The 42,421-nt window shown below is 65.2% G+C and carries 42 protein-coding genes and 1 pseudogene (1 of these 43 only partly in view); 31 read left to right on the top strand and 12 right to left on the bottom strand.

The window, feature by feature from the left end; all coding sequences use genetic code 11:
• Nucleotides 1-307 (bottom strand): hypothetical protein (locus IEY07_RS17490; protein WP_188896682.1); only part of this gene is annotated, 307 nt, incomplete at its 3' end.
• Between the two features lie 1,331 nt (nt 308-1,638).
• The gene (locus IEY07_RS17485; RefSeq protein WP_188896681.1) at nt 1,639-2,208 is read right to left on the bottom strand and encodes a TetR family transcriptional regulator; all 570 of its coding nucleotides are present in this window, start codon (nt 2,206-2,208) and stop codon (nt 1,639-1,641) included.
• Between the two features lie 49 nt (nt 2,209-2,257).
• Between IEY07_RS17485 and IEY07_RS17480 the strand changes: the two genes are divergently transcribed.
• Together IEY07_RS17480 and IEY07_RS17475 are read left to right on the top strand one after the other, a co-directional pair.
• Nucleotides 2,258-3,898, top strand: coding sequence for an FAD-dependent oxidoreductase (locus tag IEY07_RS17480; RefSeq protein ID WP_188896680.1), 1,641 nt, complete (start codon nt 2,258-2,260; stop codon nt 3,896-3,898).
• 11 nt (nt 3,899-3,909) lie between these two features.
• On the top strand, nt 3,910-4,704 hold the full coding sequence (locus IEY07_RS17475; protein WP_188896701.1) for an SDR family NAD(P)-dependent oxidoreductase: 795 nt from the start codon (nt 3,910-3,912) through the stop codon (nt 4,702-4,704).
• 194 nt (nt 4,705-4,898) lie between these two features.
• On the opposite strand, the gene IEY07_RS24575 is transcribed toward IEY07_RS17475, so the two are convergent.
• Entirely contained in the window at nt 4,899-5,489 is a 591-nt protein-coding gene (locus IEY07_RS24575) for a TetR/AcrR family transcriptional regulator (RefSeq protein ID WP_188896679.1), read from the bottom strand.
• Between the two features lie 115 nt (nt 5,490-5,604).
• Here IEY07_RS24575 and IEY07_RS17465 point away from each other — a divergent pair, with 115 nt between their 5' ends.
• The 3 genes and pseudogenes from IEY07_RS17465 to IEY07_RS17460 all read left to right on the top strand — a co-directional run bounded on the left by IEY07_RS17465 (nt 5,605) and on the right by IEY07_RS17460 (nt 8,493).
• On the top strand, nt 5,605-7,053 hold the full coding sequence (locus IEY07_RS17465; RefSeq protein WP_188896678.1) for an MFS transporter: 1,449 nt from the start codon (nt 5,605-5,607) through the stop codon (nt 7,051-7,053).
• A gap of 543 nt (nt 7,054-7,596) precedes the next feature.
• A pseudogene (locus tag IEY07_RS24820) lies at nt 7,597-7,830 on the top strand (MurR/RpiR family transcriptional regulator); the annotation flags it as partial.
• A gap of 39 nt (nt 7,831-7,869) precedes the next feature.
• Complete coding sequence (locus tag IEY07_RS17460) at nt 7,870-8,493, top strand: MurR/RpiR family transcriptional regulator (RefSeq protein WP_229670230.1); 624 nt, start codon at nt 7,870-7,872, stop codon at nt 8,491-8,493.
• Between the two features lie 59 nt (nt 8,494-8,552).
• On the opposite strand, the gene IEY07_RS17455 is transcribed toward IEY07_RS17460, so the two are convergent.
• Nucleotides 8,553-9,980, bottom strand: coding sequence for a CapA family protein (locus IEY07_RS17455; RefSeq protein ID WP_188896676.1), 1,428 nt, complete (start codon nt 9,978-9,980; stop codon nt 8,553-8,555).
• A 224-nt stretch (nt 9,981-10,204) separates the two neighbouring features.
• On the opposite strand from IEY07_RS17455, the gene IEY07_RS17450 reads away from it, so the two are divergent.
• The 7 genes from IEY07_RS17450 (at nt 10,205) to IEY07_RS17420 (ending at nt 19,781) form a co-directional block, all read left to right on the top strand.
• A complete protein-coding gene (locus tag IEY07_RS17450; RefSeq protein WP_188896675.1) occupies nt 10,205-11,455 on the top strand; it encodes an amidohydrolase in 1,251 nt (416 codons plus the stop codon).
• Nucleotides 11,456-11,471: 16 nt separating this feature from the next.
• Nucleotides 11,472-13,151 carry an ABC transporter ATP-binding protein gene (locus IEY07_RS17445; protein ID WP_188896674.1) on the top strand — a complete coding sequence of 560 codons (1,680 nt, stop codon included), beginning with the start codon at nt 11,472-11,474 and terminating at the stop codon, nt 13,149-13,151.
• Nucleotides 13,152-13,242: 91 nt separating this feature from the next.
• Nucleotides 13,243-14,214, top strand: coding sequence for an ABC transporter permease (locus tag IEY07_RS17440; RefSeq protein ID WP_188896673.1), 972 nt, complete (start codon nt 13,243-13,245; stop codon nt 14,212-14,214).
• Nucleotides 14,211-15,137, top strand: a complete 927-nt coding sequence (locus tag IEY07_RS17435; RefSeq protein ID WP_188896672.1) for an ABC transporter permease — start codon at nt 14,211-14,213, stop codon at nt 15,135-15,137. Before IEY07_RS17440 ends, IEY07_RS17435 begins: the two co-directional genes overlap by 4 nt.
• A gap of 196 nt (nt 15,138-15,333) precedes the next feature.
• Entirely contained in the window at nt 15,334-17,043 is a 1,710-nt protein-coding gene (locus tag IEY07_RS17430; protein ID WP_188896671.1) for an ABC transporter family substrate-binding protein, read from the top strand.
• A 126-nt stretch (nt 17,044-17,169) separates the two neighbouring features.
• Nucleotides 17,170-18,372 carry a dipeptidase gene (locus tag IEY07_RS17425; RefSeq protein ID WP_229670229.1) on the top strand — a complete coding sequence of 401 codons (1,203 nt, stop codon included), beginning with the start codon at nt 17,170-17,172 and terminating at the stop codon, nt 18,370-18,372.
• Between the two features lie 35 nt (nt 18,373-18,407).
• Complete coding sequence (locus IEY07_RS17420; RefSeq protein WP_188896670.1) at nt 18,408-19,781, top strand: serine hydrolase domain-containing protein; 1,374 nt, start codon at nt 18,408-18,410, stop codon at nt 19,779-19,781.
• Nucleotides 19,782-20,364: 583 nt separating this feature from the next.
• On the opposite strand, the gene IEY07_RS17415 is transcribed toward IEY07_RS17420, so the two are convergent.
• Both IEY07_RS17415 and IEY07_RS17410 read right to left on the bottom strand, forming a co-directional pair.
• Nucleotides 20,365-20,832: a hypothetical protein gene (locus IEY07_RS17415; RefSeq protein WP_188896669.1), complete on the bottom strand. Its 468-nt coding sequence runs from the start codon at nt 20,830-20,832 to the stop codon at nt 20,365-20,367.
• Nucleotides 20,833-21,027: 195 nt separating this feature from the next.
• Complete coding sequence (locus IEY07_RS17410) at nt 21,028-21,990, bottom strand: diacylglycerol/lipid kinase family protein (protein ID WP_188896668.1); 963 nt, start codon at nt 21,988-21,990, stop codon at nt 21,028-21,030.
• Nucleotides 21,991-22,110: 120 nt separating this feature from the next.
• On the opposite strand from IEY07_RS17410, the gene IEY07_RS17405 reads away from it, so the two are divergent.
• Together IEY07_RS17405 and mgrA are read left to right on the top strand one after the other, a co-directional pair.
• Nucleotides 22,111-22,326 carry an aromatic-ring hydroxylase C-terminal domain-containing protein gene (locus IEY07_RS17405; RefSeq protein ID WP_188896667.1) on the top strand — a complete coding sequence of 72 codons (216 nt, stop codon included), beginning with the start codon at nt 22,111-22,113 and terminating at the stop codon, nt 22,324-22,326.
• Between the two features lie 397 nt (nt 22,327-22,723).
• Complete coding sequence (gene mgrA / locus IEY07_RS17400) at nt 22,724-23,701, top strand: L-glyceraldehyde 3-phosphate reductase (RefSeq protein WP_229670234.1); 978 nt, start codon at nt 22,724-22,726, stop codon at nt 23,699-23,701.
• Nucleotides 23,702-23,732: 31 nt separating this feature from the next.
• On the opposite strand, the gene IEY07_RS17395 is transcribed toward mgrA, so the two are convergent.
• Complete coding sequence (locus tag IEY07_RS17395; protein ID WP_188896665.1) at nt 23,733-24,782, bottom strand: endonuclease/exonuclease/phosphatase family protein; 1,050 nt, start codon at nt 24,780-24,782, stop codon at nt 23,733-23,735.
• A gap of 826 nt (nt 24,783-25,608) precedes the next feature.
• Between IEY07_RS17395 and IEY07_RS17390 the strand changes: the two genes are divergently transcribed.
• Both IEY07_RS17390 and IEY07_RS17385 read left to right on the top strand, forming a co-directional pair.
• Nucleotides 25,609-26,226, top strand: coding sequence for a helix-turn-helix domain-containing protein (locus IEY07_RS17390; protein WP_188896664.1), 618 nt, complete (start codon nt 25,609-25,611; stop codon nt 26,224-26,226).
• A 32-nt stretch (nt 26,227-26,258) separates the two neighbouring features.
• Nucleotides 26,259-27,491, top strand: a complete 1,233-nt coding sequence (locus IEY07_RS17385; RefSeq protein ID WP_188896663.1) for an MFS transporter — start codon at nt 26,259-26,261, stop codon at nt 27,489-27,491.
• Here IEY07_RS17385 and IEY07_RS17380 read toward each other — a convergent pair.
• Nucleotides 27,423-27,770: a hypothetical protein gene (locus tag IEY07_RS17380; protein ID WP_188896662.1), complete on the bottom strand. Its 348-nt coding sequence runs from the start codon at nt 27,768-27,770 to the stop codon at nt 27,423-27,425. The two genes, IEY07_RS17385 and IEY07_RS17380, sit on opposite strands and share 69 nt — an antisense overlap.
• A 566-nt stretch (nt 27,771-28,336) precedes the next feature.
• On the opposite strand from IEY07_RS17380, the gene IEY07_RS17375 reads away from it, so the two are divergent.
• From IEY07_RS17375 to IEY07_RS24495, 5 genes are all read left to right on the top strand, one after another.
• Nucleotides 28,337-28,675, top strand: a complete 339-nt coding sequence (locus IEY07_RS17375; protein ID WP_188896661.1) for a hypothetical protein — start codon at nt 28,337-28,339, stop codon at nt 28,673-28,675.
• 91 nt (nt 28,676-28,766) lie between these two features.
• Nucleotides 28,767-30,239, top strand: coding sequence for a DHA2 family efflux MFS transporter permease subunit (locus tag IEY07_RS17370; protein WP_229670227.1), 1,473 nt, complete (start codon nt 28,767-28,769; stop codon nt 30,237-30,239).
• A gap of 536 nt (nt 30,240-30,775) precedes the next feature.
• Complete coding sequence (locus IEY07_RS17365) at nt 30,776-32,188, top strand: YibE/F family protein (RefSeq protein ID WP_188896659.1); 1,413 nt, start codon at nt 30,776-30,778, stop codon at nt 32,186-32,188.
• 76 nt (nt 32,189-32,264) lie between these two features.
• The gene (locus IEY07_RS17360) at nt 32,265-32,684 is read left to right on the top strand and encodes a Fur family transcriptional regulator (protein WP_188896658.1); all 420 of its coding nucleotides are present in this window, start codon (nt 32,265-32,267) and stop codon (nt 32,682-32,684) included.
• Nucleotides 32,685-33,016: 332 nt separating this feature from the next.
• Entirely contained in the window at nt 33,017-33,145 is a 129-nt protein-coding gene (locus tag IEY07_RS24495; protein WP_268239239.1) for a hypothetical protein, read from the top strand.
• A 54-nt stretch (nt 33,146-33,199) separates the two neighbouring features.
• Here the strand turns inward: IEY07_RS24495 and IEY07_RS17355 are convergent, their stop codons facing one another.
• Nucleotides 33,200-33,772 (bottom strand): TetR/AcrR family transcriptional regulator, encoded by a 573-nt coding sequence (locus IEY07_RS17355; protein ID WP_188896657.1) that lies wholly within the window; start codon nt 33,770-33,772, stop codon nt 33,200-33,202.
• Between the two features lie 84 nt (nt 33,773-33,856).
• On the opposite strand from IEY07_RS17355, the gene IEY07_RS17350 reads away from it, so the two are divergent.
• Nucleotides 33,857-34,852 (top strand): zinc-binding dehydrogenase, encoded by a 996-nt coding sequence (locus tag IEY07_RS17350; RefSeq protein WP_188896656.1) that lies wholly within the window; start codon nt 33,857-33,859, stop codon nt 34,850-34,852.
• Here IEY07_RS17350 and IEY07_RS17345 read toward each other — a convergent pair.
• Nucleotides 34,838-35,635, bottom strand: coding sequence for an NAD(P)-dependent oxidoreductase (locus IEY07_RS17345; RefSeq protein WP_188896655.1), 798 nt, complete (start codon nt 35,633-35,635; stop codon nt 34,838-34,840). The two genes, IEY07_RS17350 and IEY07_RS17345, sit on opposite strands and share 15 nt — an antisense overlap.
• 77 nt (nt 35,636-35,712) lie before the next feature.
• Between IEY07_RS17345 and IEY07_RS17340 the strand changes: the two genes are divergently transcribed.
• Nucleotides 35,713-36,606 (top strand): SDR family NAD(P)-dependent oxidoreductase, encoded by an 894-nt coding sequence (locus IEY07_RS17340; protein WP_188896654.1) that lies wholly within the window; start codon nt 35,713-35,715, stop codon nt 36,604-36,606.
• On the opposite strand, the gene IEY07_RS17335 is transcribed toward IEY07_RS17340, so the two are convergent.
• Together IEY07_RS17335 and IEY07_RS17330 are read right to left on the bottom strand one after the other, a co-directional pair.
• Nucleotides 36,590-37,093, bottom strand: a complete 504-nt coding sequence (locus tag IEY07_RS17335; RefSeq protein WP_188896653.1) for an RpiB/LacA/LacB family sugar-phosphate isomerase — start codon at nt 37,091-37,093, stop codon at nt 36,590-36,592. The two genes, IEY07_RS17340 and IEY07_RS17335, sit on opposite strands and share 17 nt — an antisense overlap.
• The gene (locus tag IEY07_RS17330; RefSeq protein WP_188896652.1) at nt 37,090-37,212 is read right to left on the bottom strand and encodes a ribosomal protein bL36; all 123 of its coding nucleotides are present in this window, start codon (nt 37,210-37,212) and stop codon (nt 37,090-37,092) included. Before IEY07_RS17330 ends, IEY07_RS17335 begins: the two co-directional genes overlap by 4 nt.
• Before the next feature lie 246 nt (nt 37,213-37,458).
• Here IEY07_RS17330 and IEY07_RS17325 point away from each other — a divergent pair, with 246 nt between their 5' ends.
• The 8 genes from IEY07_RS17325 to IEY07_RS17290 all read left to right on the top strand — a co-directional run.
• Entirely contained in the window at nt 37,459-38,280 is an 822-nt protein-coding gene (locus IEY07_RS17325) for a hypothetical protein (protein WP_188896651.1), read from the top strand.
• A 77-nt stretch (nt 38,281-38,357) separates the two neighbouring features.
• On the top strand, nt 38,358-38,621 hold the full coding sequence (locus IEY07_RS17320; protein WP_188896650.1) for a hypothetical protein: 264 nt from the start codon (nt 38,358-38,360) through the stop codon (nt 38,619-38,621).
• Nucleotides 38,622-38,631: 10 nt separating this feature from the next.
• Nucleotides 38,632-39,759, top strand: a complete 1,128-nt coding sequence (locus tag IEY07_RS17315; protein ID WP_188896649.1) for a hypothetical protein — start codon at nt 38,632-38,634, stop codon at nt 39,757-39,759.
• A 10-nt stretch (nt 39,760-39,769) separates the two neighbouring features.
• Nucleotides 39,770-40,168 (top strand): hypothetical protein, encoded by a 399-nt coding sequence (locus IEY07_RS17310; protein WP_188896648.1) that lies wholly within the window; start codon nt 39,770-39,772, stop codon nt 40,166-40,168.
• Nucleotides 40,165-40,404: a hypothetical protein gene (locus IEY07_RS17305; RefSeq protein ID WP_188896647.1), complete on the top strand. Its 240-nt coding sequence runs from the start codon at nt 40,165-40,167 to the stop codon at nt 40,402-40,404. Before IEY07_RS17310 ends, IEY07_RS17305 begins: the two co-directional genes overlap by 4 nt.
• Nucleotides 40,401-40,922: a hypothetical protein gene (locus tag IEY07_RS17300; RefSeq protein ID WP_188896646.1), complete on the top strand. Its 522-nt coding sequence runs from the start codon at nt 40,401-40,403 to the stop codon at nt 40,920-40,922. The genes IEY07_RS17305 and IEY07_RS17300 overlap by 4 nt, the downstream gene beginning before the upstream one ends.
• 2 nt (nt 40,923-40,924) lie before the next feature.
• Nucleotides 40,925-41,350, top strand: a complete 426-nt coding sequence (locus IEY07_RS17295) for a hypothetical protein (protein ID WP_188896645.1) — start codon at nt 40,925-40,927, stop codon at nt 41,348-41,350.
• Nucleotides 41,347-42,421 carry the 5' portion of a hypothetical protein gene (locus tag IEY07_RS17290; RefSeq protein WP_188896644.1) on the top strand. 860 nt of this gene lie beyond the right edge of the window, so 1,075 of the gene's 1,935 nt are visible here — the first part of the coding sequence; the start codon lies at nt 41,347-41,349; the stop codon falls past the right edge of the window. Before IEY07_RS17295 ends, IEY07_RS17290 begins: the two co-directional genes overlap by 4 nt.

The raw sequence follows: 42,421 nt of genomic DNA, 5'->3' as shown, positions 1-42,421 counted from the left end.
CGCCGGGGACATCGACCTGGCCCAATGACTGGTTGTAGGTGTCGTCCGGGGTGGCGTTCGTCGACTCCGCAACCGCTGCTTCTACTCCGACGCCGATCCCGACCGCGTTCGCGGCCACGTTGGCCGACTCTGCCCGGCTCCGTGGCGTCCCGGTGCTGTCCACAGTGGTCGCCGAATGACCGACAGCCGCATCCAACGTGTCCAACCCGACTGCGTCCAATCCGACCGAGACGACGTCGCCCGACGTACTGGCTGAATAGTCAGCAGGCAGCGGGGCTGCCTGCGCCACTGAGGCGGCGACCGTCACCAACCCAGCCGCCAACACAACCGCGAGCAGGCGGGCCAGCACACGAGACAGGACCGACCGGGCCGAACGTGCACAACCGATCTGACGAAGCGCACGAAGGAGATAGGTGGATAGCACGGAAATGGCGGAACGATCCGCCGGGCGATGCGACATGGCGCCTTTCAAGGGGGGTCAAGGCGACGCGATCACCCAGCTGCTTGAGCGACCAATGCCCCTACCCTTGAACAAACTTGACCTGGCACCGACCAATTTCAGAAATACCGTGACCAATCTGTGATCAACCTGACGGTTCTTTCAGTTGCGGGCAGCAGTTAAACCTTTGCGCCGAGGAATAGGGCACCGAAAGGGCAAAGAATCCAAGGATTTCTTTCAATTCGGCTGGAAACGGTGGTTATCGTGGCATTGGGCCTAGTGAGCCCAGCGAGGCACCAAGAAGGTTCCCCCTTCACAGTTTCCGTGCCTCGCACAGTCCCCGCCCGGCCGGCCATGGTCCCCCCGAACACGTGCCGGCCGGGCGGTGGACAACCATCAGTCTCTAACCCTGCACCCGGGAACATGGTCTCAGACAAGGCCTGCGAGACGCTGGCCACCAAACTTCAAAACACGTGCGGGACGAGGCTGGTCGAAGAGACCCTGAACACACACGCCGTCAGCCCTACCCAGCCCGGGTCATTCCCTGTCCGATGATCGTTCCCTCCCTGCTGCGGTTCCGCTTGTGGGCCGGGGTGCAGGGCCGAACATCCTCGAACCGCGCTCAGACAAATGCATCTCCGCGAGGTCCCCTCCGTCGAAGAGCCCGACAGCAGAGTTGCTAACTGCAACACCGTGCCAGACTCGGGACTCTCCTATGTGGTTGTGAAGCTGCCGCGTGGTGCAGCCCTGCGCTAGCGTTCGCGGGCCTCAGCGGCGAAGAGTTCGGGCTTGGCGTCGTCGGACCGTGGCGGGGAGACAAACTGGGTGACAACGGGGGCGATGATCGGCACCCACTGGTGGACGTTCGTGGACGAGTTGGAGCGCGGAACCACCTGCGCGCCGCAGTGTCCGGCGCCCTGATAAGGCAAAGGTCACTGGTTCAAGTCCAGTTAGGCCCACCCATCTGACAAGGGGAAACACCCCTCTGTGATCCTTCAGGGCTGAACTGGGAGACATCGCCACCGCCCGAGATCCATCTGCGCTGGCCGACCACCCAGTACAGCCGGCAGGGCCGAAACGGTCGCCCGGCCAACCGTGAGCGGCTTTCACCGAGCATTCGTCATCGGAAGCGGGAAGGTTGCTCGGCGCCGCCAAGCGCCACCGTGCGTCGTTACCCGACCAGATCCCAAGGCGCACACCTAGGCGTCGTTGCAACGGAGTCGCGGGAAAGCGTCGAGGATCGTGGTGCGCAGATCGTCGGGGGTCGTTTCGGCCTCGGCGGTGCGGACGATGCCGTAGGCCATCCGGATTGACAGCATGACTTCCTCGACGGTGACGTCTGTCGGTACCAGCCCGGCCTCGACGGCCCGCCGGAGCGGGTCGGCGAGCAGGTCGATCAGGCGGCGTGCGCCGTCGTACTCCACGCGGGTCTTGCGTGCGTCGCTGACCATGTCGATGAAGGCGGTCTCGGCGATCAGGTTGTCGACGAGCCCGCGCCACAGGAGACAGAAGGCATCGGGTCCGGGCAGTGCCGCCGTCATCGCGTATTGCTGGAAATGATCTTCGAAGACGGCAAAGGCCAGGTCGAGGCGGGTCGGGAAGTGTCGATAGAGAACGCCCTGGCCGACGCCGGCCCCCTTGGCGATCGCGCTCAGCGGGACGTCGTACCCGCGCTCGGCGAACAGTCGGCGCGCGGCCGACAGGATCGACTCCCGGTTGGCTGCAGCAGCCGCCGGCCCCCTGTTGCGTCGAGCCATTTCACGGGCCACACTTGAAGTATAACCGGACAAGGTTGTCCGGATCGGAGGAAAGAGAGCCATGACCTCATTCAACGAGGAGTACGACGTCGTCATCGTCGGCAGTGGCGCGGCGGCGCTTGCCGCCGCGCTGGGTGCGGTGGACGAAGGGCTGTCGGTCGTGATGATCGAGAGCAGCGCCAGATGGGGAGGCAACTCCAACAAGTCCGGCGGCGGCATGTGGCTGCCCAACAACCCGCTGATGCGAGCCGACGGGGTCGGCGACTCGCGCGAGGAGGCCCTCGAATACATCGCACTGACCGCGAAGAACGACCACCGCGCGACCAATCCCGCTCGTCAGGCCGCGTTCGTCGACGGCATCGAGGACTGGGTGACGACCTGCCAGAAGTACGGCCTCCGTCTGGTCCGCTCCAAGGACTATCCCGACTACTACCCTGAACTTCCCGGCGGCAAGATCGGCCGCGCGCTCGAGGTCTACCCGATCTCGAAGCAGCTGATGGGGCCGTGGGCCGAGAAGATCTCGTCACAGGCCGCGCTGCCGATCATGACCGACGATGTCTGGCTGTTGACTCGGGCCCTCGCGTCGTACGACGGATTCAAGCGCGGCGTACGCCTGACCTCGCGCCTGGCACGCGGGTTCGTCACCAGAAAAGGATTGCTGGCCGGTATGGGCGTCGCGCTGACCGGCTCGCTGCTGCACGCCGCGGTGATCAAAGGTGGCGCGACGCTGCTGCTCGAGACTCCGCTGACGGACTTGATCGTCGAGGACGGCCGCGTGGTCGGGGTGAAGGCGACCAGGGATGGACGCGAAGTCACGTTCGGTGCTCGCCGGGGTGTCGTGCTCGGCTCCGGTGGCTTCGACGGGAACCGCGCCAAGCGTCGCGAGCTGCAGGGAGTGGAGGGCAACCCGTCGGGTGTCCTGACCAACCTCGGCGCGCCGATCGACATCGCCGCCCGTCATGGCGCCGCACTGGAGCTGATGGACGACGCTTGGTGGGGTGCGTCGGCGATCTCTCCGGAGCCCGGTGTTGCCGATCCCACGTTCCTGGTCGGCGAACGCGCCATGCCGTACTCGATCATCGTCGATGATCAGGGACGGCGCTTCGCGAACGAGGCGGAGTCCTATATCGACATCGGACATCACATGCTGGAGCACAACAAGGATGGGCGCTGGTGGATGATCGCCGACAAGCGTCACCGCCGCTACCTGCGCAACTACCTGCTCGCGCCCGGCGTGAAGAAGAGGCTGACAGCAGGCGGTCATTACGCCGAGGCCGACACGATCGAGGAGCTGGCCACCAGGATCAACGTTCCGGCGGCGAACCTGCGCCAGACCGTCGACCGTTTCAATGGCTTCGCCCGGGCGGGCATCGACGGGGACTTCGGCCGGGGTGACTCGGCCTACGACCGCTATTACTCCGACCCCGGCGTGCGTCCCAACCCGAACCTGGGCCCTCTGGAGAAGGCACCCTTCGACGCGATCGAGATCGTCATCGGCGATCTCGGCACCAAGGGCGGCATCGTCACCGACGAGTTCGCCCGCGCGCTGTGTGAGGACGGCACCGTGATCGAGGGTCTCTACGCCTCTGGGAACTGTTCGGCATCGGTGATGGGCCACACTTATCCCGGCCCGGGTTCCACCCTCGGACCAGCCACGGTTTTCGGCCTGATCGCCGCCCGGCACATCGCACGAAACAACTGAACGGGATGACCATGAACATCACGGGCAAGGTCTTCGTCGTCACCGGTGGCGGCAACGGCATCGGACGCGCGGTCGTGCTCGAGCTCCTGAAGCGCGGGGGCCGGGTCCTCGCGATCGACTTGAACGAGAACGCGCTGACCGAGACGGCAGAGATCGCGAAGGCCGGCCAGCGCCTCACCACGGTGACTCTGAATATCACCGACCGAGCGGCGGTTCTCGACCTCGCCGCCGAGTACGACAGCGTTGACGGATTGGTCAACTTGGCCGGCATCATCCACGATTTCGAGCCTGTCGACGAACTGGATTTCGAGGTCATCGAGCGCGTGATGAACGTGAACTTCTGGGGCACCGTCAACATGACGAAGGCGTTCCTGCCGGTGCTCAAGCGCCGGACCGAGGCCTCGATCGTGAACGTCGCATCGATGGGCAGCCTGGTGCCCGTCCCGGGGCAGAGTGCGTACGGGGCATCCAAGGCCGCGGTCAAGCTCTTCACCGAGGGGCTCTACGCTGAGTTGCGCTCCACCTCCGTGGCGGTGAGCACCGTCTTTCCCGGCGGTACTGCCACCAATATCACCGGCAATTCCGGCGTCGACACACGCACCGTCGATCCGGAGAAGGCGAAGAAAGCGGCCGGCAACCTCACCACGCCCGACGAAGCAGCCAGGAAGATCACCGACGCGATCGCCCATGGCACTCCGCGCGTCCTGATCGGCCCGGACACACGAGCCCTCGACCGGCTCGCTCGAATCGCTCCCACCCGCGCAGTCACGATCGTCGCCAAGAGGATGGCCGCAATCGTCGGCTGACCGAGGTTGACCGAACGTCCGGATCCAGGCCTGTCCGAGTGGAGCTACGGTCGCCCATCTCGAGTCGACCACTCACTGATGAAACCGCAGACCTCACACACCGTTCGTCGGACACTCCCCGCCGAACATAGTGTCCGGGCTTCAGTCCGTCACGGGTGCGGGGGGATCTTGTCTCGCATGATCACGAGCGAGGGTCATGTGGGTGGGGTGATGAGTTGTTGGATGGCGGCCCCGTAGAGGTTGGCTACGTGTGTTCGCTGGGCTGCAGTGGCGTGGTCGGTGTCGACGGCGTCCCAGGAGTGCACGAGGCCGAGGAGCTGCGCGGAGACGAGCCAGGCGCGCAGGACGGTGTCGGCTCCGTGCATGCGCGCGCTGAGCCGGTCGACCAGGAGTCGCCGCATCGTGGCCTGCAGATCGGTGCGGACGTTTTGATGGTCGCTGGCGTAGAGCAGCGCGGTGAGGGTGCGTCGCATCCGGTCGTGCGTGGGGTCGAGAACATAGTCGGCTAGACGCGTTCCGACCAGCTCGAGGGGCCCGTCGAGCTGGGGAGCGAAGTGCTCGTCGAATCCGATCACCCGTACGAACAGTTCCTCTTTCGAGCCGTAGTGCCGGATTACCAGTGCTGCGTCCACGCCCGCAGCCGCGGCGATCTCTCGCACTGAGGTGCCCTCGTATCCGCTCCGCTCGAACAGCTCTCGGGCTGCGCGGGCAATCGCCCGCTGCGTCGGCGTGCCCTCCTCGAGAGGACGTGTGGCAGTGCGCGGCGAATGACGTCCGGAACTCATGCGCTTCAGTCAACCGCTTTTGACAGACCATCGTCAACACTGTTGACTACGACAGGTCAACACTGTTGACCAACGGCATGTATCGGCGGTACAGAACGAAAGCGGGAGTAGTGGCATGCGGATCGAAGAGGCCGAGTCCGAACAGGAACTTGAGGAAGAAGCCGAGCACGTCTCCGGCAACCAGGCGACTCTGTGGCTGCTTGCTGTCGGCCTGGGTGCGCTCGTGGTTTCGCTCGCGCAGTCACTGCTGGTGCCGGTGCTCGCGGACCTGCCCAAGCAGTTGAACTCTGACACAGCCACCGTTCAGTGGCTGCTGACAGCGACGCTCCTCGTGAGCGCGGTTGCCGTTCCGCTGCTGGGTCGGCTCGGAGACATGTGGGGCAAGCGGCTGATGCTGTTGGTCGCGATCGGTGCGATGGTCGTCGGCTCCCTGATCACCGCCGTCTCCGACAATGTCTTCGTCCTCATCGTCGGCCGAGCCATCCAAGGCGTCTCTTCCGGTGCGATTCCGTTGGGGATCAGCCTGCTGGCCACACTGCTGCCGAAGAAGCGCCGTGCCAGCGGTATGGCCACCATCTCGGCCATGCTCGGCGTCGGTGGAGCGCTCGGCCTGCCCTTCGCCGGGTTGATCGCCGAGCACGGCGACTTCCACACCCTGTTTTGGGTCACGGCCATCGCCGCAGCGGTTGCCTTCGCCGGCATCCTCTTCTTCGTGCCTGAATCTCACGACCCGGCCGGCGGCAGAATCGACATCCTCGGTGCGCTGCTGCTCGCGGGTGCGCTCGTTGCCCTCCTGTTGCCGCTGTCCGAAGGCTCCGACTGGGGCTGGGGCTCTACGAGAGTGATCTGGCTGTTCGTGGCATCCGCCGCACTCTTCGCTGCCTTCGGGCTGTGGGAGGCGCGCCACCACGATCCCCTCGTCGACCTGTCCTCTCTCGGGCGTCGCCCGATCCTGTTGACCAACATCGCCTCCCTCTTCATCGGCTTCGCTCTCTTCGCCTCACTCATTGGCACCGCCACCTATGTCGAGATGCCGAAGGAGACCGGCTACGGCTTCGCTTCCACCACCTTGGTCGCGGGCTTGACGATGCTGCCCTCTGGTCTGTGCATGCTGGTCTTCGCGCCCGTCGCCGCCCGCCTGATCAACTCCATCGGCGGCGGCCGCACCCTCGCAATTGGCGGGGTGATCGTCGCGATCGGCTGGACTCTGCGCGTGTTCGTTCACGCCGATCTTTGGCAGGTCATCGTCGGTAGCACTGTCGTCGGCATCGGAACCGGTATCGGTTACGCCGCCATGCCCGCCTTGATCAGCGCCAATACTCCCCACACCGAACTCGCCTCCGCCAACGGTGTCAACACCGTCGTCCGCTCCCTCGGGAGTTCCTTGGCCAGCGCCCTCGGCGGTTCCATATTCGCCAGTTTCACTCTCACCCTCGGATCGACTGTCTTGCCGTCACTGACCGCCTACCGTGTCCTCTTCACCATCTGTGGTGCCTCCGCCCTCATCGCCGCAGCCCTTGCCCTCCTCGTCCCCCACCGCCAGGACGGGGCCATCGTGAGCTGAGCTCGGCGGCGTTACATGAAATCAGCCAGCGAGCCAACCAGGCGTCGGCGACGCCCGCAAGCCATTCCCTGCCCGGTGATCATTCCCTTTGCGGGCGGTTGATGGGCCGAGCGCCTGACCCCTTGCCCGAGATTGTCGTCCCAGGCGAGACATTCGGGCCGTTGCTCAACCAGGCAAAGGTCACGCGTTCAGCTCAAATCAAGCCCGACCACCGGGCGCCTCCGTGCACAGGTTTGGGGTCGATGAGGTCGCATCGATCACCAAGCTGAGTGAGACTCGATTCGCTCCGCGGGCGAGAGGAGCCGCGTGTGGCACGACAAGGTCTCTTCAGTTGAAGTGACTTGGCAGGCCAATAAAGTGGCTCGGCAGGCCAAGAAGTTCGAGCTGCCCATCGGGGTGACGTCGGTGACGACCAGAGCGGTGGATGCCGTCCCCCGGCGCCTTCGCGGACCTTGATCAACCGGATCCTTCACGTAAGGAGAGTCGGATATATAACAGTTCACTCGTTATAGTGACTGTGACTCGAAACGGAAAGGGTTGAGGGTGGGTGATTCTAGCCAGCCTACAGATCTGCTGGTTCTGATCGGCAGCATGCTCGATGACTTGCCGCCGGGCGAGCAACATGTGGCACGATGTGTCTTAGGCGATCCTGTCGCCGCGAGTTCCGGGTCATTGCGCCGGCTCGCCGATCAATCTGGGAGTTCCATCTCCACGGTCATCAGGTTCTGTAAGCGCCTTGGATATCCCGGATTTGTCGAGTTTCGATCCAGATTGACGACAACTGTCGCGCGCGGAAAAATGGGCCAGGGATCGTATGTGGCGTTCGATGATCTCTCTCCGAACGACTCTATGGAGGTGCTGTCCGAGAAGCTGATCGCGCTCCATATCAACGCATTGCAGCAGACGGTCCAATCAATCGATCCCGATTCACTCAACAGCGTTGTCGAACTGCTCCGTGGCGCGCGTCATCGGATGATCTTCGCTACCGCGGCATCGTCGACTCCTGCCGAGGACTTGGCTCTCAAATTGGCTATCCTAGGATTGCCTACGGTCGTCCTCGACGATGCACATAAGGCCGTTCTCACACTTCGCGGATTTGACAGTCGAGATGTGGTCGTTGGGATGACATACACCGGGACGATCCGGGCCGTTGGGGTTGTCCTTAACGAGGCGAGGAGGCTGGGAGTCCCCACAGTCGGTGTCACCCATGATCTCGGGTCATACGTTGGTCGATCGGTCGACTACGTCCTGCGGCCGATGGGTCGTGAGTTGTCGCAGCTTACGGTCGGGCTCTCGACGCGTACGGCCCAGCTAGTGTTGGGCGACCTCATCTTTCTCTCCATCGCGCATGCCAATCCGGACCTGGCAGGCCTCGCCGCCCAGGGCATACCCGGTCGAGCATCCTCGACTTACCTTCGCGTGGACTCAGGTCGCGGGTAGGCGCCCTTCGGCCAACGCGACGGGGCGATGATGGCCTGCCGGTCCGGCGTCGACAGGCATTATCGGTTCGTATCGGCGATGTGCGCTGCGTGCGGCCAGGCTTCATCCGTCTGGATGGTGAATTCGGTCCCGAATTCTTTTGACAAATCGCGCAGGCGCAACAAAATTCGCTCGGCCACGTGGGACGAAGCTGGGGCCGGGACCCCAATATCTGCTCCCGTGTGATTCAGGCCGAGTTCGATCGGATAAGCACGAATATCCTTGAGGCGTCCTCCCTCCGAGAAACTAAATCGGAAGATCGCACTCTCGAGCATCTCTGGTTTCGCGAACAGATTCCTGTTACGGGTGGCGAACTGCTCAGGGACCGTCAGTCGGCCGATATTGTCGATCGAATAGCGCTCGGATATCTCCTTGGAGAAGTCGGGCGGAACGATATCCAGAGAATTGTTCATCATGAAGAAATTCCCCAGCGAGTACACGATGGGCACGCCTTCGAAGATCTCAATCCCGCGAAGTTGGTGTGGACCGTGGCATAGTACGAGACCAGCCCCGGCGCCAACGGCCCGACGAGCAATCTCGACAAGGGCATCGCTTGGTTCTTGCGACTCGTTGTAGGGCTCGTGACTATGTACGGAGAAGATAACAAAGTTGCTGTTTTGCCGCGCCTGCCGTATTGCTGTGAGATTGCGTCTGAGATGGTCTTCGTCGATCCGATAGCTCAGCCCCAAGCGATCCGTGTCGCCGGCAACATAGCGAGATCCTTGCCATTCCACCTCGGAGCCGGGCTCTATAACCCTGCCAGCCATGGCGCCGACCTTCGCGCATAGATTCTCCATATCGGCAAACGCGGCGGGCGTGAGAGAGGTGACAGGAGTCAGATGAATCGCGTTGACACCCGCGCGGGCAGGTGCGACACCGGAAGGGTCGGCTGCGCGCGAGTGTGGGGTGTAGGTCGTGGTTGCTGAGACGTGACCCACCCGGCCGAACGCGAGGTCGGTGTACTTCGGAAGCGTCGCCTGGGCCAGCGTGTCGCCGACCCCGGCGAGACTCAGTTCGTGACGAGCCATGTGTCGAATGGTGCTGCGCATGCCGCCTCGGCCCCAGTCGCCCGCATGATTGTTCGCCCCCGCGAGGACGTTGAAGCCGAACGCGACCAGTTCTGGAGCGATCGCCGACGAGGCATGCATCCAGGTGCCACCGGAGGCCGCTTCCGGAACGATCTCCTCCGGCTCGTCAGCGCTTCCTAAGTCAAAGACATTGGTCTCGAGGTTCCCATAGACGACATCCGCTCCGCCGAGCAACTCGAGCATCTGTGGCACCCGGGCTCTCAGCGTAGGCAGCATCGGGCGTAGATAGATCAGGTCACCTACTGCGGTGAGCGTGAATGGCTTCGTGGGTGCAGATGTCGTCGCCTGACGAAGAACCTCTGGGGTTGCGCTTCTTGCTGCTTCGTCGTGTGCCGCTGTCGGAACATTGTGTGTCTTCACCCGGTCTCATGCCTCCTCGGCCTGCGTGCGGCGGCGTCGGTCTCGCTGCCGACGTGACACTATACTTTCCAGCATCTGTTTCGGCTGCGTAACGAGTGCGTAAAAAAAACCGCCATCTGGCCGATTGGCGGTGTCCGCTGGCGTTCAATGAGGAGCACTGGTCGACCTGCGGCTCCGCGTCGGGATCGACTCTTTGCAAACCTCAAGCGAGGAGCTAGCGTTTCGTGCCCAGCACAGATCTCATTGCCTTCAGGCGTGACCTCCACCGTCACGCCGAGCCGGCGTTCTGCGAGATTCGTACGGCAGGCCGCGTTGAGCAGGTCCTGGAGAGCATGCCCGTCACGGTCCTGAAGGGGCGAGATGTTCAGGATCTCGCAGGCGTGGGTGCCTTTCCGGACGAGCCCACCCGAGGTGCTTGGCGTGATCGAGCGATTGCCACTGGCCTGGATCCGGAGCGGGCAGAATTCTTCTGCGAACACGGGACAGGCCTGGTCGCCGTACTGCATGGCAGCCGTCCGGGTCCAGTATGGGGACTTCGCACCGATATCGACGCGCTTCCCATTGCGGAGAGCGACGACGTCGCGCACTTTCCCGCTGCGGAAGGCTTTAACTCGATCGACGGAGTGATGCATGCCTGCGGCCACGACTGCCATGCGGCGATCGGCGTGGGTGTCCTGGAGAGCCTGAGCGACCGCGACTTCCCGGGCACCCTCAAAGTGATTTTTCAGCCTGCTGAGGAGGGCGTCAGGGGAGCTCAGACGATGTTGAACGCAGGGGTTGCTGACGACATCTCCCGGATGCTTGCTGTGCACGTCCGGGGCGACAGCCCTGTCGGGACAGTTATTGGCAGCGTCTCCGGTGGCATGGCGACGCAGAAACTTCGGGTGCGATTCACCGGAAGGGCATCGCATGCCTCGGGTGCTCCCGAACAAGGGAGGAACGCGCTGCTCGCAGCAGCGTCGTCGGCCCTGTCGATCATGGCTCTGCCGCGATACAGCACCGCGGACACGCGACTGAACATCGGCACGCTGCACGCAGGGGACAACGTCAACATCGTGCCGGCGAACGCGACCATGACCTGTGAAGCCCGGGCAGATGATGACGACGTCCTCCTCGACCTCGTCGCGCGGGTGCGCGGCATCATCGAGGGAACCGCACACGCTTTCGGCGTGGAGGCTTCGATCGAGGTCACGGGGCTTGCCTGCACCATGCAGCCCGATGCGGAACTCGTGCAGACCATCGTCGACGCGGCGTCGGGCATGGATCTGGTGCAGGCCGTCGTTGCGACGGCTCCGATGTTCGGCAGCGACGACGCGCACCTGTTGATTCGTGAGGTACAGCGTCGCGGCGGACTAGGTGCCTACATCAACATCGGTGCGGGCAGCCCAGCACCCCATCACAATCCGTTCTTCAATCCCGATGAGAGCTGCATTCCGATCGCGGTGGACCTCATCGAGAAGGTCATTCGTTCATGAACGGGACGGAACGCCAATGACGACGAGCGAGCGCGCCCCCGATCCGCTGCTCGAGGTGCGGGATCTGCGGGTGACATTCCGCGAGGGTACCGATCAGCAGGTCGAGGCGGTCGACGGGATCTCCTTCGAAGTTCACCCGGGCGAGGTCCTGGCGATCGTGGGCGAAAGCGGGAGCGGGAAGTCGATCACGGCCCACAGCGTCCTCGGTCTGCTCCCGCCCCTGGCCACGGTCGCCGGGTCGATCCGGCTGCGGCGGCGCACGAGCGGGAGGCCGGAGGAGCTCATCGGTCTCTCCAGCGGCGCGATGCGGCGCATCCGCGGCGCGGAGGTGGCGATGATCTTCCAGGAGCCGTCTACTGCCCTGAACCCGGTCTACACAATCGGCTGGCAGATCAAAGAGGCGCTCCGGGCCCACTCCCGGGTGAGCGGCAGGACAGCTCGGGACATGGTCGTGGAGATCTTGCGCAGGGTAGGGATCCCCGAGCCGGAGAAGCGGGTGGGCTACTACCCGCACCAGTTCTCCGGTGGCCAGCGCCAACGGATCGTCATCGCGATGGCGCTGATCCAGAATCCCGACCTGATCATCGCTGATGAACCGACGACCGCCCTGGATGTCACCGTCCAGGCCGAGATCCTTGACCTGCTCCGGGCCCATCGGGATGAGGCCGGCACCGCGATCGTTCTGATCACTCACAACATGGGGGTTGTCGCGGATCTGGCCGACCGGATGGTCGTGATGTACCAGGGCTGTGTGGTGGAGACCGGACCTGTGTCCGAGGTCTTCGAGCAGCCCCAGCATCCGTACACGCGCAACCTGCTCGCTGCTGTGCCGCGCGTCGGAGTGCAGAGCGCTCGCGAGCCGGTGGCGGCGCCGGATCGCATCGCGGTCGAGGGTAGGGACGTCGTCATCGAATATCCCGCCGGATTCCGGCGCGCATCGTTCCGGGCGGTGAACTCGGTCTCCTTCCGGATCGCCGCAGGCGAGGTCCTGGGCCTGGTTGGGGAGTCCGGATCAGGTAAGACCAGTCTCGGCCGGGCCGTCGCAGGTCTGAATCCAATCAGCAGTGGCAGCCTGGTCGCGCTCGGGCAGGAGCTGAAGGGGATCTCCAGAGGAAAGCTCCGCTCCAGTCGGAAGGATGTCGGATTCGTCTTCCAGGATCCGGCCACGAGCTTCAACCCGCGGATACGACTCTTCGACTGTCTGGCCGAACCGTTCATCGTCAACAACTCGACCGAGCGGCCCCAATTGCGTCAGGCGGTAAACGAACTCTTCGATCTGGTGCACCTGCCGCGATCGTTCGCGGAGAGATTCCCGCATGAACTCTCCGGAGGACAGCGACAGCGGGTCGGGATCGCTCGAGCTATTGCGCTGAGGCCGAGTCTGATCATCGCCGACGAGCCCACTTCGGCGCTGGACGTATCCGTCCAGGCTCAGATCCTGACATTGTTCACCGAGCTGCAGGACGAGTTGAACTACGCCTGCCTCTTCATCACCCACGACCTCGCCGTCGTCGACATGCTCGCCCATCGCACAGCGGTCATGCGGCGCGGAGAGATCGTCGAGCAGGGAGCAACACGCGAGGTGCTTCTTCATCCCCAGCACGAATACACTCAGCAGCTCATCGGGTCTCTCCCCGTCCCCGATCCTGCTGTGCAACGGGACCGGTCGAGCCGGCGTCAGGCAGTGACGTCATGAGGTTGACACGTCATGCTGGTGCCCCGACAGCTGGCCGGCCCGTCGCCGAACTGACGGCGCTGCCTGGTTGTCCGCGAGGTAGGTATCGGAAGTGTTGACGTTCATCCTGAAGCGAATCGTCAACGGCATCGCTGTCGTCATCGCCGCAAGCGTTCTGGTGTTCGCCTTGGTGTCCTTGGCCGGCGATCCGCTCGCATCGATGCTGAGCTCGCCAGGTGCCTCGCCGCAGACCGTAGCCCAATATCGCCAGACATTGCACCTGGATGATCCGATCATGGTGCGCTACCTCAGCTGGGTCGGCGGCATCCTGCATGGTGATCTCGGGAAGTCATATTCGGGCCAGTCGGTGAATTCGATGATCTTCTCCGGCCTCGGCACGACTCTGAAGATGGTGATCCCGGCGGCCGTGTTCGGCCTGGTAGGTGCGGTGTTCCTCGGGGTCGTCGGGGCGCTGAAGCGGAACACTGCCGTCGATCATCTGATCTCCGCACTGTCGTACGCCCTCTACGCGATTCCTGTCTTCGTGCTCGCGATCCTGCTGAAGGGGTACATCGCCGTGCCACTGAACAATGCCTTCGGTGCCACGGTGCTCTACACCATCGGTGACAGCACACCAGGTGTGCCGCCATCTCTGTCGGATCAGGTGCGGCACGCGATCCTGCCGGTGTTTGCGCTCGCCGTTTACAGCATGGGGCCGTGGAGCCGATACCAGCGCGCGGCGATGATCGAGGTGATGAGCAGCGAGTACATCAAGGTCGCCCGGGCGAAGGGTCTCGGACGAGCCCGGGTGGTGATCGTTCACGGCCTGCGAAATGCACTGATTCCGATCGTCACAATCGCCGGCGCCGACTTCGCGGTGATCGTCGGCGGAGCAGTGGTCACGGAGACGGTCTTCGGATGGCAGGGCATGGGCCGTGTCCTCGTCGACGCCCTGACAGGGCCGGTCAGCCCGGACGTGTATGTCGTCCAGGGCTGGATCATGGTCGTCGCGATCTTCGTAGTCGCAGTAAATATTCTGGTCGACCTCATGTACGGCGTGCTTGATCCGCGGGTCCGACGGTGAGCGGCGTGCAGGGCAGCGGCGTGGGGCCTGCGGTGGATGAGCACGCCGAGAAGATCGATGCGTACGCCTCCGCCAGGAACTCCCAGATCGCCGGAGCGCTACGGGCATTCGCCCGTCGTCGCAGTGCGCTGGTCGGGCTGGCGGTGTTGCTGCTGATCATCGCGTTCACCGTGATTACGCCGTTCCTCTGGAAGTACTCCTACTCCGATATCACCGTCGACTTCTCGGCGGCGCCGGGTTGGAGGCACCCCTTCGGCACCGACAGCATCGGCCACGACCTGTTTGCGCAGACTCTCCGCGGCATCGCGACGTCCCTCAAGGTCGCCACGCTCGTCGCACTGCTGTCAACCGTCGTCGGCACCGTCGTCGGTGCGGTGGCCGGCTACTTCGGCCGGGCGTGGGACGCAGTGCTGATGCGCGTTGCAGACCTGATCATGACCATTCCCGTGCTGGCCATCACCCTGGTTCTTGCCAATGTGTTAGGGGCGAAGGGAAGCTCATGGTTCCTGCTGTCATTGGTGCTCTCGGCAGTGCTCTGGATTCCCTTGAGCCGACTTGTCCGGGGCACGCTCCTGTCGTTGATGAAGAACGACTACATCGACGCGGCGCGGATGCTCGGCGCCTCGGATCGGCGGATCATCATCCGCCATCTGCTGCCCAACGCGGCGGGGCCGATCATCGTCGACGCGACCCTGATGGTCGGCCGGGCGATCATCGTCGCGGCCTCGATGGAGTATCTGGGTCTGGGCATCCAAGCCCCCGAGGTGTCGCTCGGTCTCTTGATCCAGAGGGGACAGGGTGCGGCAACGACCCAGCCATGGCTGTTCGGGTTCCCCGCACTGTTCCTGGTCCTGATCATCCTGAGTGTCAACTTCGTTGGCGACGGTCTCCGTGATGCTCTCGACCCGCGTCGAACGGTCTGACCTGTGCCGGGCATGCGAAGAAGTTTCGGGTGATGACATGGCGTGAATATCGGGGGTCGCATCGTATGCGACGCGCACACGAACATCAGCAGGATGCTGCGGAAGCAGCGTCAGACGGGCGATACCGGTGGTATCGCACCGGCCCGTCATCTGGTCTTGAGTCTCGAGAATCCGATGACTGGCATCAGGTATCTGCATGGGTAAGAAGCCATTAGGAAGTGATGTTTTGAAGAATTATTGGAAGGCCGCCGCGGCGCTGATCATCGTCGGTGCGGTCATGCTGGCGGGATGTTCCACAGGGAGCTCCAAATCCGCCTCGAAAAGCGGCAACGACAACGGTGGCTCGGTAACGGTCTCGGTAGTCGGGGCGATCGAAGGTTTCAACTATTTGAAGGCGGGGTCGAACATTGTCTTCACCGAGCAGATGATGCATGGGATCTGGCCGGACTCGTTCACCCCTGATCCGAGCCTCAAATCGGTGATGAACAGCGATCTGCTGGAGAGTGCCGACCTCATCAGCAAGAGCCCCCAGGTGGTGCAATACAAGATCAATCCCAAGGCATCGTGGTCGGACGGGACGCCCATCAGCGCGGATGACTACATCTACCTGTGGGAGGCCATGAGCGGTAACAAGAAATTCAAAGACGCTGATGGCAGTGCTTTCCTGCCGGCGAACACCTCGGGATATGACCAGATCAGCTCGGTGAAGGGCTCCGACGGCGGCAAAACGGTGACAGTGAAGTTCAGCTCGTCATTCTCCGATTGGAAGAGTCTGTTCAACCCGATCCTTCCGTCTCACGTGGTGAAGAAGGTGGGTTTCAATTCCGGCCTGGACAACTTCGGTGATGCGCTGAAGGTGTCCGGAGGTCCCTGGATGGCCGATTCCTATGCCGATGGGCAGAGTTTCGTCAAGGTCAGGAATCCGAAGTACTGGGGCAAGGCGGCAGGGCTCTCGAGCATTGTCTATCGCATCATCAACGACTCGACCGAGCTGGCATCCGCCGTGCAGAACGGTGAGATCCAGGTGGTCAATCCCACGAACGGGACGGTCAGCCTGAAGGACGCACTTCAAGGAGTCGGAGGGTTCCACCTCGTCACTGCGCCGAGTCTGACGTTCCAGCATCTCGACTTCAATGAGTCGAACGAGTACTTGGCCAAGACCGACATCCGGCGTGCCATCGCGAATGCCATCAACCGGAACGAGATCGTGCAGCGCACAGTCGGGCAGATCAATCCGAAGGCGACCACGATCGGCAACCACATCTTCCTGCCGGGCCAGCCTGGGTACGTCGACAACAGCGGAGAGTACGGCAAGTTCGACGCGAAGAAGGCCAAGCAGGCGCTTCTGAAGGCGGGCATGGTCGAAGGCTCTGACGGCTACCTGCAGCCGACCTGGGGGAGCCAGGCGGGCAAGGACTTCACCCTCAGCATCGTCAGTGCTTCGGGTCGAGAACTGTGGAACCAGATCCAGCAATTGGTGCAGGCGCAATTGAAGGCCGTCGGCATCAAGGTGAAAATCGTCACCTTGACCGACTATTTCTCCCAGGTGCAGAAGGGCAATTACGATATGGCCACCTACGGGTGGGCGATCAACCCCTACCCGAGCACTATGAAGTCCGTCTGGTGTTCGTACACCAACGCGGAATGCGCCAGCAACTGGGCCCATTATTCGAACAGCAAGGTGGATGCTCTGCTCAAGAAGGCCACCGGGGAGCTTGATTCCCAGAAGGCCTCGGTGCTCTATAACCAGGCGGACAAGCTCCTTTGGTCCGATATGGCGTCGCTTGAACTCTACGAGTATCAGCAGGTCGGAGGCTGGTCCGGCTCCGTCGACATCGAGAATCTCAAGTACAATTCATCCGCCCTCGGCTTCCATTGGAACGACCAGGACTGGCGTTTGAAGTAACAAGGTCGTATCCATGTCGTCCCCGGCTATCAGGCCCGGCCGGCGGGAGAATTCTCAAAGTAACGCTGCGCCTGGGGGACCTGTCAGCCGGAAGTCAGCAGAACTTGCGAGGAAGGGATTTAGCACGTGAATCTGAAAAGCAGTATGTCCTACGAGGGTTACACGGCGTATTCGTACTTGCGCGCCGGTGAGGACTATCAGGACTTCGAGCGGGTAGCCGAGATTGCGCGCGTGCCGGTGTATCACGACGAGAGCTTGTCGGATTTGCAGCGGCAGCGGGCGAAACAGTTGATCGACCAGTCGATCGTCATCTCGCTGCACGACCATGTTCAGGTCTCACCTGCCGACATCTCCCAGCAACCGGGGTACCTCCGCCAGGGGCGCGGATTCACAGGCTACGAGGGCCTGGCACGCTCCGGCATGACGGCAGTCTTCGACAATGGCGTCTTTTCAGCCCCGTTCAGTTCCGCGAACGGGTGGCGTCTGGACGACACCGTGCACGACCTCGGTATGCGATTGTGCGACATAGATCACCAGAACTTCATCATCCCGGGGAAAACCACCGAGGACATCCGCCGCGCCCATGCCAACGGCCAACTGGCCATGTTCTCCGGCCTCGAAGCGGCGACCGTCATCGGAAACGAACTGGATCGACTGGAGGTGCTGTTCGGTCTCGGTGTTCGCATGATGGGTGTGGCCTACTCGAATTCGAACCAGCTCGGATGTGGGCTCGGGGAGCGGTTGGACTCGGGCCTGACGATGTTCGGAGAGGCAGCCATCCGCCGCATGAACCGGGTGGGAATGGTGATCGACGTCTCCCACTCCGGTGACCGGACGGCACTGGAGACGATCAATCTTTCGTCGGCACCGGTCGTCATGAGCCACTGCGGCTCTCGGGAGGTCTGGCCGAGCGCCCGGATGAAGCCCGACGCGATCATCCAGGAGTGTGCATCCCGGGGCGGCATGATCGGTATTGAAGCCGCTCCGCACAGCACGCCATCCACGCAACATCCCAGACACTGCCTGGACTCGGCCATGGACCACTTCGAGCACTTGGTGGATGTGGTCGGGATCGACCACGTCGGCTTCGGGCCGGACACACTGTTCGGCGATCATGCCGGATTTCACAGACGCGGTGGATCGAGCTCCACGTCCGGTCAGCTCCAGGGCGACTATCCCCGCGTCGACTATGTCGATGGGCTGGAGAACCCTGGGGAGAACTTCTGGAACATCGCCGGCTGGCTGGTTTCTCACGGATACTCCGACGACGAGATCCGCAAGGTCATCGGAGGGAATGTGCTCACGGTTCTGGATGCGATCTGGGCCTAGACCGCCGCGGGATGAACAACAGCGTTGGAGGAAGTATGTGGCAAGCAGCGGTGGCACAGCTCTGCGAGCAAGGTGGGATCCCCGGGGCCGTCGTCGCCGTCGGCGGCGGTGGCGAAGTCGCGGACCGCGCGGTGTACGGCGTGTGCGATCTGGGGTCGGGCACTCCGGTGACGAGCAAGACGGCATTCGGAGTCGCGTCGGTGAGCAAGAGCTTCACGGCGGCGGCGATTATGCAGTTGGCGGCAAGCGGTGCACTGAGCCTTGATCAGCCAGTCAAGGATCACATCCCTGAGATCGTCGACCTTCCGGTTCTGCATGGAGCGGATGTGCGGGTGCGTGACCTGCTATCCCACGTCGCGGGCCTGCCGCCGTTGGCCACCCGATTCTCCGTGCTGTCCGGCGGTGGCGACGCGCAAGCCCCACGCCGACCGGACTGGGTGGCTGACGCTCCGGCGAGGATCTCATCGCGCGCGCACCTGTTCGAGTACTGGCGCTCGCTCCGCGAAGTGGAACCCCTTGGCGTGCCCGGGGACGTATTCAGCTACTCCAACGAGGGCTACGTTCTCTTGGGCATCCTCGTCGAGCGGCTTTCCGGTATGCGACTCGCGGACTACGTCCAGACCCGGATCTTCGCGCCTCTGGGGATGACACGGTCGGCCTATAACCGATCCTCCTACGTCGCAGCCGATGCCTGGGCGGTGTACCACACCGCCCAGACCGGCGATCCATCGGCGTCGGGGTGCGTGCGCGCGCCTGCACGCTATTACGAACCTCTGTGGCATTCTGCTGGGGGCGTACACGCCACCGCTGATGATCTTGTGCGCTACCTGCGTCTGTATGAGAGTTCGGGCAGTGAGCACGGAGAGCGTGTTCTCTCCTCGGACGATGCCCAGCAGATGCTGACGCCGAACACCGAATCGACCTTGCCTGGCGTGGAGTACGGAGCAGGTTTCTGGGTCGGATATGTCGATGGGGAACGCTTCGTCTACCACGGTGGTAGTGGAAAGGGAATCTCGGCCTACGTATGCCTGTTTCCGGATTCGGGCCGGTCGTGCGCTGTGGTGGCCAACGTGTCTGGGGCCAGAGTGGAGCAGATGGCCGCGACCGCAATGCGGGGGCACTTTGGGGTTGATATCTCCGAGGTGCACAAAGCGTGGCGTGCACGCTTGCCAGGTGGAGCGGTCCGACCGGACTATCGAGGTGTCTTCCGCAGCGACGAGGGCGTTAGCCTCAGCATCAATGGTGATGAAGTGATCGTTTCGGGTGATCCGGCACAGGTGACGTCGGCAGATCCTTCCGGGCTGGTCATACGAAGCCGCCGAGGTGACGACTTCATCGGCTATCCGACCGCGTTCAAACCCGGAGCAGCAGTCACCTTCGGTGGGCGGGTACTACGCAACGTCGGCTAATACCGACAGCCGCGGGGATGGACACGCGTCTGTGCGTACCGCCTCTGAGGGTTTCAGCCAACCCTGGGATGGCACGGCGACGAAGTCCCTGGCCGGGGAGCCGAATCAACCCTGCTGGTTCCGTCTGACCGTGCGCCTGGAGCTGCGGTGACTGATGTCAGAGTTCCGCGATGCCGCGCCGCAGATGAGGGAGAGGACAGCCCGGTCGGGCACGGAGAGTCGGTCTACCCGAGGCTTCGATGGCGACACGGTCAGGATGGTCCCTGATGGGATCTCGATTCTGCGGGTAGGTCTCTTACCAGGCGCCGCAGGATCACCTAGGAATCCTCGGAGCTGAGGTCCCGCCGGTCGAGCACCCGGCCGGCGGGACCGCCCCCGCGGAATGCCTCAGACCGTATGACACTCCACGGCTTACACCGTAACGCTCGACAGGGACACTGTCGCTTGGTCACGCCCCGCTGCCCGAAGTCCGCGACAAATCAGCCATTGGCTGCGCCGGCCATCGGTCGGTGTGATCGTTCACGAGCTTGGCCGGGACTATCCGAAGCAGGTACTGCCTGAGCGGCCGAGAAGCTGTCACCAGTCATCGTCTACGTGTCTCACCAGTGAACAGCGGTGGCGTGGCCCGCCGTCGCAGCAGACGCCGGCGCATCCACCGGAACCCGATGACTGCCAGGAGGAAGAGGAAGACGCCGAGCCATCCCCACAGGGGGCCGATCGACCAGCCGCCGAGACCGAGTCCGATGCCCGCCATGAGGAGTAGGCCGAGGAAACCGCCGTACCGCGCGAGTGCCTGGCCACCGAGCCAGGCGGCAACCACCAGCACGGCCGCCAGGATCAGCGAGAACACACCCAGCCCGCCGTAGGCAAGACCCGAGTCGGCCAGGATGGCGCCGATGATGGCCATCACTCCGCCGATGACGGCCCCCGAGGCGATGATCAACTCGAGTATGGTCGTCCAACGGCGGATACGGCGCTCGCTGAAGCGATAGTCGAGGTCGTTGGCTGACCGCCGGTTGTGCCGGCGATTCCTCTTCGATGATCGGCTCATGTCCTGTGTCGCCCGTGTACGGATTCGCCCGTTCTGACTCGCCCTCGTGGATTCGGACGTGCTGGGTCAACCAGCAGTTCCGGAGCGTGACCGCCCGGGGACACTGCGACCGGCATCCTGGGCGAGTACTCCGAGAAGGATACGGGTGGTCGTCGCTCCGTACGGCGGATTGTTGAATGACGCTGCCTGGGTTGTCTACCCATGTAGGGGCGTGCGGAGGGTGAGTTCGCCGGGCAGGAGTGTGAATTGGGCTCGGGTGATGTGGTCGATGATGTCGCCGTCGAGTTCGATGAGTTGTGGTTGGTCGAAGGTGGCTTCGAATTCCCTGGCTTGAGCGTGGGTGGCGCTGCGTGAGCTGGGCAGCCCGCGGGGTGTTTTGCCGAGCCGGTGTCGTCTGCGGTGGACTGCGCCGTTGGCGGCGAGTCGGATTCCGATTGGGGTCCAGCCGGATAGTCGGCGACCTGGTCGCAGGATGACGACATCGAGCAGGCCATCATCGACGGCTGCTGCGGGCATCAGCACGACGTCGCCGGTGAGTACACCGCAGTTTCCGATGATCATCGTGTGGGCTGTCATGGAGCGTTGGTCGTTGTGGTTGATCCGGTACCGCACGTCGAAGGACTGGTTGGACAGGATCGATCGGGCGATGGGTGGAACGTAGGCCAGCCAGCCGACCAGTGACTTCAACGAGGTGTTGCTGTGCAAGGCCATCGCAGCATCCAAGCCGACTCCGGCCATTGCCAAGAAGATGTGCTCAACCACTTTGCCTGTCTCATGTTCGAGTGTGGCTTTGATGACGTCGATGTGTCGGTCCTGGCCGGTGAAGGCTGCCGACACCGCCTGGTCCAGGTCGGTGAGCGGCAGCCGAAGGTTGCGGGCCAACAGGTTGCCGGTTCCGGCCGGCACGATGGTGACGGGCACCGTTCGGCGCAGTTCCTGGGCGGTCGTACGGACAGTGCCGTCGCCGCCCACCACGAGCACAACGTCAGGAGAGGCCTCGAGCGCGTCCCGTGCGGCTCGTCGGCCCGAGTCGTCTCGCGCGGTGAAAAACCACCGGCTCGGATTCCAGCCGGCCGCCTGCTGTGCCCGTTGCACAGCATCTCGAAGGCGGCCCAGGTTCACGTTCGTTGGATTGACGACGACGGCGGCAACAGGCAAGTATCAACTCTCCGTTCGGCTGAGGCGATCGTAGAGCCCGACGGAAACCGCACCCACACCAGATCGGCCCGCCGTGGGCCCTGGCATCTGGCGGGGGCGAGTACCTTCTTCTATGCGGTGGTGGGCGTGCTGCTCACCACCGGGCGGGCCGATGCCGGCATCCTTGCCGACGCCGAGCCCTGGAACAAACGGCTCGTTCGTACGACCGTGCCCAAGCTGCCGCGGCCAGAACTGGACGCCGTGCTCGTGCGGCCGGACGGCTACACCTGCTGGACATCCGCCTCACACGCGCCCATCACCGACACGCTGACGACCTGGTTCGGAGCCGCCTCCTGAGCACCGTACCTGTGCCCACCGAAACGCCAGCTATCACCGCGGTTCTCGCGTTCACCTTGCTACGCAGCAGGCGTTTGCCCCGATTTGTCGGGGGCTGGCACCGGCTGTCGCGATTGTGAATGTGGGATTCATCCTGTTGATCTTCTTCGGTGCGAACCCGCAAAGTTCTACAGCGCTCTCGGTTGGGGGAACAGTGCCTTGATCGCCGGGCTGTTCGGGCTCTGGAGGGGGAGTGCCGGGTTTGTGATCCTTCGGCTGGGCGGCCGTCCGTCAGCCGACGACACCTGACTGCGACCATCTGCCGCCCGGGTCCGACCATGGACGAGCACCTTGGCATGATGTCCAGGTGACCTTGCACGCCGATGACCACACGGCCGACCGCTCCCGCTATGACTCCATGACCTATCGCCGAACCGGGTCGAGCGGCCTGGATCTGCCTGCCGTGTCGTTGGGACTCTGGCACAACTTCGGCGGCGATGTGCCCCTGGATCGGTCGCGGGCGATCTTGCGCCGCGCGTTCGATCTCGGCGTGACGCATTTCGACCTGGCCAACAACTACGGCCCGCCCTACGGGTCAGCCGAGGTCACGTTCGGCCAGCTCTACGCGACCGACTTCCGGCGGTACCGCGATGAGTTGATCATCTCGACCAAGGCCGGCTACGACATGTGGCCGGGGCCGTACGGATCTGGCGGCGGCTCGCGGAAGTACCTGCTCGCCTCGCTCGACCAGTCGCTGGCCCGGATGGGCCTGGACTACGTCGACATCTTCTACAGCCACCGGTTCGATGCGACGACGCCGCTGGAGGAGACGATCGGCGCCCTCGACACCGCCGTGCGCCAGGGCAAGGCGCTGTACGCCGGCATCTCGTCGTACTCGGGTGAGCAGACCGCCCAGGCGCAGGCGATCGCTCGGCAGCTCGGCACCCCGATCCTGATCCACCAGCCGTCGTACTCGATCACCAACCGGTGGATCGAGGAGGACCTGGTGGACGTCTGCGGTGATCTTGGCATCGGCATCATCGCGTTCTCCCCGCTCAGTCAGGGATTGCTGACCGACAAGTACCTCAAGGGCATCCCGGCCGGTTCCCGAGCAAGCCGCAATGACGGTCTGCGTACGCAGGCGGTCAGCGACGAGATGCTGACATTGCTACGGGCTTTGGGCCGGATGGCCAAGCAGCGCGGCCAGTCGATCGCCCAGCTGGCGCTTGCCTGGGCGCTGCGTGACTCGCGGGTCACGTCGGTGCTGATCGGTGCCTCGAGCGTGGCGCAGCTGGAGGACAGCGTCGGCGCGCTTGATCACCTCGACTTCACTGGCCAGGAGCTCACCAAGATCGACAAGCTCGCGGCGAAGGCCGGCGTCACGCTCTACCGTTGAGCCCGATCCACCGCCGGGTCCGGTCCGGCGTTCAGATCTGCAGGTTGGACACGACCATGTTGTGGTCTGAGGGCCGGGCGTTGTCCGGGTTGCTGAATTTGTTGACCCACTTGGTGAACTTCTTGACCCGCTTGACCATGATCACGTCGAGCCTGGAACCGCCGGAGGCGAGTTTGGTGGACTTGAGGACCCGATCGAAGTGGTTGACCGTGGGATAGGCGTAATGGGTTCGAGTGGTGGCGGCGACCGCGTCATGGAAGCCGTATCCGACGAGCTTGTCGTGCGGTGCATAGCCGAAATCGTCGCGTTGCCAGGAGTTCAGGTCGCCGCCGAAGATCACCGGAAGCCGGCTGCGGTTGAGCTTGATGATCTTGTTCTCGATCGCGGTCACCTGCCTGACCCGCAGCCGGTTCCACTTCGCCTCGGCGGTCCTGGTGCTGCCGTGTCGATTGTCCAGGTGGGCGGTGACGACCCAGAATCTGCGGCCGGTCGACTTGTCGGCGAATTCCGCGTACGCGGCCGACCGCCGGTTGACCGCGGTGTCGCCTCCGGCGATCGGCAGATCGAAGGAGCAGGAGGCGTTCCAGCCTGAGGTGCCGGTGGTCTGCGGGCAGTGGCTGAGCAGGGTGAAGAGCCTGGAGTCGTAGAGGATCCGCGCTCCCTGGGTGCCGTGCGCGGTCCCGGGTTTGACATAGGCGGTGGTCCGCACCAGTCGGTACCGCTTGCCGCCGGTCTTCGCCAGTGCCGTCAGCAGGCTGGCGGTCTGGCGTTGGTGGCCGTCCAGGTGTCCCGGGTTGCCGTCGGCCCGACCCGGCCCCAGTTCTTGCAGCAGCACGATCCCGGGATGGGCAGACATGATGTCGGCTGCGACGTCGGTGACTCGCTTCAGCCAGGGTCGGGCATCATCGGTCGCCCGCGCCGTCCGGACGTTGAATGTGGCCACCCGAAGCGACGTGGTCGTCGCGGCCGAGGCCGCGGGCAAGGCCGGCAGGAAATCCCGGACAACTGGAAGGACGGCCGCCGCCTGCCCGAGCACTGGGACAAGCAGGGCGGCGGCGATCACGCGGGAGCTGCGGCGCATGAATCAGGAGCCTAGGCGAACCGCGCCCCCAGCGCTGGCGTTACCTCATCACAGGGCCGATCCGCCCCAGGCACCCAGTTGCGACGAGGCGTGTTGGGGCGGCTGCTGGCCACCGGTCCGCGGGTGTCGTCCGCCCCGAGATCGGCGCGTGCCGGTTGGTGCTGAGTCGCCCGTCCAGGTTCCAAACGCCGCGAGCGACTCCTCGGCAACGGACGTCGGAACCGATCGGCGGATGGTTCCGGCGCCTGTCGTCGTCGCCGACACCGCGAGTTCGTAGCGGAAGATCAAGACCGCCCACCTGCAACATGGGCAGCAAGGCCGTCGAGCGCGACGAGCTCCTCGGTGCTCAGTGTCGGCAGAGCGCTGGTTTCACTGGGCGGCAGGCGTCTGCAGCTTTGATGCAGCGTGAGCCTGCCGCCATCGGTGAGACAGCAGCGAGGTCAATATCTTTACGCGGGTGATTCCCGGTCGGTTCAGAGTCCGCTGCCGATGTTGATCTGGGTGGTCATGGGGTCACCTCCTTGGTGGGTTGTGGGGTTGGTGGGGTGGTGGTTCAGAGTCCGCTGCCGATGTTGATCTGGGTGGTCATGGGGTCACCTCCTTGGTGGGTTGTGGGGTTGGTGGGGTGGTGGTTCAGAGTCCGCTGCCGATGTTGATCTGGGTCGTCATGAGGTCACCCCCTTCGCCGTTGTTGCCGCGTGTTCCGGACATCTCGCCCTCGGTCAGGTGGGCTCCGTTGAGCGCTGGGGCCGAGGCGGGTTGTGATGTAAGGATGGGGTGCAGGTCCACGCGTTAACAACGTGGCCGGCCCACTAGCATGACGGCCGTGACGCAAGGCGACGATCCCAACATCACGCCGGAGCTGTCGGTGGACGCGCTGCTGAAGTTGGCCAACGTCGTCCGCTTCCGGATCTACGTCGCCCTGCGTGCCTTCGGAACGCTCCGGGCGCGGCAGCTCGCGGAGTTGACCGGCGTGACCGAGACGAGCATGAACAGACATCTCGATGTCATGCGGGAGGTCGGTTTCGTCCAGGTCAGCCAGACCGGAAAGACGCGCCAATCCTGGTTGTGGTCCGCAGTCCCCGGCGGCGTACGCGTCGGACGGATCGAGGGCGGTGAGATCCAAGAAGCGGCGCTGGAATGGCTGCGTGCCGTCAGTGGCGGATACGGGATCATCGCCTCGCAGTGGCCGTCGGTGGCTGCCAGCTGGCCGCAGACCTGGCAATCTGCGGCCGAGACCTCGGACTGGGTGATGCACCTGACCGCGCAGCAGCTCGATGAGCTGGCTGCCGATCTGCGCGCGGTCGCCATGAAGTGGAAGCGAGCCTCCGAGGCCAACGAGACGGCCTGGTCCGACCAGCAGGCCGAGCCAGGGGACCCGGATTGGATCGCGCCGGTCGTCGTGATCCTCACCGCGATTCCTTATCCGCGCCGGCCGCAGTGAGCACGACTCGCGGCTGGACGCTGGGCGAGACTGTGAGGGCCGCCCCCCGGTGGGCCAGGATCTACCTGCCGAGCAGTGGACTCGACGGGTTGGTGGAGGCTCTCTGGCTCTTCACTCTGGGGTGGGAGGCCTCTCGCGCCGGATCGGCGTCGGGCCTCGTGCTCGCCGCCGGCGCCGTGCCGTCGATCGCGTTCGTGCTGTGGGGCGGCTCTCTTGCGGATCGGCTGGGAGCGCACCGCGTCGCAGTGTGGACGATGCTGGCTCGAGTCCTCATCCTGGGCGCGTGGGCCGCAATTCTGGTCACCGACGCTGCACCGGCCTACCTGGCGGCCGCCGTGGCATTCGCCACCGGCAGCGTGGCCGGCATCCATGACCCCGCAGTGTCCGCTCTCCCACGCCTGCTGGTGCCCGCTGCAGCGCTTGAGACGACGACGAACGCCCAACGGATCTGTATCCGGTTGGTGCAAACCGCCGGTCCCAGCCTCGGCGGCCTGATCGCCGGCTGGTTCGGCGTTGGAACGGTCGGTGTGGTTGCTGCCGCCGTAGGACTGCTCCCGTTGGCGGGATATGCGGCTCTTCGCCGAACTCCGGCGCCGCAGATCGATCAGCCGTCGTCTGCCGACCTGCATCACGGCGGTGGGGCCGGCAGCTCAGGCTCCCTGTGGGCAGGGTTTCAGTGGATCAGGAAAGACCCGGTGGTCCGGCGGACCCTCCCGGTCCAGGGCGTTGTCAACCTGACGACCGCTTCGATCCTGATGGCGGCGCTTCCGAGTCAGGCACGTGCATACGGGTGGGGCGCCGAGACATACGGACTCGCCGCCGGCGCCTTCGGCGCGGGGATGCTGCTGGGCAGTCTCGCCGCGTTCGGGATTCGAAGCCGCGCACCGCGTCGCAAGCTCGCGGTCGCCGTCTCCTGTGCCGCCCTGGCGAGCGTCATGGTCGCGGTGACCGGCTCGGCTGTCTCTGCGCCTCTGGCCATCGCCGCGGCCGGCCTCATGGGCTTGATGATCGGGCCGGTCGGCTCGGTGCTGACCGGATGGACGATGGCGGCCTCGGCCCGGTCGGACCCGACAACCTACGGGCGGGTGTATGCAGTGCTCCTGCTCGTCACCGTCGCCGGGGAACCGCTGGGGTTTGTGATCTTCTCGGGGCTGGCCAGCATCACCTCGACGGCAACGACAGCCATCATCTTCGGGTCAGCCGGCCTCATCGTTGCCATGTTCGCGCTGGCTGCGCGCGCCGTGTGGGTGGGCCAGGCCGGTTGAGGCCTCTTCCCGCTGGATGTACCGGGCCAGCGAGGTCGGCGTTGCCGCTCCGCCGATGTCGGGGTCGAAGAACCAGCTTGACGGAACGCCGGTCGCAACGATGACAGCAGCCACGGTGCTGAACCGCGGGTCGAGGATCTCGCCGCGGATCAATTTGTAGCAGTGGTTCTTGGAGAGCTCGCAGCCGGCGGCAGCCATCGCAGTCCGCAGTTGGGGGCCGTTCAGCCCGCTGAAGTCGATCGCGACCTGCGCCCGCTCGGCGAAGTTTGGAATGAGCACGAGCACCATAGTACATCTAGAAGATACCTCAGAAAGCTGCAGAGGCTTTGCAAAGTTGCTGTATACGTGCATTAAAGTAGGGCGAACGAGGTCGTGGGGGGCGTCGAAGGTATCTTCTAGATGTACCTCAGCTTCGTGTGTGCGGAGTCACGAATTCAGTAGTGACGCCACACGGGGGGATGGTTATCCGCGCACGTGTCTGGGCTGGAGCCTCAGCTGAGAAGTGAGGGGCTCCAGCCCAGATGCCCGGGTTCAGGTGCCCGCAGTTCAACTCGTCGCGGAGCCGGCTCGATTCGAACTGGTTCTCTGGTGGACGTGGCTCGGGTTGCGGTGGGTCCGGCGTCCCACCCGGATGAGCGAGTCGGGGGTCTCGGTCAGAGCCGGGTGGGACGCGGCGACGAGGCCATAACCATGAGGGGGGAACCCTACTGGGCCTCGTCATCTTGAGGATACATTGACCCCTCGCCATAACCATACTCAATCCCACGGCCGGAGATCCCTAGCCTGTCGAATTCGTCCGGATTCCGTCCAGAATTCGAGTCCTATCCGACAGCCGGGCACACAACATGCGATCATGGTCCGAGCTCTTCGGTGGTGTGTTGTGTCGGTGGTATTCGGGGGAACAGCCGAATGCGATACCACACCGGGAGCTGCCCGGTTCGGTGATGCTGCCGGTCGCCGGCCGGCGACCGGCAGCACTACGGGACCGCTGGGGTGAATGGACCGGGCAGCGTTCGTCGAGGGCCGTACGCAGGCGTACCCAGGTCACTCAGCGCGGGCCGCCGATGGGTCGTACGAACCAGCTCTTCATACTCCTGGTCCATCCGTACGCAGGCTCGATGCGCGAGCCGCGGAATGGTCACGGCCGTGGGCCGCCAGCATCCTGGAATGCCACCGCCACCTGAAGCGTTCCACCCGGCGATGCACCACGTCGGCGTCGACGTGCCCGAGGTTTCGGCCTCTTCCATGCCCGTTGACGTAGACCAGGAGCACCCGATGTCTGCACATTCGAACCGGTCGACCCTGCGCTGGTGGGTCTTGGCCACTGTCGCCATCGCACAGCTGATGGTCGTCCTCGACAGTTCCGTGGTGAACATCGCCCTCCCGTCGGCGCAGAAGGACCTCGGCTTCAGCAATGGCGACCGGCAATGGGTGGTGACCGCCTACTCGCTGGCCTTCGGCAGCCTGCTGCTGCTCGGCGGTCGGCTGTCGGACATCGTCGGCCGGCGGGTCACCTTCATAGTCGGGCTGATCGGTTTCGCCGGGTCCTCGGCACTGGGCGGGGCCGCGGCGAGTTTCGGCATGCTGGTGGCGGCTCGTGCGCTGCAGGGCGCCTTCGGCGCCATCCTCGCACCGACCGCTCTCGCCGTACTGGCCACGACCTTCACAGTCCCGCGTGAGCGGGCCAGGGCGTTCGGCGTGTTCGGTGCCATTGCCGGTGCCGGCGGCGCGGTCGGGCTGCTTCTCGGCGGATTCCTGACCCAGGATCTCAACTGGCGCTGGAGCCTCTACGTCAACGTCGTGTTCGCCATCGTGGCCGTCATCGGTGGCCTGCTGTTCGTCCGGGTGCCGGCGCGAGCCGAGGCCCGACCGCGGTTGGATGTACCGGGCGCAGCATTGATCAGCGGTGGCCTTTTCGCCTTGGTGCTCGGCTTCTCCAATGCAGAGACCGACGGCTGGGGGGCCGCGCAGGCTTGGGGACTGCTGGTCGCGTGCGGCGTGCTGCTCGTGGCGTTCGTACTGTGGCAGCTGCGCGCCTCGCATCCGTTGCTCCCGCTCGCGGTGGTGCTGGATCGCAATCGCGGCGCCGCCTATCTCTCGATCCTCATCGCGGGCTCCGGGATGTTTGCACTGTTCCTCTTTCTGACCTACTACCTGCAGAATTCGCTCGGCTACGACCCGATCAAGACAGGTCTGGCATTCCTGCCGATGATCGGCATGCTGATCCTCAGCGCCCAGCTCGGCACCAACATCTTCAACCCGCGCTTCGGACCGAGGATCCTCGTGCCGATCGGCATGCTGGTGGTCGCTGTCGGTCTGGTACTGCTCACCCGCCTCGGAGCGCACAGCAGCTACGCCGCCGATGTCCTGCCCCCGCTGCTGGTCATGGGTGCCGGTATGGGTTCGATCATGCCGCCGTCCATCCAGACGGCGACCCTCGGCGTGGACCGACACTTCGCCGGCATCGCCTCGGCCCTGGTGAACACCAGCCAGCAGGTCGGCGGATCGATCGGCACCTCGCTGCTCAACACGATCGCCGCGTCTGCCGCGACCGCGTACGTCGCGGGGCACCGGCCTCCGGCGCCGGACACCGCGGCGCTGGCGATGCTGCACAGCTACACCACCGTGTACTGGGTCACGGCCGGGATCTTCGTCGGGGGCGCCCTGCTGGCGGCCTTCCTCTTCCGCCGGCATGTGCCCGCCGCCGCCCCGGTGCCGGAAGTCGTGGAGTCCGCTGTCGCGGCGTGACGAGCGCAGTGGGCGTATGCGATCGGGCTGATCTTCGACCCGCTCCGCCCCGGCGCAATGGAGCCGATCAGGGGCAAGAATCAGTCCAGGTCGATCTTGCGGAGAAGATCTCGAGGGTCCTGACCTCCGTGGCGTTGAGATTGGTGAAGGAGAACGTCGGCGAGCTGGACTCGAGCTCTCAGCTTCCACTGCAACCACGTGGCGTTCCTGGTGCCCGTCGTCGCCGTGCTCGCCGTCCTCGGTGCGGTCAGCATCCGCGATGCGGATGCAGCTGCGACCATGAGCCCGCGCGGCTCACCCCAGACACGGTAACGAGAACAATTACTGTTCTCGAATCACCGAACGACCTCCCATCCGGTACGGCACCTGGCCAGGTCGCGCTCAGTCGGTACTCAGGGCAGGACTGCTGACCGCATCGGCACTGCGGCGCGGCGACCCGGGGCGACAGTGGCCGGCGGATACCGTGATCTTCGGCGATGTCCCGCCACGTGGACGATGCAACCGACGCTGCAACGAGGACAGGTCCTGTGAGCCACATGCACTCTTCGGATCATCCGGTGGGGGTGGCCGCTGCTCGTCGACAACGCCGCGCGCTCCGGCTGATGATCATCATCCTGGTCCCCCTCGCCGCCGCCACCGCGATCGGTCTGTACGCGTTGTGGCCGCGCGATGTCTCGGCCCATCTCCAGGAGAATGCGTCGCAGTACTCGGTCCCGGGATTGACGTTGCCGACCGGCGAGATCACGAAGGTGCAGCCGATATCCTGCAGCGGCCAGGTCGGATACATCCCGGATACTGCCGGGGACGGCAAGTGCGCCAAGCTCACGGTACGGGTGCTGGAGGGTCCGGGTGAAGGCCAGCTGACCCGGGTCACCCTGACACAGGCGCAGTTCGCATCCGGCGCGACCGTCGGCCAGAAGGTGAAGCTCGCCCGGGTGCCGGGCGGCAGTCGCGCCCAGGCGTCGTACGAATTCTCCGACTTCGAACGTACAGTGCCCCTGTTCGCCTTCGGCCTGCTCTTCGCGCTGGCGGTGATCGTCGTAGCGCGCTGGCGAGGCCTGGCCGCGATGGTCGGCCTCGGCTTCGCCGGCTTCGTCCTGATCAGGTTCATGTTTCCCGCGCTGGTCAGCGGTGAGAACCCGATCCTGGTCGCGCTGGTGGGTTCATCGGCGATCGTGTTCGTCGTGTTGTACGCGGCGCACGGCTTCAGCACCCGCACGACAACGGCCCTGGTCGGGACCCTCTTCGGGTTGCTCCTCACTGCTGCCCTTGGTTGGGTGGCGACCCGATGGGGGCACCTCACCGGTGTCGTGACCGAAGACGACTACCTGCTGGCCGCATCGGCTCCGGATCTCAGACTCGCCGCCGTCGTGATGAGCGGGATGATCGTCGCCGGGTTGGGTGTCCTCAACGACGTCACTGTCACGCAGGCGTCCGCCGTCTGGGAGTTGGCGGCAGCGGATCGTGAGCCCCGGAAGCTGTTCTCCCGGGCGATGCGGATCGGCCGTGATCACATCGCATCCAGCGTCTACACCATCGCCTTCGCGACGGCGGGCGCCGGACTGTCGACCCTGTTGTTGATCACGGTCTACCGGCGTCCCCTGGGCGAGGTCGCCCAGACCGAGGCGTTGAGCGAGGAGATCCTGCGAACCCTCGTCGGGGCGATCGGGCTGGTTCTGGCGATGCCGCTGACAACCATGATCGGCGTCGCCGTCGTGCGCGCCAGTCGGCACGCCGACCAACCCGATCAGGCCGATACACGGCCCGGCCGCCCGGTGACGGAGGTCAGCACGGTGGCTCCGAGACCGACCCCCGGGGTCCGGACGGCTCGGACGCGAACGCAGGAAGCGGCCCTCCCCCGACCGAGCGAACGTGCGGGCGCCCCTCGCCCGCCGAAGCAACGCAAGAGCGCGATGACCTTCGACGACTTGTTCGGTGACGATCTCTGACCGGTCCTCTAACCCGATCCCAGAGAGCCGGGGGGCGGTCGGCCTGCCGGGTAGGCTCACGTTCCGGAGGTGGAGGATGGCGCCGCGTCGCAGGAATACTCAGCAGCGAGCTCTGATCGAGGCCGAGCTGGCCGACTGTCAAGGATTCGTCAGCGCACAGGAACTGCATGCCCGGCTCCGGGAGGCGGGCAATCCGGTCGGCCTGGCCACCGTGTATCGCAACCTCAACGACTTCGCGGAGTCCGGCGCCGCTGACACCATCCAGATGAACGGCGCCGAGCAGCTCTACCGATATTGCAGTGACCAACATCATCACCATCTGGTCTGTATCGACTGCGGGAAGACCATCGAGATCGGACCGGAGCACGAGGACTGGGTCGAATCGATCGCCCGCCGCAAACGGTTCACGCTGGTCAGCCACACCATCGAGATCTTCGGCCGGTGTTCCGATTGCCGACGCAGTCTGCGCGAGCGGGAATTGACCGCGACGAAGTGACCCTGGCCGACCGGCCGGGGGAGCACAAACTTCGGACACCCGGCCCCGGGTCGGTGACCTATGCAGACCGCGCGCCTGTTGGCCGGCGCGGCGTTCTCATTGAGATCGATTGCCGATCGCTCCCGGCGATAGTAAAAGTCAATCTCAATAAGAACGGGATGGATCGATCACGGCTCGACACCCCGCCGTGGTCTGCGGTATCGGAATGGCAGCGGCGCTCACCGGGCTGGCACTCCTGACGGCTTGGAGCAGCTCGAGCCCGACGTGGGCGGCAAGATCATCGCGACCTTCAAGAAACAGTACAGCGGCACCGGCGTCGTGGTCACCAAACGGTGGCGGACTACTTGATCGATGCCTCCGGCCTGGACAACAGGACGCCGTGGAGCATGCAGGCGGCGACCATGAACGATGCGGATCCGGCACCGCAGGACATCGCCCTCATGTTGATCATGCTGTGTTGATCATGCTGTGTTGATCACGCTGTGTTGATCACGCTGGTTGATCACGCTGGTTGATCATGGTCTGGGCCGCAGGCCGTCGAGGAGGATGTCGAGCAGCCGACCGGCGGTGACCGTGCCGCCGGACTGCCGGGCCACGGTAAAAATCCCGATCAGACTCGCCGCGACCTCCTCGGGCGTGATGTCGGACCGCAGGTCTCCTGCAGCGCTGCCCGCGTCCAGGATCGCCGAGATCGCCCACAGGAGCTCGTCCCGGGTCCGGGCATGGGCGAGGTCGCCGCACTCGATCATCGTCAGCAGCGTGTCGAGCATGCCGTTCTTGGTGGCGATCCAGTCGCCGAAGAGGTCCATCCAGGCCCGCAATGCCGCCGCAGGCGTGGCCGCGGCGAGCAACTCGCGGGCGCCGCTCGTCAGTCGGACGACCTGGTCCCGGTAGACCGCCTCCACGAGTGACTCGCGGGTCGGAAAGTGCCGATACAGCGTCGCGATGCCGACCCCTGCCTCCCGCGCGATGGCCCGCATCGACGTCTCATTGCGTCCGGACCCGAGGACACGGGTGGCGGCTGCCAGCAGCTGCTCGCGATTGCGGGCCGCATCGGCCCGGGACGGACGGGGCTCCTGCTCGGTCAAAACGGATCACGCTCCGATTCGTGCTACGGTCGATGAAACGGATCATAGTCCGTTTCGTACTGGGCCCGTGAGGAGACGAGACACATGCACGAGCAGAACGACGGCACAGGAGATCCCGCAACCGGTTCCACGAGACGGGATCGCACCAACAGGGCGGTCCTGCTCGAGGCGTTCGGCGGACCGGAGACGCTGGTCGTCCGGGAGGTGGCCGAGACCCAGGCCGGACCCGGCCAGATCCGCGTCCGGGTCACCGCGGCGGGGTTGAATCCCATGGACTGGGTGATGACCTCCGATCCCGAAACGGCCGCGCGGTTCGGTCTGAGCCTGCCCTGCGGATTCGGCACCGACTTTGCAGGTGTGGTCGACCAGGTCGGTGCGGGAGCGATCGGCTATGCGACCGGAGACCGGGTCTTCGGCGCAGCCCTGTCCCGGTCGGTCGCCGACCATGTCGTGATCGACGCGCAGGGCGACATCGTGGCCGGCGTCGCTCACCACACACCGGACGATGTCGACGATGTGACCGCCGCAACCCTGGCGATCGCCGGCAGCACCGCCGCCGCCGCTCTCGCCGTCCTCGACCTCGGTCCGGAGGACGTGCTGCTGGTCGGCGGAGCGGGCGGGGGAGTCGGCGTGTTCGCGGTCCAACTCGCGGCCATCGTGGGTGCCCGGGTGATCGGGACCGGGTCGCCGGCCTCGGCCGAGCACCTGCGGAGCCTGGGGGTCGAGCCGGTGGCGTACGGCGACGGAGTCATCGACAGGATCCGGGATCTGGACATCGGCCCGGTCACCGCGGCACTCGACCTGCACGGCACCGACACGGTCCGAGTGGCGCGTGACCTGGGAGTCCCGGACCAGCGCATCTGCACCATCGCGGCTCAGCTCGACGGGGTGCCCGCCGCCAACGGTGCGAACGCCGGCCCGGCCGCGCTGGAGAACATCGCCGATCTGGTCGCGGCCGGTCGACTGCGGGTACCCATCGCGGCGACCTTCCCGATCGAGGACATCCGCGAGGCCGTCGAGTTGCAGGCCGCCCGGCACGTCCGCGGTAAGGTCGTGATCGACCTGCTACGCGCCGGCTGAATCCGCCTCCGCCGGCCGTTCATAGCGTCTATAGACCTCGGCCGCGGCCTGGTGGAAACCCGAGGGCTGGCCGGCCTCGGCGAAGGTGTGGGCGATCTCGGTCATCTCCGCGGTCCACCGCCAGCCTTTGGCCACGGCCGACCGCTCCGCCGCCTCGGCGCGCTGCAGCAGATCCGGTTGGGACCGCCGCCATTCCTCCAGCAATGCTGTCTCGACGCCGTGCCCGCGGGCGGATCCGCGGAGTGCGAGCAGCAATGCGGCACTGCCCTTGGTCCAGGCCGCGTACGTCATCTTCAGCGCCGACGCCGCAGTCGCATCACCGTCGAGGGCGACAGCCTCCAACGGGCCGCCGTCCAGCAGCGGGACCAACTCGGCGGCGCCCGCCCCGGAGAGATACAACCGGGTGCGGTTGCGCTCGCTGGGAGGCGATCCGATCACCCCGCCGTCCACGTAGCGTGCCGCCGACACGGTTGCCGCGACCTTCGCCGCAGTGCCGGGTGAGATCGCATTGGCATCCAGGTAGGTCCCGGAGAATCCTTGTCGAGCAACGGATTCCGCGACCTCGATCGCGGCGTGCGGCGGGCAGATCGAGATGATCAGATCCGCTACCGCGGCCATCTCCCCGATCGTCCCGACATCCCGCAGACCGGCGTCGGCAGCGCGCCGTGCGGTGCTCGGGCCGCGGCCCTCACCCGCCCACACCACTTCGACATCCCGGGCCCGAAGCACAGCACCGATCCCGGCGCCCATCTCCCCCGGATGCAACACACCGACCGTCGTCACCACGACCTCCAGACCGTTCCTGTGCCTTCCGGCAGCCTCTCGCACCGCCCGGCGCTGTGCAACCTATGCTCGGGGTGATGAGACTTCCGGCAACTCCGACGGGCTGGTCCGTCCGCGATCTGCCGGTCCTCGCGGGCCGTACGGTGATCGTGACCGGCGCCAGCTCCGGAATCGGGGCAGCGACCGCCACCGCATTGGCGGCCGCCGGGGCCCGGGTGATCGCCGCGGTTCGCGACGTCGAGCGCGGGCGGACCGCTCTAGCGGGCGTGCCCGGAACGATCGAGATTCGGCGACTTGATCTTGCTGATCTGGCTGCGGTCCGGTCCTACGTCGCGACGATCTTCGAACCGGTCGACATCGTGATCAACAATGCCGGAGTGATCGGCGGCCGGTTGCGCCGGACCGCCGACGGTTTCGAGCTCCAGTTCGGCACCAACCACCTCGGTCACTTCGCGCTGACCGGACTGCTGCTGCCCATGATCACTGACCGGGTGGTGACCGTCGCCTCGGTCGCGCATCGCCATGGCCGGATCGATCTCGCCGACCCGAATTTCGATCATCGCCGATATCGAGCCGGCACGGCGTACGCGCAGTCGAAGCTGGCGAACCTGCTGTTCACCCAGGAACTGCAGGCCCGACTGGACGCTGCCGGATCCCCGGTCCGTGCGCATGCGGTGCACCCGGGTGCCGTTGCCTCCGGAATCGTCGATCGCTTCGGTCCGATCGCCCGCGCCATCGGACCGGTCATCGTCCGCAGCTCCGCCGAGGGCGCGCTGCCCTTGCTCTATGCGGCGACCCAGCCGCTGCCTGGCGGAAGCTATGTCGTGGCAGGTCCCCGGCATGGCGCAAACAGCGGCCCGAACCTCAGCCGGCCTTCGGCGACAGCGCTCGACCGGGAGCTCGCCGCCGACCTCTGGACGCTGTCCGAACGGCTGACCGGGATCCGGTTCGCGATCAGTTCTGCGAGCTGAGCCGGCCGGTCGCCTCGTACTCGGTGATCACCGCGACCTTGGCAGCCGACGGCGACTGCGGATCGAACCTGTAGCCGAGCCAGTCGGTGACCAGCCTTGCTGCCAAGGGAAATCCGACGACCCGCTCGCCCAGTGCCAGCACCTGACAGTTGTTGGACAGCACCGATCGCTCCAGCGAGAACGGGTCGGTCGCCACTGCTGCCCGGACGCCGCGGACCTTGTTCGCCGAGATCGCCTCACCCAGCCCGGTACCACCCAGCACGACCGCGCGATCGATGGCGCCGTCGCGGATCGCCTCGGCCGCCCGGATGCACGGAATCGGATACGGGGTGTGATCATCAGCGTCCCGGACGCCGAAGTCGATCACCTCCACAACGCGTTCGTCGTCGCGAAGCACCTCCGCCAGATGATCTCTGAGTGCGACTGCCGCATCATCGGTCGCTATGCCGACGCGGAACCGCGCCGGTTGCTGGTTCGTTGTGCTCATCGCTGCCTGGCCTTCATCCTCGGGTTGCGCTTGTTGATGACGAACGTGCGCCGGCCCCGTCGGACCACCTGAGAGCCCGGCTGCTTCTTCAACGTACGCAGCGAATTGCGGATCTTCACCTGAACGCTCCCATCGAGAAGTGATTGCGTTGCCTGCAACGCAATCCGGCCACGAGTATTCCCACCGCCCGAACCCGTACCGGCATCCCCGCTGTCCGTCCACCGGTTGGATTACGCCCCCAGGATTACGCCCACGGAACTACGCAGATGTGCGTATTCCTCCGCACCACGGCCGTGGTGCATGCTCCAAGAGATCGTGAGCTGGATCACAGACGTCACGGGAGACTCGTCTCGGGGGTGAGATGGATGGTGAGCTTCGTTGACCGGGCTCTGATCACCCTTATCGACCCCACCGCGATGACGGCCCTGCTGACCGCCGGCGCCGCAGGCCCGTACCCGCGCCTGCAACGACTGGTCGACTCGGTCTACCAATCCGAAGTGGTGACCACCAGCGGGGTGACCGATGTCAGCACCACCTCGGTTCAGCCGGTCCTGCGCTTCGACGCATTGGAGACGATGTCGCTGACCCACACCGCCAGTCAGCCGGCATACGCGCTGTCCGAGCTGCGCGGGACCCGTCGTCGCGGCGGTCCATCGACCTATGCGGACCTGCTGGCATCGCTGTCCCTTCAGGTCACCGTCGCCCGGGACGCGGGCGGCATCGACAGCGTCGGCTTCGAGCCGATCGAGGACATCCAGAGCTTCGCGGATTTCCAGTCCCGCTTCCAATACCTGGACCTCGACGGATTCCTCGCCGAACACCGGATCACGACGCTGGAGGAACTGCGTTCGCGCTACGAGTATCTGCGAGGGACGATCCAGCTCCGTAAGCCGACCGCCGCCCAACTGCAGCCGTCGACGGTCACGGTGACTGTGTCGCTGGCCTGCGTTCTGAGTGAGGAACTTGACATCATGCCGGCACTGCGGGCGGCAACCGGTTTGCGGGCCGCTGTCGATGCTGCCGACTCGGGCCGCACCGATGCACTCTTCGGTCCGCCCGTACACGCCGCAGCAGTCGCGGTGATCTTTCCCTCGGCGGCCCTGGGCGCGGGTGTGCCGACCGCCGACCAGATCGACGCGGTCTGTGCAGGACTGCAGATTCTGCCGCTGTTCGCATCCCCGCCGTGATCGGCGCCGTTGATCTTGATCTGCCCGAATCCACCAGCCGTCAATGTGACGTTCCCATGAATCCACCAGGAGTGCCCATGGCCACCACCCAGAGGCCACCGGCCGCCGCGACCAAGCGGTCGGCCAGCAAGCGGTCGGTCTCGACGACCAAGCGCTCGGCGTCGGCCGCCAAGCGTGCTGCCAAGCGTCCCGAGGACACCGAGAGGCGTTCGACCTCGAGGTCCGACCGTCCCGCACCGGCCAGCCCCGAACCAGCCAGCCTCGAGGAGCAACCGGTCACCTACATCGCCCGTCAACAGCGACGCGAGCGCCTCCGGGCCAGGCTTCGCAAGAACCACTGAGAGAAGTCCCATGAGCGTCAAGTACATCCGAGTCAACGCCGTCGCGAATCTCTTCGCTCCGGCCGTACGGGCCTACGGAAACGTCGGGATCGTCGGCACCGTCACACCGCCGACTCCCGCTCCCACCGATCTGGTCGACGTCGCCATACCGGTCGTCTTCACCGATCCGGGGGAGGCGCAGCGCCGGGCACCGGGTTCGCTCGGCGACGCGGTCGCGTACGCCTTCGCCCAGAGCCCCGGTCCGACCCAGGTGACCGCCGTCCGAGTGGACTCTGCGGCTCCCGACTGGCCGGCCGGCCTGATCACCCTGAGCACCCGCGACGTCCAGATCGTCGCCGTCGCCGGGTCACCGTTGAATGCCACCAGCACGGCCACCGGGGGCGCTGTCGCGTCGCTGGTCGATCATGTCGTGGGCGTCTCCAACACCGGTGGCGACGGCATGGAACGGATCGGCGTCGTGATGCTCGACAAGGGTGTCAGCGATCCGACGGTCGTGGCCGGCTCGCTGGCCAACGAACGGATGGTCTACGTCGCGCACAAGAGCGACCAGGACGTCGCGGCCGCGGTCGCCGGCACCATCGCGGGTTACCAGCCGCACATCTCGATGTTGCTCAAGCCCGTCGCCGGCGTCGACTCCGACCTGTTCACCGGCGCGGAGATCGACCAGCTCAACGGATCGGAGACCTTCGACAGCGGGCCGGCGGGTTCGGGTGTCGTCTGGCTGGACGACCCGCCGCTGATCCCCGGCCACGGCCTCTACCTCGGCGAGGGTTACACCGGCAATCCCGGCGGCAAGAAGTACATCGACATCGTCCGAACCATCGACAACGTCTCCTTCCTGCTCAAGGCCGAGCTGATCGCCTCGATCGGCAACCTGCGGATCAGCCGGTCAGGCCTGCGGGCTCTGCGAGCGACGATGGCCGCGGTCCTGAACCCACTCGTCGACCAGGGCGTCATCGAGGGATACGACCTGACGATCCCGATCCTGGCCCTGCTCGATCGCGATCCCACCAGCCTCACCGCCGAGGAACTGGACGAGATCAACAACGCCCAGAGCCAGCGAGTGGTCGAGGTGCTGGCCTCGGTCGACTACGCCGGCGCGATCCACCGGCTCGCCATCGACCTCAACTTCTCCTAGAGGACTCCACATGCCTGACTGGAACACCAAACTCTCGGTGAAGCTCGGTACGGCGCCGGTGTCGCCGGTGACCTCCTTCACGCCGACCTTCACCACGGCTCAGACGCCGTTGCACAGCATCGAGGCCGATAACGTCGGCAGTATCCAGGGAGCGACGACCTACACGTTCGTCATCGTGCTCCCGGCCAACAGCGCCGCCGTTGCGACGTTGACCGCCAACGCGATCACCCGCACGCCGTTCACCCTCACCGTCTCCGAGGACTCCGGCACCGACTGGGCATTCAAGTCGCTGACCTTCGACGGCTGCCAGGTGACCCAGGCGCAGCCCTCGACGATCACTGTCGACGGCATACCGCAGTCGACCTTCACCTGCCTCGCCCTGGGCGCGACCGTCGAGTTGCCGTCGTGAGCAACGAGCAGGACCTCGGCCGAGGCGCCGACCCGATGCCGGAACAGTCTGCGGGTCGGGCTGAGCGAGAGGCCGGGAATCAGGGCGAGGATCAGGCCGGCGAGCAGGTCGGCGGCATCCACTTCCACTTCCCGATCGACATCAGGCTGGTCGACGGTTCCGACGGCGACCTCGTCGACCAGGTCGTCGAGCGAGTCTTCGACGAACTGCGCCGGGAACTGGAGCGCCGGGCATGACCGGACCGACCGCCGCCATCCCGGCGTGGAGTTCGAATCCGCCCGTACTCGTCGGGGCGGTACCGCTCTTCCACGTCCAGTCGATCGTCCTCACCGAGGGCTACAAGACCGCCAAGCTGGCCGGCAGCTGGTGGGTGCAACTGCTGGCCCCGGACACCAAGACGATCGACATCACCGCCTACCTGATGGGCGAGCAGCGGCTGATCTACAAGAAGGCGCTCGAGGCGCAGGCGCTGTTGGTTCGCGGGCTGTCCGCCGTCGGGGCGGTCGAGGCGTTCGCCGGCATCGCAGTCGTCTCCGGCCTGACGGTCAGCACCGACATGCAGATCACCAACCTGACATTCACGCACAGCATCGAGAAGGGCCGCGAGGTGATCTTCGTCGTGATGAAGCTGACCCAGGTGCCGCGAACCGTGCTCTCCGCACTGCTCGGCGAGGCAGCCGACATCGCTCTCACCGCGACCACCGCCGCGGTCACCTCCAGCCTGGTTCCCAACCCGGTCACCCGAGGGGTGTGACCATGACCGAGCTCGCCCAGCTGCCGGTCGATCCGGACGAGGGCTTCCCGCAGGCGTTCCTGTTCGCCTTCGGCGGTACCACCTACGGCATCACCTGGTACGTCGACGCCGCCGAATCGCAGCTGCCCGCGGCCCGGGCCGCCGATCCGACCATGATCATCGACGTCACCGGCGACCGGTCAGCAGACGCTGTTACGGCGAAGAATCCCGCCCCACAAGGAATCCTGGTCCTGACGGTCGACCGACGCGACGCTGACGCCATCACGCCGTTGCTGCGGCGCAGAGTGATTCCCGGCCTGAGCTACGCCGCAGGTCAACTGCTGCTGGTCGTGCGCACAGCGACGATCGCCCTCGGAAATCTCAACGGAACCGGAAGCTACGGATCAGTGCTCGACGTGGGAGTCGGGCCGATGGCGGGTGCGGCATGATCGCCCTGGCCCGACCCGTGATGCTCTATCACAAGATCGAGATCGACGTCGCCGCAGCCGGTAGCGCCATCACCGCCAGCTCGGTGTTCGGTCTCGGGCTGCCGCTGGTCGTGACCAACGCTGCCGGCACCTCGCTCGGTGGTGTGGTCACCGACGCCGACGTGACTATCACGCTGGCCGAAGGCGGTGTCGCCGACGACTTCACGATCGTCCTGTACGACCTGCCCGCGCCGGCCGTCAGCGCACTCAAGGCCAAAGTGGGAAAGGCCGACGCGCCGGGATTGAGCGTCACCGTCCGGTTGGGCTACCTGGACACGCCGACGACGGTCTACAGCGTCAAGCCGGTCCTTCGCGGCCGGGTCACCAAGATCACCGAGGCGACCAACGACGCCGGCCGAGGGACTGTCACCCTCACCGGTGAGGAGGAGGTCGGGTACGTGCTACGGACCACGCGCGCCGCGGGCAAGATCGACAAAGGGGACGCCGACAAGCTGGTCACCGACCTGCTCGGCCTGGCGAAGACCCGGGCCACGACACTCGGCATCGCCGCGGAGAACCTCAAGGTCACCGCCGGCTCCAAGCTCGGCATCCAGCGCTCGGACTACACCGTCAACCACTACTCCGTGCTCGCGGCGCTCGCCGATCTTGCCGAGCAGGCGAAACAAGCGCTGGTTGTCAGTGGTGAGGGCGTTGCTTTCGGCGCGGCCGTCGGGGGTGGCTCGAACCCGGTGACCTTCGAGGCGACGACGAACACCGTCACCTTCTCCACCTCGACCAAGGAGAAGAGCGACGCCACCGCAGGTCCGGCAGCCGGATCCGGTGGCGCGAGCGGGTCGTCGCTGGCAGCTGCCGGATCAGCGGCTGCGGCCGCACTGGCGGGAGGCGCCAAGGATGCCGGCGCCACCGCGACCATCACCGCGCTGGGCGATCCGGAGCTGCGGGTCGGCCGGCCGGTGATCATCGCCGACGGCAATCCGACGTCGCCCTGGAAAGGCAAGACACTGCGGATCCAGCAGGTGAAACACGTCTACGACAGCAACAAGGGCTTCACCACCGAGGTGAGAGCGACGG

Origin of the sequence: Microlunatus endophyticus (assembly GCF_014646195.1) — a bacterium.
GTDB classification, from domain to species: domain Bacteria; phylum Actinomycetota; class Actinomycetes; order Propionibacteriales; family Propionibacteriaceae; genus Microlunatus; species Microlunatus endophyticus.
Note: the sequence above shows the minus strand (reverse complement) of the source record. Positions and strands in the feature narration are given on the sequence as shown.

Bases quoted from the DNA above. Each gene is read 5' to 3' on its own strand.
- IEY07_RS17480 (WP_188896680.1), top strand. From the start codon at position 2,258: ATGACCTCATTCAACGAGGAGTACGACGTCGTCATCGTCGGCAGTGGC.
- IEY07_RS17475 (WP_188896701.1), top strand. From the start codon at position 3,910: ATGAACATCACGGGCAAGGTCTTCGTCGTCACCGGTGGCGGCAACGGC.
- IEY07_RS24575 (WP_188896679.1), bottom strand. From the start codon at position 5,489: ATGAGTTCCGGACGTCATTCGCCGCGCACTGCCACACGTCCTCTCGAG.
- IEY07_RS17465 (WP_188896678.1), top strand. From the start codon at position 5,605: ATGCGGATCGAAGAGGCCGAGTCCGAACAGGAACTTGAGGAAGAAGCC.
- IEY07_RS17445 (WP_188896674.1), top strand. From the start codon at position 11,472: ATGACGACGAGCGAGCGCGCCCCCGATCCGCTGCTCGAGGTGCGGGAT.
- IEY07_RS17430 (WP_188896671.1), top strand. From the start codon at position 15,334: ATGGGTAAGAAGCCATTAGGAAGTGATGTTTTGAAGAATTATTGGAAG.
- IEY07_RS17420 (WP_188896670.1), top strand. From the start codon at position 18,408: ATGTGGCAAGCAGCGGTGGCACAGCTCTGCGAGCAAGGTGGGATCCCC.
- IEY07_RS17415 (WP_188896669.1), bottom strand. From the start codon at position 20,832: ATGAGCCGATCATCGAAGAGGAATCGCCGGCACAACCGGCGGTCAGCC.
- mgrA (WP_229670234.1), top strand. From the start codon at position 22,724: ATGACCTATCGCCGAACCGGGTCGAGCGGCCTGGATCTGCCTGCCGTG.
- IEY07_RS17395 (WP_188896665.1), bottom strand. From the start codon at position 24,782: ATGCGCCGCAGCTCCCGCGTGATCGCCGCCGCCCTGCTTGTCCCAGTG.
- IEY07_RS17375 (WP_188896661.1), top strand. From the start codon at position 28,337: ATGCGATCATGGTCCGAGCTCTTCGGTGGTGTGTTGTGTCGGTGGTAT.
- IEY07_RS17370 (WP_229670227.1), top strand. From the start codon at position 28,767: ATGTCTGCACATTCGAACCGGTCGACCCTGCGCTGGTGGGTCTTGGCC.
- IEY07_RS17365 (WP_188896659.1), top strand. From the start codon at position 30,776: ATGCACTCTTCGGATCATCCGGTGGGGGTGGCCGCTGCTCGTCGACAA.
- IEY07_RS17360 (WP_188896658.1), top strand. From the start codon at position 32,265: ATGGCGCCGCGTCGCAGGAATACTCAGCAGCGAGCTCTGATCGAGGCC.
- IEY07_RS17350 (WP_188896656.1), top strand. From the start codon at position 33,857: ATGCACGAGCAGAACGACGGCACAGGAGATCCCGCAACCGGTTCCACG.
- IEY07_RS17340 (WP_188896654.1), top strand. From the start codon at position 35,713: ATGAGACTTCCGGCAACTCCGACGGGCTGGTCCGTCCGCGATCTGCCG.
- IEY07_RS17335 (WP_188896653.1), bottom strand. From the start codon at position 37,093: ATGAGCACAACGAACCAGCAACCGGCGCGGTTCCGCGTCGGCATAGCG.
- IEY07_RS17325 (WP_188896651.1), top strand. From the start codon at position 37,459: ATGGTGAGCTTCGTTGACCGGGCTCTGATCACCCTTATCGACCCCACC.
- IEY07_RS17320 (WP_188896650.1), top strand. From the start codon at position 38,358: ATGGCCACCACCCAGAGGCCACCGGCCGCCGCGACCAAGCGGTCGGCC.
- IEY07_RS17315 (WP_188896649.1), top strand. From the start codon at position 38,632: ATGAGCGTCAAGTACATCCGAGTCAACGCCGTCGCGAATCTCTTCGCT.
- IEY07_RS17310 (WP_188896648.1), top strand. From the start codon at position 39,770: ATGCCTGACTGGAACACCAAACTCTCGGTGAAGCTCGGTACGGCGCCG.
- IEY07_RS17300 (WP_188896646.1), top strand. From the start codon at position 40,401: ATGACCGGACCGACCGCCGCCATCCCGGCGTGGAGTTCGAATCCGCCC.
- IEY07_RS17295 (WP_188896645.1), top strand. From the start codon at position 40,925: ATGACCGAGCTCGCCCAGCTGCCGGTCGATCCGGACGAGGGCTTCCCG.